Origin of the sequence: Lysinibacillus telephonicus (assembly GCF_003966145.1) — a bacterium.
Taxonomy (GTDB): Bacteria; Bacillota; Bacilli; order Bacillales_A; family Planococcaceae; genus Ureibacillus; species Ureibacillus telephonicus.
This window is the reverse complement of record NZ_RXNR01000030.1, coordinates 1-47,078: the sequence shown is the minus strand read 5'-3', so window position 1 is coordinate 47,078 and position 47,078 is coordinate 1. Positions and strand designations below refer to the sequence as shown.

Annotated in this window: 41 protein-coding genes; 8 read left to right on the top strand and 33 right to left on the bottom strand. The window is 35.0% G+C overall.

Going from position 1 to position 47,078, the window contains the following annotated elements:
• Nucleotides 1-259: 259 nt before the first annotated feature.
• The 6 genes from pnpS to citZ form a co-directional block, all read right to left on the bottom strand.
• Nucleotides 260-1,705: a two-component system histidine kinase PnpS gene (gene pnpS / locus EKG35_RS11770; protein WP_126294653.1), complete on the bottom strand. Its 1,446-nt coding sequence runs from the start codon at nt 1,703-1,705 to the stop codon at nt 260-262.
• On the bottom strand, nt 1,702-2,415 hold the full coding sequence (locus EKG35_RS11765) for a response regulator transcription factor (protein ID WP_126294652.1): 714 nt from the start codon (nt 2,413-2,415) through the stop codon (nt 1,702-1,704). The genes pnpS and EKG35_RS11765 overlap by 4 nt, the downstream gene beginning before the upstream one ends.
• 60 nt (nt 2,416-2,475) lie before the next feature.
• The gene (locus tag EKG35_RS11760; RefSeq protein WP_126294655.1) at nt 2,476-2,910 is read right to left on the bottom strand and encodes a MaoC/PaaZ C-terminal domain-containing protein; all 435 of its coding nucleotides are present in this window, start codon (nt 2,908-2,910) and stop codon (nt 2,476-2,478) included.
• Nucleotides 2,911-3,328: 418 nt separating this feature from the next.
• A complete protein-coding gene (gene mdh, locus EKG35_RS11755; protein WP_126294651.1) occupies nt 3,329-4,267 on the bottom strand; it encodes a malate dehydrogenase in 939 nt (312 codons plus the stop codon).
• A gap of 199 nt (nt 4,268-4,466) precedes the next feature.
• Entirely contained in the window at nt 4,467-5,726 is a 1,260-nt protein-coding gene (gene icd / locus EKG35_RS11750; protein ID WP_126294650.1) for an NADP-dependent isocitrate dehydrogenase, read from the bottom strand.
• 203 nt (nt 5,727-5,929) lie between these two features.
• Nucleotides 5,930-7,045, bottom strand: coding sequence for a citrate synthase (gene citZ / locus EKG35_RS11745; RefSeq protein ID WP_126294649.1), 1,116 nt, complete (start codon nt 7,043-7,045; stop codon nt 5,930-5,932).
• A gap of 239 nt (nt 7,046-7,284) precedes the next feature.
• Here citZ and EKG35_RS11740 point away from each other — a divergent pair, with 239 nt between their 5' ends.
• Nucleotides 7,285-8,262 carry an AI-2E family transporter gene (locus EKG35_RS11740; RefSeq protein ID WP_246020329.1) on the top strand — a complete coding sequence of 326 codons (978 nt, stop codon included), beginning with the start codon at nt 7,285-7,287 and terminating at the stop codon, nt 8,260-8,262.
• Here EKG35_RS11740 and EKG35_RS11735 read toward each other — a convergent pair.
• From EKG35_RS11735 to EKG35_RS11700, 8 genes are all read right to left on the bottom strand, one after another.
• The gene (locus tag EKG35_RS11735) at nt 8,249-8,638 is read right to left on the bottom strand and encodes an FxsA family protein (protein WP_126294648.1); all 390 of its coding nucleotides are present in this window, start codon (nt 8,636-8,638) and stop codon (nt 8,249-8,251) included. The two genes, EKG35_RS11740 and EKG35_RS11735, sit on opposite strands and share 14 nt — an antisense overlap.
• A gap of 342 nt (nt 8,639-8,980) precedes the next feature.
• Nucleotides 8,981-10,741, bottom strand: a complete 1,761-nt coding sequence (pyk, locus tag EKG35_RS11730) for a pyruvate kinase (RefSeq protein ID WP_126294647.1) — start codon at nt 10,739-10,741, stop codon at nt 8,981-8,983.
• Nucleotides 10,742-10,768: 27 nt separating this feature from the next.
• Complete coding sequence (gene pfkA / locus EKG35_RS11725) at nt 10,769-11,728, bottom strand: 6-phosphofructokinase (protein ID WP_126294646.1); 960 nt, start codon at nt 11,726-11,728, stop codon at nt 10,769-10,771.
• A 422-nt stretch (nt 11,729-12,150) separates the two neighbouring features.
• On the bottom strand, nt 12,151-13,116 hold the full coding sequence (accA, locus tag EKG35_RS11720; RefSeq protein WP_126294645.1) for an acetyl-CoA carboxylase carboxyl transferase subunit alpha: 966 nt from the start codon (nt 13,114-13,116) through the stop codon (nt 12,151-12,153).
• Nucleotides 13,109-13,981 (bottom strand): acetyl-CoA carboxylase, carboxyltransferase subunit beta, encoded by an 873-nt coding sequence (accD, locus tag EKG35_RS11715; protein ID WP_126294644.1) that lies wholly within the window; start codon nt 13,979-13,981, stop codon nt 13,109-13,111. Before accD ends, accA begins: the two co-directional genes overlap by 8 nt.
• Nucleotides 13,982-14,001: 20 nt before the next feature.
• On the bottom strand, nt 14,002-14,649 hold the full coding sequence (locus EKG35_RS11710; RefSeq protein ID WP_126294643.1) for a FadR/GntR family transcriptional regulator: 648 nt from the start codon (nt 14,647-14,649) through the stop codon (nt 14,002-14,004).
• A gap of 187 nt (nt 14,650-14,836) precedes the next feature.
• Nucleotides 14,837-17,923, bottom strand: a complete 3,087-nt coding sequence (gene dnaE / locus EKG35_RS11705; protein WP_126294642.1) for a DNA polymerase III subunit alpha — start codon at nt 17,921-17,923, stop codon at nt 14,837-14,839.
• An 18-nt stretch (nt 17,924-17,941) separates the two neighbouring features.
• Nucleotides 17,942-18,886: a DHH family phosphoesterase gene (locus tag EKG35_RS11700; protein ID WP_126294641.1), complete on the bottom strand. Its 945-nt coding sequence runs from the start codon at nt 18,884-18,886 to the stop codon at nt 17,942-17,944.
• A 105-nt stretch (nt 18,887-18,991) separates the two neighbouring features.
• Between EKG35_RS11700 and EKG35_RS11695 the strand changes: the two genes are divergently transcribed.
• A complete protein-coding gene (locus EKG35_RS11695; RefSeq protein WP_126294640.1) occupies nt 18,992-19,297 on the top strand; it encodes a YtpI family protein in 306 nt (101 codons plus the stop codon).
• 322 nt (nt 19,298-19,619) lie between these two features.
• Here the strand turns inward: EKG35_RS11695 and EKG35_RS11690 are convergent, their stop codons facing one another.
• Complete coding sequence (locus EKG35_RS11690; protein WP_126294639.1) at nt 19,620-20,927, bottom strand: DRTGG domain-containing protein; 1,308 nt, start codon at nt 20,925-20,927, stop codon at nt 19,620-19,622.
• Nucleotides 20,928-21,151: 224 nt separating this feature from the next.
• Complete coding sequence (locus tag EKG35_RS11685; protein ID WP_126294638.1) at nt 21,152-21,832, bottom strand: metal-dependent hydrolase; 681 nt, start codon at nt 21,830-21,832, stop codon at nt 21,152-21,154.
• Nucleotides 21,833-21,941: 109 nt separating this feature from the next.
• Between EKG35_RS11685 and EKG35_RS11680 the strand changes: the two genes are divergently transcribed.
• A complete protein-coding gene (locus EKG35_RS11680; protein ID WP_126294637.1) occupies nt 21,942-23,033 on the top strand; it encodes a M24 family metallopeptidase in 1,092 nt (363 codons plus the stop codon).
• A gap of 55 nt (nt 23,034-23,088) precedes the next feature.
• On the opposite strand, the gene EKG35_RS11675 is transcribed toward EKG35_RS11680, so the two are convergent.
• The 6 genes from EKG35_RS11675 to ald all read right to left on the bottom strand — a co-directional run bounded on the left by EKG35_RS11675 (nt 23,089) and on the right by ald (nt 29,017).
• Nucleotides 23,089-23,820, bottom strand: coding sequence for an ABC transporter ATP-binding protein (locus tag EKG35_RS11675; RefSeq protein WP_126294636.1), 732 nt, complete (start codon nt 23,818-23,820; stop codon nt 23,089-23,091).
• Nucleotides 23,813-24,586, bottom strand: coding sequence for an ABC transporter ATP-binding protein (locus tag EKG35_RS11670; protein WP_126294635.1), 774 nt, complete (start codon nt 24,584-24,586; stop codon nt 23,813-23,815). Before EKG35_RS11670 ends, EKG35_RS11675 begins: the two co-directional genes overlap by 8 nt.
• Nucleotides 24,586-25,539 (bottom strand): branched-chain amino acid ABC transporter permease, encoded by a 954-nt coding sequence (locus EKG35_RS11665; protein ID WP_126294634.1) that lies wholly within the window; start codon nt 25,537-25,539, stop codon nt 24,586-24,588. Before EKG35_RS11665 ends, EKG35_RS11670 begins: the two co-directional genes overlap by 1 nt.
• 4 nt (nt 25,540-25,543) lie before the next feature.
• Nucleotides 25,544-26,425, bottom strand: a complete 882-nt coding sequence (locus EKG35_RS11660) for a branched-chain amino acid ABC transporter permease (protein ID WP_126294633.1) — start codon at nt 26,423-26,425, stop codon at nt 25,544-25,546.
• A gap of 113 nt (nt 26,426-26,538) precedes the next feature.
• The gene (locus EKG35_RS11655) at nt 26,539-27,711 is read right to left on the bottom strand and encodes an ABC transporter substrate-binding protein (protein WP_126294632.1); all 1,173 of its coding nucleotides are present in this window, start codon (nt 27,709-27,711) and stop codon (nt 26,539-26,541) included.
• A gap of 190 nt (nt 27,712-27,901) precedes the next feature.
• Nucleotides 27,902-29,017, bottom strand: a complete 1,116-nt coding sequence (ald, locus tag EKG35_RS11650) for an alanine dehydrogenase (RefSeq protein WP_126294631.1) — start codon at nt 29,015-29,017, stop codon at nt 27,902-27,904.
• Nucleotides 29,018-29,377: 360 nt separating this feature from the next.
• Between ald and EKG35_RS11645 the strand changes: the two genes are divergently transcribed.
• Nucleotides 29,378-29,821 (top strand): universal stress protein, encoded by a 444-nt coding sequence (locus EKG35_RS11645; RefSeq protein WP_126294630.1) that lies wholly within the window; start codon nt 29,378-29,380, stop codon nt 29,819-29,821.
• Nucleotides 29,822-30,031: 210 nt separating this feature from the next.
• On the top strand, nt 30,032-30,994 hold the full coding sequence (locus EKG35_RS11640) for an acyltransferase family protein (protein WP_185807736.1): 963 nt from the start codon (nt 30,032-30,034) through the stop codon (nt 30,992-30,994).
• 225 nt (nt 30,995-31,219) lie between these two features.
• Here EKG35_RS11640 and EKG35_RS11635 read toward each other — a convergent pair whose 3' ends face one another.
• From EKG35_RS11635 to ezrA, 9 genes are all read right to left on the bottom strand, one after another.
• Entirely contained in the window at nt 31,220-32,149 is a 930-nt protein-coding gene (locus tag EKG35_RS11635; protein ID WP_126294628.1) for a class I SAM-dependent methyltransferase, read from the bottom strand.
• Nucleotides 32,150-32,424: 275 nt separating this feature from the next.
• Nucleotides 32,425-32,934, bottom strand: a complete 510-nt coding sequence (tpx, locus tag EKG35_RS11630; protein ID WP_126294627.1) for a thiol peroxidase — start codon at nt 32,932-32,934, stop codon at nt 32,425-32,427.
• A 171-nt stretch (nt 32,935-33,105) separates the two neighbouring features.
• Nucleotides 33,106-33,708: an RDD family protein gene (locus EKG35_RS11625; RefSeq protein ID WP_126294626.1), complete on the bottom strand. Its 603-nt coding sequence runs from the start codon at nt 33,706-33,708 to the stop codon at nt 33,106-33,108.
• A 12-nt stretch (nt 33,709-33,720) separates the two neighbouring features.
• On the bottom strand, nt 33,721-34,731 hold the full coding sequence (gene sppA, locus EKG35_RS11620; protein WP_126294625.1) for a signal peptide peptidase SppA: 1,011 nt from the start codon (nt 34,729-34,731) through the stop codon (nt 33,721-33,723).
• A gap of 321 nt (nt 34,732-35,052) precedes the next feature.
• A complete protein-coding gene (gene mbcS, locus EKG35_RS11615; RefSeq protein ID WP_126294624.1) occupies nt 35,053-36,639 on the bottom strand; it encodes an acyl-CoA synthetase MbcS in 1,587 nt (528 codons plus the stop codon).
• A gap of 207 nt (nt 36,640-36,846) precedes the next feature.
• Nucleotides 36,847-37,056 (bottom strand): alpha/beta-type small acid-soluble spore protein, encoded by a 210-nt coding sequence (locus EKG35_RS11610; protein ID WP_126294623.1) that lies wholly within the window; start codon nt 37,054-37,056, stop codon nt 36,847-36,849.
• 96 nt (nt 37,057-37,152) lie between these two features.
• The gene (thiI, locus tag EKG35_RS11605) at nt 37,153-38,358 is read right to left on the bottom strand and encodes a tRNA uracil 4-sulfurtransferase ThiI (protein ID WP_126294622.1); all 1,206 of its coding nucleotides are present in this window, start codon (nt 38,356-38,358) and stop codon (nt 37,153-37,155) included.
• Nucleotides 38,358-39,503, bottom strand: coding sequence for a cysteine desulfurase family protein (locus EKG35_RS11600; protein WP_126294621.1), 1,146 nt, complete (start codon nt 39,501-39,503; stop codon nt 38,358-38,360). The genes thiI and EKG35_RS11600 overlap by 1 nt, the downstream gene beginning before the upstream one ends.
• A 420-nt stretch (nt 39,504-39,923) precedes the next feature.
• Nucleotides 39,924-41,633, bottom strand: coding sequence for a septation ring formation regulator EzrA (gene ezrA, locus EKG35_RS11595; RefSeq protein WP_126294620.1), 1,710 nt, complete (start codon nt 41,631-41,633; stop codon nt 39,924-39,926).
• Nucleotides 41,634-41,767: 134 nt separating this feature from the next.
• Between ezrA and hisJ the strand changes: the two genes are divergently transcribed.
• Nucleotides 41,768-42,559 (top strand): histidinol-phosphatase HisJ, encoded by a 792-nt coding sequence (gene hisJ, locus EKG35_RS11590; RefSeq protein WP_126294619.1) that lies wholly within the window; start codon nt 41,768-41,770, stop codon nt 42,557-42,559.
• Nucleotides 42,560-42,579: 20 nt separating this feature from the next.
• Nucleotides 42,580-43,059 carry a GAF domain-containing protein gene (locus tag EKG35_RS11585; protein WP_126294618.1) on the top strand — a complete coding sequence of 160 codons (480 nt, stop codon included), beginning with the start codon at nt 42,580-42,582 and terminating at the stop codon, nt 43,057-43,059.
• A gap of 122 nt (nt 43,060-43,181) precedes the next feature.
• Here EKG35_RS11585 and EKG35_RS11580 read toward each other — a convergent pair whose 3' ends face one another.
• Nucleotides 43,182-45,053 carry a sensor domain-containing diguanylate cyclase gene (locus EKG35_RS11580; protein WP_126294617.1) on the bottom strand — a complete coding sequence of 624 codons (1,872 nt, stop codon included), beginning with the start codon at nt 45,051-45,053 and terminating at the stop codon, nt 43,182-43,184.
• A gap of 525 nt (nt 45,054-45,578) precedes the next feature.
• Here EKG35_RS11580 and rpsD point away from each other — a divergent pair.
• Nucleotides 45,579-46,181 carry a 30S ribosomal protein S4 gene (rpsD, locus tag EKG35_RS11575; protein ID WP_126294616.1) on the top strand — a complete coding sequence of 201 codons (603 nt, stop codon included), beginning with the start codon at nt 45,579-45,581 and terminating at the stop codon, nt 46,179-46,181.
• 444 nt (nt 46,182-46,625) lie between these two features.
• Here the strand turns inward: rpsD and EKG35_RS11570 are convergent, their stop codons facing one another.
• Nucleotides 46,626-46,754 carry a YjcZ family sporulation protein gene (locus EKG35_RS11570; RefSeq protein WP_126294615.1) on the bottom strand — a complete coding sequence of 43 codons (129 nt, stop codon included), beginning with the start codon at nt 46,752-46,754 and terminating at the stop codon, nt 46,626-46,628.
• Between the last annotated feature and the right edge of the window lie 324 nt (nt 46,755-47,078).

Sequence of the window (47,078 nt, the reverse complement as noted above, 5' to 3'; positions counted from 1 at the left end):
ATATAATACTCGAAGAGTGTTTTTACCCCAAATAAGTCGGTTAAATACCCAATAATCTATTAAAATTACAAAAGACCTTCAGAATAAGCCCATTCTGAAGGTCTTTTGTCAACAACCTGAATGCCCCTAAAAATAGGGGCATTTCCTTCAAGCATTAACATTTTAAAATTACTAAATCTGAAACAGGGGGGTTTCTATAAACAATATTATTCTAAAAGTATGAAGTTAAAATAACAGCATTGTAAATGTATTGTTAAATTCATTTGTAAAGTGGTATCGATACTTTCATACATGTTCCAACCCCAACAGTACTTTCTACTGTAATTTTACCATTATGAGCTTCAATTAAATGCTTCACTATCGCCAATCCTAATCCTGTTCCACCAGAATTGCGGCTTCTCGCCTTATCAACTCGATAAAAGCGTTCAAAAATACGGGGAATTTCACCCTTCTCAATTCCCATTCCCTGATCCTCTACTTCAATAATTCCATATTCATTATTTTCTTTTATTCGTAGTGTAATTGTTGTGTCTTCTGGAGAATACGTTATCGAATTCGTAATAAGATTTGTGAACACCTGAATAAGTCGGTTAAAATCGCCCATTACCATTACGTCTCGGACAATATCTACGTTAAATTGCATATTTTTTTCATCTAGACGTGGACTAGTTAACTCAACTGCACGAATTAATACTTCTTGTAGACTTGTTGGTGCAATGTCCACAGAAAAACCGTGCTGTTCTATTTTTGATAATTCCAATAGATCTTGAATCAGCATTTGGAGACGATTGCTTTCCTGATAAATTATTTCTAAAAATGAAATTAACATTTTCTCATCTTTAAACGCACCATCTAATAAAGTTTCTGAAAAGCCTTTAATCGATGTAATTGGCGTCCGTAATTCATGAGAAACATTTGCTACAAAATCCTTTCTGATTTGTTCAAGACGAATCAGCTCGGAAATGTCATGCATGACAATAACTACGCCTAACCATCGCCCGTGCTCGCCAACTACAGGGGCTCCATATACTTGTTTATATTGGATTTCTTGCTGTACTTCTATTTCAATTTGCTTCCGGTAAGGCAACTCCGTTAAAAATACATGATCAATAAATTTTTCTAATTCAACTGGTAATCCCAGTGTTAAAAAATTTTTTCCCTTTACTTCATCAATCGTTAATTCAAAACCATCTAAAAATTGACGGTTTACAATGGAAACTGTTGCTTCACGATCAATCATAATTAACGCGCTGCCCATATTTTCAATTAAAGTTTTTAAGCGTTCCTCTTCTATTTCACGTATTTTCTCGATTTCTTGTAGATTTCGAGCTAATATATTAATCGAATTTCTTAATTCAACAATACTAGCAGGGCCGATTGCATAGGCTCTTGAACGATAATTCCCTTTTGTTAATTCGCGAGCAGTTTGTGTAATATTTTCAATTGGGTCTAATAAGTTGCGTAATAGATTATTTGCAACAAAACTAATTAGGGCAAATGCCAAAAAAATTAAAAACGTTATGATAAATGAAAATTGCTTCCTAACCTGATCTATTTGATCTGCACTTAAATCAATATTATTTTTTGAGAAGTAACTCTCAATGTAGAACGGAAAAAGCTGACCTAAGACAAAGCCAAGGACAGCTAAAATTGAACCGGTTAATATAATGAAATTTACAAATAATCGGTTATTGTATGATTTCATACGTTTTTCGGCTCCTCGAATTTATAGCCTATTCCTCTAATTGTTTTAATAAACATTGGTTTACGACTATTTTCCTCTATTTTGTCACGCAAATGACTTATATGAACATCTACAATTCGAGTATCACCAGCAAAATCATAATTCCATACTGCGCTTAAAAGCTGATCACGAGTTAATACTCGGTTTTTATTCTCAAGCAAGTAGACTAGAAGCTCAAATTCTTTTGGAGTAAATTCTAATGGCTCATTATCTAAAAATGCCTCAAATCGATCAGGATATACTTGTAATTTTCCATATTGGTAATAATTCGCTTCATTTTCATCTTGTTCTTGATTTTGAACAGGTACAAAGCGACGCAAAACAGCTTTCACTCGAGCAATCACTTCGCGGGGACTAAATGGTTTTGTCATATAATCATCTGCCCCAAGCTCTAATCCCAATACTTTATCAAATTCATCGTCACGAGCAGTTAACATAATGATTGGAATATTACGCTTTTGACTGCGCAATTCTTTGCAAACCTCCATCCCATCCATTGTTGGCAGCATTAAATCTAAAAGAATTAAATCAGGAGAATTTTCGATTGCCATATCCAGACCAACTTTACCATCATGAGCAAGCAGCACTTCGTAACCTACACGTTCAAGATTGTACTTTAATAGAGTTGCAATTGAAACTTCATCTTCTACGACTAAAATTGTTTTTGACATAAAACATTTCCTCTCCAATATTGATTTGAAACCCCCATCTCAAATCAGTACATAAAACTTTTAATAAGGAGGATACACCTTTAAAATCCCTTCAATCACAGGTGTATTTTTTTCTTTATATGCAGTTACATATATATCGACTAGATTTTCTGATTTATTGATATGTTGAACTTCCATCAATATTTCAATTGTTTCATAATGATATACAGGCTCTAAATATACTAAATTTTGTTCACGGATATGAGAACCAGGACCCGGCATATGTTTGGATATGGCAGAAGTGATGATTCCATTTAACATAATAATAGGAACAAGTGGTTTTTTGTATGGTGTTTCTACGGCATAATCATGTTGAACATATAGTGGATTACTATCATTAGTCAAACCTAAATACAATAGTAAATCTTTATCTTCAATTTTTTCCGTAATCTGAAATCTGTCACCAACAATTATTTCATCAATCTTCTTTCCAATTTTCATACCCTTTCGTAGCAACAATTCAGCAACCCCTTTATTTTGAGATTACTTTCATAGTATCAATTTTTTCGAAAAATAACAATGTTATTAGAAAAGCGGAAGTGCCCTGCTTAGCCCCGACAAGTGCTGGAAGGCCCGAATCGAAAGCATCTTTCTAGCTTTCGACCGAGGGACTGAAGCACCTCGAGGGGCTGGGCACTGAAGCTAGACATTTAAGAAAAGTGGAGCGCGTTCGTTCAGCCGCGACTTACTCTGGAGACTTCTGACTAGCATGCTTGCATGCGTAGGAAGAAGTCGAAGCGACTCGAGCGGCTAACGCGCGGAACTAGACATATTAGAAAAGCGGAAGTGCCCCACTTGCCCGACAAGTGCTTCATTAAGCTCAATTAATAAAAAAAGAGCAGGATATTATCCCACTCACCTTAATCTAAATTTATTAAGTCAATATAGCCATTACATCTCGAACAGCTTGAGCTGATATATCTAAAGCTTCTTTTTCTTTATCCGTTAATTCAAGCTCGAATATTTTTTCAATACCGTTGGCGCCAAGTAAAGTTGGAACACCAAGATAAATTCCTTCATAACCATATTCGCCTTCTAAATAAGCAATTGACGGTAATATACGTTTTTGATCTTTGATGATCGCTTCTGCCATTTCAACTAATGCAGCTGCAGGAGCATAGTAAGCAGATCCATTACCGAGTAAATTAACTATTTCACCGCCGCCTGTACGTGTACGCTGAACAATTTCCTCTAATCGTTGTGGGGGGATTAATGTTTCTAATGGAATACCACCAGCAAATGAGTATCGAGTAAGAGGCACCATCGTATCACCGTGTCCACCTAATACGAAGCCTGTAATATCTTTTACTGAAATGTTAAGCTCTTCAGCAACAAATGCACAGAAACGAGCCGTGTCGAGAACACCAGATTGACCGATTACGCGGTTTTTAGGAAATCCAGTTTCTTTGTACACTGTGTAAGTCATAGCATCAACAGGGTTTGTTAAGACGATAATCGTAGAGTTTGGAGAATACTTTGCAATCTCTCCAGATACTGATTTCATAACTTTTTGATTGATTTGAACTAGGTCATCGCGGCTCATTCCTGGTTTACGAGCAACACCTGCCGTAATAATTACTAAATCAGAATCAGCCGTATCTTCATAATTCGAAGTACCTATAACATATGAATCGAATCCTTGAACTGGAGCAGCTTCCCACATATCTAAAGCTTTTCCCTTTGTTGGATTTTCAGCTTGAGGGATATCAACAAGTACAATATCTCCCAGCTCTTTTTGTGCTGCTAAGAATGCAGCTGTTGCACCCGTAAAACCTGCGCCGATTACAGAGATTTTTTTTCGTTTCATTGACATTTTGTAAACGCTCCTTTTAGAAATTTAAAAAAGCATTTTAAAGGTTGACTGTTAAATTATTCCCCTTTATATAAATTTTGATACAATAGCCAATTAAAATCAATATAAAAATGGGCAGCCTTTCGTTTATAAAGTAATGACTTTATTTACAAAAGCTGCCCATATATATTATTTAACTTTTAAAATTAAAGTTTATGAATTAAAGATTTTTAATTAATTCATTAGCGAATTCAGAACATTTAACTTCAGTAGCGCCTTCCATTAAACGAGCGAAGTCGTAAGTTACAACTTTAGAAGAAATTGTATTTTCTACAGATTTTGTAATTAAATCTGCAGCTTCTTGCCAACCTAGGTGTTCAAGCATTAATACGCCAGAAAGTAAAACTGATGATGGGTTTACTTTATCTAATCCAGCATATTTTGGAGCTGTACCGTGAGTAGCTTCGAAAATCGCATGACCAGTTACGTAGTTAATGTTAGCACCTGGAGCGATACCGATACCACCAACTTGAGCAGCTAATGCATCAGAAATGTAGTCACCATTTAAGTTCATTGTAGCAACAACATCAAATTCAGTTGGACGAGTTAAAATTTGTTGTAAGAAGATATCAGCGATAGAATCTTTTACGATGATTTTACCAGCAGCTTCAGCATCAGCTTGAGCTTTGTTAGCAGCTTCAGTGCCTTGTTCTGCTTTAATTGCATCGTATTGGTTCCAAGTGAATACTTTATCAGCATATTCACGTTCAGCTAATTCGTAACCCCATTTTTTGAATCCACCTTCAGTGAATTTCATGATGTTACCTTTGTGTACTAATGTTACAGAAGGACGGTTATGTTTAATTGCATACTCGATAGCAGAACGCACTAGACGCTCAGTACCTTCTTTAGAAACAGGTTTTACACCAATACCAGAAGTTTCTGGGAAACGAATTTTGTTTACACCAAATTCAGTTTGTAAGAAGTTAATAAGTTTTTTAGCTTCTGGAGATTCTGCTTCGTATTCAATACCAGCATAGATATCTTCAGTGTTTTCACGGAAAATAACCATATCAACATCTTCAGGGCGTTTAACTGGAGAAGGAACACCATCAAAGTGACGTACTGGACGTAAGCATACATATAAATCAAGTTGTTGACGTAATGCTACGTTTAGGGAACGAATACCGCCACCGATTGGAGTAGTAAGAGGTCCTTTAATTGCGATTAAATATTCATTGATTTTATCTAAAGTTTCTTGTGGTAACCATTCACCAGTTTGGTTGAATGCTTTTTCACCAGCTAGAACTTCTAACCATTCAATTTTCTTTTCACCGTTATAAGCTTTTTCAACAGCTGCGTCGATAACACGAGATGCTGCAGCCCAGATATCTGGACCAATTCCGTCACCTTCAATGAAAGGAATTGTTGGGTTATTTGGCACTTGAAGTACGCCATTTTCTACTACAATTTTAGTCATTTAAGTTGCCTCCTAAATTCATAAGTCTAGGACTGTGTTTTTAATCCATTACGCCTCGGCAACTGCATCAAAATTTTGTATCGCACGAAGACGATATAAAATCTGTAACACTCACCGGAGCGTTTTACATAAATTAGTCGGCGTTTTAGCCGACTAATTTATGCTAAAACACAGTCCTTGACAATTTTAGCATATTTTTTTGATTAGCGCTCATTAATTGGAACGTATTTTTGCATTCCTGGTCCAACATATTCTGCACGTGGACGAATTAAGCGGTTATTTGCATATTGTTCTAAGATATGTGCTACCCAACCTGATGTACGAGATACAGCAAAGATTGGTGTGAATAAATCATGCTCAATGCCTAGTGAATCATATACAGATGCTGAGAAGAAGTCAACGTTTGCTGGAAGACCTTTTTGACCAACAACCATGTCATGAATTTTTACTGACATATCATAAAGTTCTGGTTTACCAGTTAATTTAGTTAACTTTTCAGACATTACACGTAAATGTTTTGCGCGTGGGTCTCCTTTACGATATACGCGGTGACCGAAGCCCATGATTTTTTCTTTGTTATCTAATTTATTTTGAACCCAAGATTCAACTTTATCGATTGAACCGATTTCAGATAACATTTTCATTACTTGCTCGTTTGCACCACCGTGAAGTGGTCCTTTTAATGCACCGATTGCAGCTGTAATACCAGAATATACATCAGATAATGTTGCTACACATACACGAGCAGTGAATGTTGAAGCGTTTAATTCGTGGTCAGCATGTAATACTAACGCTTTATTGAATGCTTCTACTTCAATTGCTTGTGGCTCTTTGCCATGTAACATATATAAGAAGTTTGCAGCATATCCTAATTCAGGTTTTGGTGCAACTGGTTCTAAACCTCTACGGATACGAGAGAACCCAGTAACTACTGTTGCAATTTTCGCTTGTAGGCGAATTGCTTTACGATAGTTTGCTTCTGGAGACATGTCGTCTGCTTCCTCATCAAAAACACCTAATAATGATACAGCTGTACGAAGAGCTGCCATTGGGTGAACTGATTGTAATGGATATGATTTAAATTGATCGAAGATAGCTTGAGGTACTTCAGCATTTTCAGCTAGTTGTTTCGTTAACTCAGCTAGCTCATCTTCTTTTGGTAAACGTGTATGCCATAGTAAATATACTACTTCTTCAAATGTAGCGTTATCTGCTAAATCATCAATATTATAGCCAACGTATGTAAGTGTGTCGTCAATAATTGAACTGATTTTAGATTCCGCTGCTACGATACCTTCTAAACCACGTGTTGCTGTCATAAAAAATCGCTCCCTCATAATTTTTTAGTGTAAGTGCTTTCTTTCTTCAACATGAAGCACTAAAAGTGTTCTGCTCAATGAACCTATAAGTAAATCGCTTACATTGATTATTATAATAAATTTTGACGTCTTTGTGAATGAAATTGGATTAAATTAAGAAAAAACTGAATAGGGGATGAAAATTGGTAATTAAAGAGAATATTTTAAGATGAACGAGATATCAATTACATAAAATAGAGGTGACAGATTTGCAAACGAATAAAATAAATTTTTTTCCTTACAAAAACAGTGTAAAATTTTTAATCTTGATTGTTTACTTCGTTATATTATGGCTTATTTTGCCTGTTTCAATTGCAATCTTTTTTGCGTATTTCCTCTATCCTATTATAAACTTTTGCCATAAGCGGTTGAGGATTCCATACATATTAAGCGCAATCTTTATTTCAGTATTTATTTTTATATCAGTTTATACTTTTTTTTATATTACAGTCCAAAGCATCATCTCAATATATCCTGAAGTGAAAGATCAAGTACAAAACTTAGATATTTTGAATTCAGGAGATAATATCTTGCTAGAAACTATATTTAACAAATCATTATCATATATCGACTCTGCCATTTTGGGACTAGCAAATGTATTACAAGATATAATGGGGTATGTAATTGAATTATTTATCTTTGTCGTGTCATTCTTTTTTTCATTATTTGAGTCTAGAAAAAATAGATATTGGTTTTTCATTTATGTTCCAAAGCAATATCGTGATGAATGGAAACAGTATTTCATTAAAGCAACAAGTCTTTTTGGCTATTTTCTATATGTAGAATTTCAACTGTTTATCATTACATTTTTCTTATTAAGCATTGGACTTGCTCTTCTTCAATTTGAGCATCCGATAAATAAATCATTTTTAATTTCTTTAGCGGATGCATTGCCGTTTTTTGGTATCGGTCTTTTTCTAATACCTATTGCAATTTATTTTTTCGCAATTGGCGAAAGCTTTTTATGTTTTGCGTTGTTCATTCTTTACATCTTTATACAAATAACGAGGCAGATTGCTGAATCGTTGCTTTGGGCTTCGACATTTCATTTACGAACGGTCCATACATTTTTCATCAGTGCTGCCTCGATCCTCATCTTTGGTGTTTACGGAATTTTATTAAGCCCATTTCTTTTACTTATTGCTGTAAAATTAAAGCAAAAATCTATCTATGAATAATGAAAACTTGTCCATTTTTAAGCTTTTTTCGCAGCCAATAATAAATCATTGGTTTGAATAGTTTTCTTGTAAACGAGAAAATAAAAGCAAATCCTAATATATCAGTTAAAAACCCCGGCAAGGCTAATAAAGCACCGCCAACAAAAATCATAAATGTATCGATCATTGCAACACCTGGGGGCATACCTTCTGCAATACTATTTCGTATATTCTGTACTGATTGTATACCTTGTTTTTTTGCAACAGTTATACCGATTACACTCGTTAGTAAAATTAATAACAGCGTATTAAAAACACCTATTATGTTGCCTATCAATATGAAGATGGCAATTTCTATTAAAACTATAGCGATTAATCCACCCATTAATTTTTTCAATTAATACCCTCCAATTGAGTAGATGCTTTTCTATATTATTATATACGATTTGTTAGGCTAAAAGTTTCATGAATTCTATTTTAATAAAGATTTAGCTGTTTAAAACATCTTACTGTTTTATATATGAGAATTGTACATCGTTGCTTTTCTAATAGTTGAATTATGTTTGTGAAGTTATTTGCATCGAAGCCCAGCGTCATAAGTACTCCAACAAAGTATTAGTGAAAATAAAAATCTGCTCATTTTTAAAGTTAATAAAATGAGCAGATTGATAATTTTATTAGTAGTTGAATTATTATATGACCAAGCTTTTAGATAGCTTTAACAAAATTCATTATATTATTAAAGAACGCTAGCGTGTCCTTTATATACAACACCTGTTTCGGCATCCATTGTAATCTCTTGTCCGTGTCGAATTAATGTTGTTGCTTCTTTTACTCCAACTATAACTGGAATTCCCAAGCTTAGTCCAACAACAGCGGCGTGGCTTGTTAATCCACCTTCTTCAGTAATAATACCCGCACACTGCTCGATAATTGGCATCATTTCACGATCAGTTGAAACTGTTACTAAAATGCAACCTTCTGTATCGTATGCAGATGCTTCTTCAGCATTTTTCACAACAATCGCGTTTCCTACAACGGATAGTTTTCCTACACCTTGGCCTTTTGCTAATAAATCCCCAATTACATGTACTTTCATTAAGTTCGTTGTACCAGCTTCACCTACTGGAACTCCGGCAGTAATAATTACTACATCGCCATGATCTACATAATTATGTTTTAACGATTCGTCTACTGATAATTCTAATATTTCATCTGTTGTTGTTACTCTTGGTGTAATGATTGGTGTTACACCCCAAACAAGTGTTAATTGTTGTGCTGTTGAACGATGGTTTGTAATCCCAATAATAGGTACACCAGGACGGTATTTTGCAATCATTCTTGCAGTTGTACCGCTTGATGTTGGTGCCAGCACTGCTTTTACACCTAAATTAATTGAAGTATATGCTACAGCTTGAGAAAGGGCTTCTGTCATCGTTGTACCTTTTTCTTTACTGCGAGTTGCTACTATTGAACGATAATCCAACGAATTCTCAGTGTACTCTGCAATTTTATTCATAGTGCGTACAGATTCAACTGGATATAAACCTGCTGCCGTTTCACCTGAAAGCATGATTGCATCAGTACCATCTATAATGGCATTCGCAACATCACTTGCTTCAGCACGAGTAGGGCGAGGATTGCGCTGCATTGAATCTAGCATTTGAGTAGCAGTAATTACAGGTTTTCCTACTTGATTACATTTTTTAATTAATGTTTTTTGTACAAGTGGAACTTCTTCAGCAGGAATTTCTACCCCTAAATCCCCGCGGGCAACCATAAGACCATCTGACACTTGAATAATTTCATCAATATTGTCAACGCCCTCTTGGTTTTCAATTTTCGGGATGATTTGGATATGGCTGCCGCCGTTTTGCTCTAATAGTTCACGAATTTCAAGTACATCTTTTGACGTACGTACGAAGGAAGCTGCAATAAAGTCTACTCCTTGTTCTATACCAAATAGTATATCTTGAGCATCTTTTTCTGTAATACCTGGGAGTTTTACAGATACTCCTGGCACATTAACGCCTTTTTTATTTTTTAGTACCCCAGCATTTTCTACAATAGTATGAATTAAACCTTTTTCTTTATCTTTAGCTAAAACCCGAAGTTCAATTAATCCGTCATCAAGTAAAATCTTGTCATTTTGATCTACATCATCAATTAGGTTCTCATACGTAACTGAAAAACTTTTTTCATTTCCAACAACTTCTGTCATAGAAATATCAATTACTTGCCCTTGTGATAAATGTAATTCACCGTTCTCCATTGTGTGTGTACGAATTTCCGGCCCTTTTGTATCAAGTAATATACCAACCGTTTTATTTAATCTTTCCGCAACATCACGAATTGTTGCGATGCGTACAGCATGTTCTTCATGATTGCCATGGGAAAAGTTTAATCTTGCAACGTTCATACCCGCTTTTATTAATTCTTCAAGCATTTCTGGCGATTCACTTGCTGGACCAATTGTACATACTATTTTTGTTTTTCTCATATTTTTCTCTCCGTTTTTCTATAGTTATTATATTGAAAGTTCTTTTGATAATGTATAAAGGCTTACATCTGCTTTATGTTTCTTCGTAAACGCCTCTTCTAAATCATAATCAATAACTTGATGATTTTTTATACCTACTGCTCTACCACTTCGACCCTCTAATAAAACTTCTACTGCTTTAGCTCCTAAACGGCCGGCTAAAACTCGATCCCTTGCTGAAGGGGATCCTCCTCGTTGAATATGTCCTAATACAGATACTCTTGTTACAATATTTGCTTTTTCTTTCAATATTCTCGCTAGTTCACTACCCGACATGACACCTTCTGCAACAATAATAATACTATGTTTTTTTCCACGTGCGCTACCACGTTGAATACGGGAGATAATATCATCAATATCATATTGCTCCTCAGGAATTAATACCGACTCAGCACCGGCAGCTAGTCCTGCCCATAAGGCGATATCGCCGGCATCTCTTCCCATTACTTCCACAATAAAAGAATTTTCATGACTTGTTGCTGTATCACGGATTTTATCGATAGAATCAATCACTGTATTAAGTGCAGTATCAAATCCAATTGTATACTCTGTTCCGGGAATATCATTATCTATCGTTCCTGGGACGCCAACACATGGAAAACCCTTTTTCGTTAGCTCCATTGCACCTCGATAAGAACCGTCGCCGCCAATTACAACGAGACCCTCCACACCTGCTTCTTCCATCTTTTTAATACCTTGAAGCTGATACTTGTCCTCTTTAAATTGTGGGCATCGAGAAGAAAATAGTTTTGTTCCTCCACGTTGAATGATTCCTCCAACCGAGCCTAAATCTAAAAGCTCCATTCTGCCTTCAATAAATCCCTCATAACCGTGATAAATTCCCATTACTTCCACACCATGGAAATTCGCTTTACGAACGACCGCGCGAATCGCCGCATTCATTCCAGGTGAATCTCCCCCACTTGTTAAAACGGCTATCCTTTTCATAATTCTCCAGCCCCTCCTAAAAAAACCTCTCTTATTAAACACATTAGCATAAAAATCTTCCATTGTAAGTTATACATATAACTTAACACAATCTTTTTACAAAAATAACAATCAATTACTACTAGGTATAATTTCGTTTAGTTTTTTGCATGCAATAATGATATTGATTGCTTAAGTGTTGCCAAATTAGGAAGTCCTTTTAACCTAAGAACCTCTTAATATCATTAGCATTTAAGGGGAAATCTCCCCATCTACTAAGATTGAGTTTTAAGCTCTATACTGCGCATTTTACATAAAACCTGAACGAATGAAGATATTTTGGTTAAATTGGAAGTTCAACTAATATAAACAATACATGATATTATTTTACTATATGTCAGAAAAAAACGACAAAACCCTTTTTGGATTTTGTCATTTTAAATTTACATTTCTTCTAACTCAATAAATTGCCCAATCTTTCTAAACTTATCATAACGATTTTCAATTAATTCTATTTCTGATAGCGAGTTCAGCTCGTTTAGTGCTGATGAAATGCAATCTTTTAATGATTTTGCTTGGGCTTGTAAATCTCGGTGGGCACCACCTGATACTTCAGGTACTATACCATCAATAATATCCATTTCTTTTAAATCATATGCAGTGATTTTCATCGCTTCAGCGGCTTGTTTTGCTAAGCTTGCATCCTTCCATAATATAGATGCAGCACCCTCAGGTGAGATTACAGAATAAGTAGAGTTTTCTAGCATAAAGATTTTATTTGCAACCCCAAGTGCTAAAGCTCCTCCACTTCCCCCTTCACCAATTACAATACTTATAACCGGCACCTTTAAGCCTGCCATTTCGAAAAGGTTTTTTGCTATTGCTTCACTTTGACCACGCTCTTCAGCAGCCTTGCCAGGATATGCTCCCTTTGTATCGATAAAACAAATAATTGGACGACCAAATTTTTCAGCCTGTTTCATTAAACGAAGCGCTTTTCGGTATCCTTCAGGATGCGGCATACCAAAATTGCGGCGGATATTTTCCTTCGTTGTTTTTCCTCGTTGATGACCAATAATTGTAATAGGTTGTCCATCAAAGAACGCTATACCTCCTACAATTGCCTCGTCATCCCCATATGAACGATCGCCGTGTAATTCAATAAAATCCGTGCAAATTTCTTCAATATATTCTAATGTAGTTGGACGCATTGGATGTCTTGCTACTTGAACACGATCCCAAGGCTCCATATTGGAGTATATCTGTGTTTCCAACTGTTTAAGCCTTGTTTCAAGAGTTTCAATTTCTCCAGTCATATCAACATCGGCAGTTTTAGCAATTTCTTTTAATTCATCGATTTTTTCACGTAGTTTTATAACAGGTTCCTCAAAACCAAGCGTTTTAGACATGAGATACTCCCCCCTTACTATGCATTTTCACTAGAGTAGCAATTTTATCGCGCATTTCTTTTCTATGGAAAATCGCATCTAATTGGCCATGAGCAAGTAAAAATTCTGCTGTTTGGAAATCATCAGGCAGTTTTTCACGTACCGTTTGTTCGATTACTCGTCGTCCAGCAAATCCTATTAGAGCTTGTGGTTCTGAAATATTTAAATCACCTAATGATGCAAAGCTTGCTGAAACCCCCCCAGTAGTTGGATGAGTCATAACAGATATAAATAGCAACCCAAGATCACTATGACGCTTAAGAGCAACACTTGTTTTTGCCATTTGCATAAGGGAAATAACCCCTTCCTGCATTCGTGCTCCACCACTCGCTGTAAAGATTATAAATGGCAATTTAAGTTCTGTAGCTTTTTCAATAGCTCGTGTAATTTTCTCACCAACAACAGAGCCCATTGATCCCATTCGGAAATGTGAATCCATAATTGCTACAACAACTTGTTCGCCTTTCACGTTGCCAATACCCGTTAAAACAGCCTCATTTAAACCTGTTTTTAGAGCATCTATTTCTACTTTCTCTAAATATGATGGGAATTTTAATGGATTTGAAGTTCTTAAATTTCCATCAAAAGATTCAAACGTACCTTCATCAATAAAAATAGAGACCCGTTCCCAAGCTGTCATTTTATTATGATAATCACAATGTGGACATACTTTTAAATTATTTTCCAGCTCTTTGGTTAAATAGATTTTTTTACATTCAGGACATTTTGTCATTAAATCTGCAGGAAAGGAGCTCTCTTTATTTCGATCAACAATGACGCCTTTTTGTTTCTTTTTGTTTAATGATAATAAATTTCGTATTGCCATTGCTTTTCCCCCTTAGTGGTTTATAAAATAGAATTTCTTAAATAGTTCATCCAATCTTCGTAAGCTTCAAGTGCTTCTTTTTCATATCCTAATTGCAATGATTTTAAAAGCATTTGAAGCTTCAATTTCTCGTCGACTGTCGTTGGTTGTTTTAATGGTTTTGTACTATATGCTGCGAGTTGAAGCCATATTTTTAATGCAAGTCGATTTCCAGAGGCAATAATTAGCTCTTTTAAAATATCATTTCGAATAACATCATTATCTACTTCTAGCTTCATGAATAAGCTTTCCCAAACAGGTAAATTTCGTAATGACCGATCAGAGCATATAACTCGAATTGCCTCTTTTTCATGCATTCTTCTAGTGGTATGGACATCTTCTATGGATTTATTTTCTTGTAAAATAAAGGAAGCAAGTATTTCGACTAATTGATGCGACTGCACTACTGCTAAAAAAGTTCCCCCACCGTGTCTTGTTTCAATAAGACCTAGCAGCTCCAAGCTTCTTAATGCTTCTCTAACAGAAGAGCGCCCAACATTTAAACGTTCAGACAGTACTCGCTCAGATGGAAGTTTATCACCAGGCTGTATGCCCTCGGACTTAATTAGCTCGCGCAAATGTTTTACAATCTTCAAAAATACTTTTTTATTCTCCGTTTTTGTATCCATAAGCACCTCGCACGCAAAAGAAATAATAATATACTCCTATTTGCACCAGTATTCATATATCCAATCAATGGAAATGGAAAGTGGTCTGACCACTTTTGAATTAAGCATACAGAACAAAAAACTCTTTGTAAAGAAAAAACTGTGTTTTAAAACACAGTTTTTTGTATTTCATTCTTAAGTTTTCTCGTCACTGACTATTTTTCATTATTTTTACCTTAATTTGCGGACTGCTATTTCTAACTTCTAAAACACCTTCGACATAAACAATCCGATCTTCTTTCATCCACCCAATTACCTCATTATACTGTTGTGGAAAAAGAGTTGCAGAAACAGAGCCATATTCATCCTGTAATTGTACAAAGGCCATTAATTCACCTTTTTTCGTTCTAATTTGACGAATTAATTCAACCATCCCAACAAACTTTATAAACGTATTTGGCCGTGCATTGCGTATTGTTTGCACTGTGCAATTAATATCTTGAAATTTCGTACGCTCAAGTGCTACAGGATGCTCCGACAAATAAAAACCTAATACTTCTTTTTCAAATTGAAGTTTGATTTTATCTGGTATCGATTCAGCCTGTATATACTTTGGTTTCCCAAATAAAAAACCGTCGGCAGAGAATAAATCATTTTCTTCAGTCGGGCGAACTAGCGCAGCATGTTTTTCAGCAGCTTCAATAGTAGCTAGCAGAGTGGCTCTATCTCTTCTGAAATCATCAAGAGCACCTGATTTGATTAACGGCTCTATTGCTTTTCGATTAAAATAAAGGCCACTTAGACTAACAGCAAGGTCAAATATGTCCTCAAATTGTTGTTCTTTCAATTTTCGAATTTCCATTAGCTTTTGCAGGAAAGGCTGAGGTACTCCTTTAATAGCAGAAAGACTAAATCGAATTTTGCCATTTTCTACTGTGAAAATTCTTAAACTTTTTTGAATAGAAGGTCTTAAAATTTCAATTCCTTTATTTCTAGCTTCCACTATTAATTGAAACAATTTTTCTTGATTCCCGATTGCATTTGTCATTAAAGCTGCGTAAAAGTTCGCAGGGTAGTTCGCTTTTAAATATGCCATTTGGTATGAGATTAAGCTATACGCAACAGCATGGCTTTTCGGAAATCCATAATCTGCAAACCGAACGATTAATGCATAAACCTCTTTTGCAACTTGTTCTGGAAAGCCTTTTGCAACAGCTCCTTTTACGAAGGATGATTGCTGCTGTTCAAGAACTTCCCGCTTCTTTTTACTAACTGCTCTTCGAAGTAAATCTGCCTCTCCTATTGTAAATCCAGCGAATATGTGGGCAATTTGCATAATTTGTTCTTGGTACACAATAACGCCATAAGTTTCACTCAAAATAGGTTCTAGTACAGGATGCGGCATAACAACAGGCTCCATCCTTGCTTTTCGTCTTGCATAGACTGGGATAAATTCCATTGGCCCTGGACGATAGAGCGCATTAACGGCAACAATATCTAAAAATTCTGTAGGTTTAATCTCTTGCAAAGCATTTTTCATCCCATCAGATTCAAGCTGAAATATTCCCGTTGTGTCACCTTTTTGCAAAAGCTGGAACGTTTTTTCATCGTCCAATGGAATTTGATTAAAATCAATCCATTTTCGCTGGGTATAATATATCGATTGCCTGATATTTTCTAAAATCGTTAAATTTCTAAGACCTAAAAAGTCCATTTTTAATAATCCGCTTTGCTCTACCTCTTGCATAGGCCATTGAGTTAAATAAATGCCATCATGTCCGTTTTCAATTGGAATAACTTCTACTAATGGAATAGGACTTAATACTACACCTGCTGCATGTGTTGATGCATTTCTAGGTAATCCCTCTAGTTTTTTCGCAGTATCAAACCATCGCTTCCGTATTTGTTCTGCTTCAATCCAATTTCTAAGCGGCTCAGAAGTTTGATAAGCTTCATGCAATGTAATCCCAAGCTTATTTGGAATAAGCTTGGAAATCATTGCAAGTGTTTCACTTTCAAAATTAAACATCCTTGCAACATCTCTTGCAACGGCTTTGGCCGACAATGTACCGAACGTAATAATTTGGGCAACATATTGCTTTCCATATTTCTCAGACACATATTGAATAACTTCTTGCCGCTTTGTATCAACAAAATCAATATCAATATCTGGAAGCGTTACACGTTCAGGATTTAAAAATCGTTCAAACAGCAAACCATATTTTATTGGATCTACTTGTGTGATATGAAGACAATAAGCAACAAGCGAGCTTGCTGAAGAACCGCGTCCAGGTCCTGTTAGAATTGCCGATTTTCGTGCAAAACTCATAAAATCTGCAACAATTAGGAAATAATCTGCATATCCCATCGAATTAATGATTTGCAATTCATATTGCAATCTTTTCATATACACTTCATGTGGAGATTCTGTTTGTAAACGAGCTTTCAAGCCATGTAATGCCATTTCTGCTAAGACATTTTCTGCTGTTTGCCCTTCATTTAATGGAAACTTCGGCATGTAGTGTACGTTATAAGATAATTCTACCTTACAGCTAAGTAAAAGCCTTTTGCTTTCCTCAAGCCATTGCGGTCGATCCTTATACCATGCATGCCATTGCTCTGATGTTGGAATATATTGATACATATGCCCATTATGTTCCGATTCGTTAAGCTTAATCCCTGTTTCAATTGCTCGGGCTACTTCAAATGCAAAATGATCCTCTTCAGACATAAATAAACATTCATGGATGGCCATACATTTAATTTGAAAATGCTCACTTAATCTAACCGCTTTCTCTTCAAAAGCTGAAATTACCCCTCCACTTCGTGATATCCCTATATGTAGATTATTTTGGAATACTTCATAGACCTGCTGTACATATGTTAAATTGCTATCTTGAAGCCAAATTGCTTCTTCTTCTAGAACAGGAAGTACAACTGCACACCCTTTTGAGTATGCTACCAGCCATCGCCAAGGGAGCATTTCATCTTGTCGAATCGATATACTGCTCGAAATTTTCAACAAGTTTTTATAGCCTTCGTTTGTTTTAGCATAAATAATAAGTGGTAATGAAAGCGTCTCTGTATATTGAACCCGTACAGCTAATCCGATAACAGGATGCACCCCAGCATCTTTCATCGCACGCCAAAAAGGCAAAAGCCCGTACAATTTCGTATTTACCATTGCACATGCTTCTGCCTTTTGATTTTTTAAAAAAGGGATGAGCTCTTCAATACGAATTGTACTTTTCAATAAATCTGCACTTGTTCGTATTTGTGGATATGCGACTGTCAAAACTTCATCCCTCCAGTTTTATTTATAATTGCGGCAAATTTCTTTTAAATCTTCAATAACACGGTCAGCCTCTTCCCAAGAAAAAGCTGTTGCACCTGAAGCAAGCGGGTGTCCCCCGCCATGGTATCTTTTCGCTAACTCATTAATAATAGGGCCTTTCGAACGTAATCGAACTCGAATTTGATCTGTTTCTTCAACTAAAATTACCCACGCTTTTACGCCTTTAATATTACTTAACGATCCTACTAATAATGATGTGTCAGAAGGTGTTACTTGAAACTTCTGCAATATTTCTTTTGATAGTTTTATATAGGCAGCTCCATTATCATCCATATCAAAATTTTGATACATATAACCTTGAAGCTGAAGTAGGTTTGGATCCTTTTCATATAATCCATTAAACACTTCATTGCGATCAAAGTTATTACGAATCAATTGACCAGCAATCTCAAAAGTTTTTACTGATGCACTTGGATATAAGAATCTCCCTGTATCCCCTACGATACCGGCAAACAGCAATCGAGCAGCTGCATCGGACAATTGCCAATTTTTATATTCAGACCCTTCCATAAACAACTCATAGATCATCTCACTGCATGAGCTTGCATTTGTATCAACCCATAGTAAATCACCGTAAGCATCATCATTTGGGTGATGATCAATTTTTATTAGGAAAGCTCCTTTTGAATAACGTGAATCATCAATTCTATCTGTATTTGCTGTATCTGTTACGATAACTAGTGCATTTTGAAATACTTCATCCTCAATTTCATCAGGACTTGCTAGAAAGTCTAACGTATGATCATGCATACCTACTGCAAAAATTGATTTATTTGGATAGTTTATCTCTAATAATTTTTTTAGTCCGATTTGGGAACCGTATGCATCCGGATCTGGTCGCACGTGGCGGTGAATGATAATTGTATCATACTGTTCAATTTTGTCGATGATTTGTCGTTTCAAAATGGATTTCCCCCTATTATCTCTATTTTTTTTGTTATGTGTTAGCATTTTTCTAAAAAAATCGTTACAATAAATTCAGTGTGTTGCTTTTATGGGAGGTTTAAAATGTTAAATTATATTTTCGTATTTTTAATTGTTTTATCATTTGCTGCTTATTTTTATTATAAAACAAAACAATTCCGTTCTACTTTACCCATTCGTAAAAAATGGTATAAAGCAAAAGCAGGTGTAGCATTAGGTATGTTTATAATTGCTTTCGGGTTAAATACATGCATTATTTATCCAACTCTAGTGGGATTTGCAATTGCTACGGTTTTCATCGTTGTAGGGTTTATGGAAGCTTACTCCAACTTTAAACGTGCTCGTCATGAAGGACGATTTGTCCAAGAAGAGTATGAACTTAATAAATAATAATTAGGATGGGTGAACCAAAACATAAAATTTGGGATCACCCTTTTTTCTTTTAAGGTTGCAAAGTGTAGCTTTTTTGAATATTGTCTAGCTTCAGCGCGCAAGCCCCTCGAGGTCGCTTCTGTCCCTCGGTCGAAAGCTTGAAAGACGCTTTCGATTCGGGCCATCCGCCGCACACGGATGTGCAAGCCCGACAAGACATGCGATATGGCGTTTTTGTCGGCCAGCGCTTGAGGCTCACACGATGTGAGTCATGTCGGCGATGCCACAGGACGGGGCGCTCTTGCCGACGCGGGGCTAACCGGGGCGCTTCCGCTTTTAATTATCGTTCTAATAATTGGAACATCATCATTGCTTTACCAACTAGGGTTGTCTCATTATAGATATCGAAATCCATTTTTACAAATTTTCGACTCATATCTAAAATATGTGGAACTACAGTTAGCACACTTTCCATTTGGATTGGTTTAAGAAAGTATATTGTCATATTTTCTGCAACCGCATCCCCTCGTTTTCTTCTTTTTAACGCGAATGAACCGACTTCAGAGAGAAGAGTAGTAAAGGCGCCATAAGAAATAGCACCGTATTGGTTAGTCATTTGCGGGGTAACTGTAAATTCAACTACTACATCCTCTTCGCCTAACACTTTGATTTCACTTTTCACTAAATCATCAATTGTTTCACCATGCTGAGGCTGTCTTTGTGCATGCTGCAATGCTTTCAACACATCTTGCCGACTGATGACACCTTTAAGAATACCTTCATCATTTACGATAGGCAGTAAATCAATTCCTTCCCAAATCATTCGGTGACCAGCAGAAGCAACACTTGTTTTCATCGATCCGGAAATCGGATTTTTTGTCATAACTTTATCAATTGATTCTGATTCCTCTTTACCGATAACGTCCTTTACTGTAATCATCCCCACTAATTTATTGGCTCCTGTTACAACAGGGAAAGCTCCATGGGAAGTTTTTAAATTTAAATTATGGAAATCAGCAATCAAATCTGTATTTTTCAATGTTGCTGTTTCCTCTATCGGAACATAAATATCTTCGATTAATAAAATGTCTTTTTTAATTAATTGGTCATAGATTGCACGGTTTATCATCGTGGCTACTGTAAATGTATCGTAGCTTGACGAAATGATGGGCAGCTCTAATTCGTCTGCGAGTCTTTTGTTTTCCTCCGTTGTATCAAAGCCACCTGTAATTAGCACAGCAGCGCCAGCCTTTAGTGCATTTTCATGTGCTTTAAAACGGTTCCCGACTATTAAGAGGCTCCCTGCATCAGTGTAGCGCATCATATCATCTAACTGCATTGCACCAATAACGAATTTAGTTAAAGTTTTATGTAACCCCGATTTACCACCTAAAACTTGCCCGTCCACAATATTTACTATTTCAGCAAAAGTTAAGCGTTCAATATTTTCTTTTTTCTTTTTTTCAATTCGAATCGTTCCAACACGTTCAATTGAGCTTACTAAACGACGATTCTCAGCTTCTTTAATTGCACGATATGCTGTACCTTCACTTACTTGCATTTCCTTTGCAATTTGACGTACTGAAATTTTATCGCCAACTGGCAATGATTCGATGTACTGTAATATTTTCTCATGTTTTGTTGACACGGTAATCACCTATTTCTCATCTATCTTACTTGCCATTAGTGTAACATATTTCAATTATGTATTGATAAAAGGAGCCTATAATATTGTTTAAAATTAAACATTTTAATGAACAGTGAAAAGGAGTTGTCCAAAACAACTTTTTGGTCAACCCCTTTCAATCTGCAATAATAGACTACATAAACTGATGGAAGCTGTCTTTTGTCAACTTTAAAATCTTTATTCCATTATAAAACTACTGTTCCACCTGCTTCTAATATTTGCACTTCACTTTCTTTTACTAATTCAGCAAATACTTTTGGATCTTGTTTAATAAGAGGGAATGTATTGTAATGAATCGGTACTACTGTTTTTGGTTTTAATAAGGAAACTGCATAAGCTGCATCCTCAGGACCCATCGTAAAGTTATCGCCAATAGGTATAAAAGCAACGTCAATTTCGTTTCTTTCTCCGATAAGCTTCATATCGCCAAAAAGGGCTGTATCTCCTGCATGATAAATAGTTAACCCTTCAGCATAAAATAAAATTCCACCTGGCATACCAGTATAAATGATCTCATTGTTTTCTGTTACATAAGAAGATCCATGGAATGCTTGTGTATATTTCACCTTCCCAAAGTCAAATTGATAAGAACCACCAATATGCATAGGATGAGCATTTACTCCTTGCCATGATAAATAGTTTGCAAGTTCATTAGGAGCTACTACCAATGAATTATTTGCCTTTGCTAATTCTACTGTATCTCCTACGTGATCATTATGCCCATGAGTTAGCAGGATAACATCTGGTGATTCTTCTTCTACTTTTAAGTCTGTCATATTATTTCCACGAATAAATGGATCGATAATAATATTCGTGCCATTCGTTTTTATTTTGACAATTGAATGTCCATGAAAAGATAATTCCATTATTTATCCTCCTTAACGTTTCACTTCAATAACATTATTCTATTTCGAACCCTTTTTTTCCTTCTTTTTGCTATACTATTAGACATACATCTCTTGAGGAGGATTTTTTATGAATAAACTTCAAAATTTGCAAAGTTATTTACAGCTTCATGAGTATGATGCAGCTTTTATTACTACACCTGATAATGTTTTTTATTTTTCAGGCTTTAAAAGCAACCCTCATGAACGCTTACTTGGTGTGATGATATTCAAGGAGGCAGAACCATTATTAATTTGTCCGCAAATGGAAGTTCCCGATGCTAAAGCTTCTGGCTGGACTTATGAGACAGTTGGACACTTAGATACTGATAACGCATGGGACAAACTTGCAGATGCTGTAAAATCACGTAATGTGGAGATTGCGACTTTAGCGATTGAAAAATCACACTTAACAGTAGAACGTCTAGAAGCATTGCAAGCAGTTTATCCACAAGCAAATTTTGCCCGCCTCGACGACAAAATAAACGATATGCGTGTAGTTAAAGACGATTCTGAACTAGAGAAAATGCGAGAAGCTGCTAGACTTGCAGACTATGCAATAGAAGTAGGGTGCAAAGAAATTGCAGAAGGAAAAACTGAAATGGAAATTTTAACTGCAATTGAAAATGCCATTAAAGAAAAAGGATGCAGTATGTCGTTTGATACGATGGTCCTTTCAGGACCAAAAACTGCATCTCCACACGGAACACCTGGGAGCCGCAAAATCCAAAAGGGCGATATGATTTTATTCGATTTAGGAGTTATATACGAAGGTTATTGTTCAGATATTACTCGAACTGTTGCTTTTGGTGAGCCATCAGAAGAACAAAAATCTATTTACAACACGGTACGCAGCGCAAATGAAAATGCCATTGCAGCAGTTAAACCGGGTGTTAAAGCCATGGATTTAGATAAAATTGCACGCGATACTATAACTGAAGCCGGCTATGGAGAATATTTTACACATAGATTAGGTCACGGTCTTGGAATTTCTGTTCATGAATTCCCATCAGTAACTGGAACGAACGAAATGGAGCTATTACCTGGAATGGTATTTACAATTGAACCAGGTGTTTATAAAGAAGGAGTAACTGGCGTTCGGATTGAAGATGATGTTGTCGTAACCGAGTCAGGTGTTGAAGTATTAACGAAGTTTACAAAAGATTTGGTTGTATTAGGTTAAAATAATAAGGGGATCCAAGTTTTTGGATCCCTTTTAAATAGATTAAACTGCTATTTTAGCTCGGTATTTTGTCATCAGAAGTTGATTTTCTTCCTAGATAGGCTTCTACAATTCTTGGGTCTTCTAATAAGTCCGAAGCTTTGCCTTCGATAATTATTTTCCCTGTTTCCATAACATAGCCATAATCAGCAATTTTCAATGCTTGTTTTGCATTTTGCTCAACAAGAAGAACAGTTGTACCTGCCTCCTTAATTTCCTTAATTATGTTGAAAATTTCTGCGACAATTAATGGAGCAAGACCCATAGAAGGCTCATCTAACAGTAATAATTTTGGCTTAGACAATAAAGCGCGGGCAATTGCCAGCATTTGCTGCTGCCCACCTGATAATGTACCAGCCATCTGAGACTGACGCTCATTTAAGATTGGGAAACGTTGCATTACATGTTCTATTTCATCTTTTACATCTTTATCTTTCCGGTGGTATGCACCCATTTCCAAATTTTCAATAACTGTCATGGTCGATAAAATAGCACGGCCTTCAGGAACTAGTGCAATTCCCTTTCTCAGCAATTGATCAGGTCGCAAGCCTGTTACATTTTCACCTAAAAATTCTACTGTTCCTTTTTTAGGCTTTAATAATCCAGCAATTGTCTTCATTGTAGTGGATTTGCCTGCACCGTTCGCACCAAGAAGTGTAATAATTTTACCTTCATTAACTTCTAAATCTATCCCTTTTAAAGCTTGAATTTGACCATAATAGGTTTCTATATTTGTTAATTTAAGCAATTTCTTCTTCCTCCTCCTTACCGAGGTAGGCTTCAATTACTGCTTCATTCGATTGAATTTCCTCAGGTGTACCCTCTGCCAATTTCTCTCCAAAGTTAAGAACTGTTATTCGGTCACATAGCTTCATAACAAGCGGCATATCATGCTCAATGATTAATACTGTAATACCCATTGATTGCACCATTTTAATTAAATCATATAAACTATCCGTTTCCTTTTCGTTCATTCCTGCTGCTGGTTCATCTAACAGCAATAAACTAGGATTGCTCGCTAATGCACGTGCAATCTCAAGTCTTCGCTGCTGACCATAAGCTAAATTTTCAGCAAAAGTATCCTTAAATTCCAATAAGCCGACTAATTCTAGAAGCTCTTCTGCTTTTTTTGTTAGTTCCTGTTCTTCCTTGCGTTGTGATTTAGTTCGAAAAACACTGCTAAATACACCAGCATTACTGCGGCAATGACCTCCAACCATTACATTTTTCAATGCTGACATTTGTGGAAAGAGGCGAATATTTTGATACGTACGACAAATCCCTTTTTCCGTAATTTTATATGATTTTAAAGCAGTAATATTTTCTCCATTAAAGATAATTTCTCCGGAAGTTGGTTCGAAGATATTAGTAATTAAATTAAACATCGTCGTTTTACCGGCACCGTTTGGACCAATTAAACCGTATATTTCCCCTTCATTGATTGAAAATGTTACATCTTTCAAAGCGTTAATACCGCCAAAGTTTTTTGAGACGTTTTGTATTTTAAGAACCATTAACGTACCCCTCCTTTTGAACGTTTTAACCCTTTGAGTCTATTTAATAGATGAATATCAAAAATACCTTGAGGACGCACCGCCATTAAAATAATCAGTACTATTCCGTAAATGATATATCGATAGTCGCTAATAAAGCGTAATACTTCAGGAACCAGCGTTAAAAATGTTGCTCCAAAAACAGCTCCTAAAATAACTTCACTGCCTCCAAAAACTGTGAAAATTAAAATCTCTACTGCACGGTGGTAGGAAAAATCGGAAGGCGAAATATAACCCATTACATGTGCAAACAATGCACCCGCCAAGCCTGCCAAAAATGCACCTTGTGTGAAAGATAGTACTTTATAATAAGTAATATTTATCCCCATTGACTCAGCAGCTTTTTCATCCATCTGAATCGATGATAATGACCTGCCCACACGCGAATTTTGTTGACGTACTACAAACCAAATGGTTGCTATAACTAAAAGCAGCAGGATAAGAACAATAACCAAATAAACAAATTGGTTGCTTTTAAGTCCAATCATTGCTGGGTCAAATCCAAATCCTTTTGCAAAATTTAATATTTCCCTACCCATTTGCGGAATTCCCGTTAATCCGATAGAACCTTTAGTTAATGATTCCCAGTTAACAAAAATTACACGTATTACTTCACCAAGCCCTAAAGTGGCAATCGCTAGATAAACACCTGAAAGGCGAAGTGATGGTATACCTACTATTATTCCAAGGATGCCAGCAACACAAGCACCTGCTAGAATGCCGATAATAAGTGGGATATCAAAATGAATAGTCAATAGAGCAGATGTATATGCACCAACTCCCATAAAACCGGCACTTCCTAATGATAGCTGCCCAGAGGATAATGGTACATATACACTTATTGCTAGAAGTATATTTATTAGTATAAAAGATAAGATTTGTAAAAAATATGGATTAATTATATCTGCTAACATGAAATCACCTGCCTTCTGCTATCTTCGAACCGAAAATTCCTTGTGGTCTTAATAAAAGGATGAAAATTATCATAATAAATGCAATAGCATCTCGATAACCTGAATCACCAAAAGCAACAAGGAAGGTTTCAGACAAGCCTAGAATTAAACCGCCTGCCATTGCACCTTTAACATTTCCCATTCCGCCTAAAATAATGATAGCAAGTCCTTTTAACCCCATTGACAGACCCATTTGTGGACTGACAGAGTTAAATGCCATTCCTACTAAAATCCCAGCAATTCCACCCATAGCAGAAGCAATAATCACTGTCAAAGTAATAATTTTTTTCGTATCTACACCTAGAATACTAGCAGTTTCTAAATTCTCAGCAGTTGCTCTCAGCGCTTTACCAGCTTTCGTTTTTGAAAGCCAAATAGTCAATCCAATCATTAATAAAATAGAAATAGCAAAAATAACAATTTGTACAAGATAAATTGTTATTGATCCAATTTCTATACTTATTTCTGCAAATGACGATCTAAAAGGTTGATTTCCTGCCCCAAAAATATGATGGGATAAATTTTCAAGTAATATCGATACACCAATCGTGCTTATTAAAGGAGCTAAATGGGAAACACCTTTTTTCCCTCTTAATGGGCGCAGCGTTATACGCTCTAATAAATAACCCAGTATTCCAGTAACAACTATAGATGCAATAAATGCTAACCATAGTGGCCAACCTAACACACTCGTAGTCATAACTCCTACAAATGCCCCAACCATGAAGATTTCACCATGGGCCATATTAATAATTCCTAATACCCCAAATACAAGGGTAAAGCCAAGGGCGACAATTGCATAAATGCTGCCCAGGGTAATCCCGTTAACTAATTGTTCTAGTAGCAAAATCACTCATCCTTTAAAAGCATTATTGTAAATTCAGTTTGTAAAATTAAAATTCTTTTATTAAATACGAGCATACAAGTATGCTCGTATTTTTATAGTTGTATGATTCTAAATCATTCGAATTCAACGAATTTTCCGTCTTTTATTTCTAGAACTGTAACGTCCATTACAACGTCTCCAATTTCATCAAATGAGAAGTTTCCTAATAACCCTTCTAAATCTTTCGTTTCTGCTAAAGCATCTCTGAATACATCACGATCCGCTTCGCCTGCTCTTTTTAATGCATCTGCATAAATGTATAATGCATCATAAGCTTGTGCGGCGAATTGGTCAGGTAATTTTCCAAACTTTGCCTCATACTTTTCATTAAATTCAACTACTTTTGGATCATCAGATTCTCCAAACCATGGTGTACCAACAATTAAACCATTAGCTGCCTCTCCTGCAATTTCGATTGCTTGTGGTGAATTGAATCCATTTCCACCTACGAAAGGTACATCAATACCCATTTTACGAGCTTGGTCCATAATTACTGCACCTTCATTGTATAAAGCAGAAGCTAAAACTAAATCAGGATTTCCATTTTTAATTTTTGTTAATTGAGCGTTGTAATCACTTTGACCTTTTTGGAATGTCTCAGTCGCTACGATTTCAAGACCCATTTCTTTTGCAGTTCTTTCCATTACTTCAAAGCCGCCTTTTGTTACTGCGTCATCATTTCCATAAATTAAGGCAACCTTTTTTGCATTTGTTCTTTCAACAGCTTTTTCCATCGCTGCTGGGATTGCTAAAGATTCTGGAATTGCATTTCTGAATACATAGTCTCCAATTTCAGGGATGCCATCAACTGTTGTAGATGTACCGATAATTGGAATACCGTTTAAATCTGCTTCTGGTGCAACTGCTAAAAATTCTGTACTTAAAGTTGGTCCAATAATTGCAAGAATCTCATCATCATTCATTAATTTTTGTGCTGCTGAAAGTGCTTGGTCAGCCTCTCCTGCTGAATCCTCAATTACTAATTCAATATTTACTTCACCTTGTTCATTTATCTCTTCTTGTGCTAACTTAAGCCCTTGAGTAATTGCTTCTCCGTATGCTGCCCCTGCACCCGTTAAATAAGAAACAACTCCTATTTTTGCAGATAATGTTCCACTTGCTTGCTCTGTATTATCTCCACTTTCACTTTCTGTCCCAGTTTCTGTACTTGTACCGCTGCAAGCTGCAAGTATAAATAACATTAAAACTGTCATAATTCCAATTGTCTTTCTAACTAATACTTTCATTTTAGTCCCCCTAGATTTATACATTTTAATAGAGTAATTCTATTAAATTACATTTTCATGTAAAAGTAAATATAATCTGTCTAAATAATTAATATTTTCTGATAACTCTAGATTATATTAAAATTATTTTTGAATAAAAAAACTACTTGAAGAAGAATTTCCCTTTCAAGTAGTAGAAAATTAAGTGTTCTTATTTCAAAAGATTATCTACTGGTACATAGTCACGTCCTTGATCATCTGCAACAGCTTTGTATACAATATTGCCCTCTAAAGTATTAATTCCCTTTTTCAATGCTTCATTTTCAATACAAGCTTTTTTATACCCTTTATTGGCAATTTGCAATGCATAAGGGACGGTATTATTTGTCAATGCAATTGTTGATGTACGAGGAACTGCACCTGGCATATTGGCAACTGCATAATGCACTACACCGTGCTTTATATATGTTGGATTATCATGTGTCGTCACACGGTCAGTTGTTTCGAAGCTGCCTCCTTGGTCAATTGCAATATCAACAATAACAGAGCCAGGGCGCATTGACTTAACCATCTCCTCTGTAACAAGTTTCGGCGCTTTTGCACCTGGAATTAATACAGAGCCAATTACTAAATCCGAATCCTTTACTGACTCGGCAATGTTATAAGGGTTTGACATCAATGTTTGTACGGAATGTCCAAAAATATCTTCTAATTGGCGAAGTCGCTCTGGATTTAAATCTAATATTGTTACATTTGCTCCCATACCAACTGCAATTCTCGCAGCATTAGTACCTGCCATACCTCCGCCAACAATGGTTACTTTACCACGAGGCACACCAGAAACTCCCCCTAATAAAATTCCTTTGCCACCGTTCATTTTTTCTAAATATTGAGCACCAATTTGTACTGACATTTTACCAGCAACTTCGCTCATAGGAGTTAGTAGTGGCAGTGATCTATTAGGTAATTGAACTGTTTCATAAGCAATACCAATAACTTTGTTGTCTAGTAAAGCTTGTGTTAGTTCCAACTCTGGTGCTAAGTGTAGGTAAGTAAATAGAATTAAACCTTCACGAAAGTATTGATATTCACTTGGAATAGGTTCTTTTACTTTCATAACCATTTCCTGTGACCATGCTTCTTTTGCAGTTTTAACTATAGTTGCACCTGCTGCAAGATAGTCCTCATTTGTAAATGAAGATCCTAAACCAGCGTCAGTTTCGATATAAACTTCATGGCCCGCGCTTATTAGTGAAACAACTCCAGCAGGTGTCATTGCTACACGATTTTCATTATTTTTTATTTCTTTAGGTACTCCTATTTTCATTGTTATTTCTCTCCCTGTTGTTAAATTTTTTAGTTTTTTACTCAATTAATTCTATAATACCAATTATTCTGAAAATTGATAGTTGCAAAAATCAAGTCACCTCGAAAGAAATTAAAAAAAAATAAAATGTAAGAAATAGGCAGAGTATTTTGTTAACAAATAGATTTTTCCCTCTAAAATTTTAATCTATTCATTTTTATTAAGTTAACGAAAGACGTAATATGGAGACTATTTATAAAAATTACAAAATTATGTATTTATTTAGAATACTTTGTGAAACATTTACATATTTTTGTAAAATTACATTTGATTTAAATTACTGTTTGATATAATAAAAGCAAATAAAAAGGAGGAATTAAAATGACTGAATATAAAAGTATCGTAGTAGCTGTAGATGGTTCAAAAGAAGCTGAATATGCATTTAAGAAATCAATCGAGATTGCCAAAAGAAATAACGATGCAAAACTAAACTTGGTAAACGTTATTGACACTCGTTCTTTTGCTTCTATCGAGGCTTACGATCGTTCTATTGCAGAGCGTGCTCAAAAATTTTCCGAAGAGCTTTTAGATGGCTATAAAAAACAAGCTGAAACTGCTGGTGTTAAAAATGTAAACGCTATTATAGAGTATGGTTCACCAAAAACTATTATTACAAAAGAGTTATCTAAAGTAGTAGACGCTGATTTAATTGTTTGTGGTGCAACAGGTTTAAATGCCGTAGAACGATTCCTTATTGGTTCAGTATCAGAAGCAATTGTACGTTCCTCAAAATGCGACGTATTGGTAGTTCGTACACCTGAATAATTTAATCATTTTGTAACTTATAAGCGTAATTTGACTTAAATTCTATTAAAATCAGAGAGTGCTATTTAGCTCTCTGATTTTTTTTTATCATTTTTTTGTTATATTAGTAGAATAATAATTTTAATTATGGTAAAACAATTAAGGTTATTCCTCTTTAGCTACTTGATAGATTCATTAGTTAAAAATTTACTTTGTAAGGAAAGAGTTGTTTTGAATAGAATTGCATATTTTGATAACGCAAAAGCCATCTTAATTTTTCTAGTAGTAGTTGGCCATATGTTGTCTAAGTTTTTACACAATGATCATCTCATTGATAGTATTTACTTATTTATTTATATGTTTCACATGCCGGCTTTTATATTAATTTCCGGATACTTTTCTAAAAAGGTATATGAGCCAGGATATATATCTAAACTCGTAAGAAAATTAATACTGCCATATGCTCTTTTACAAGTTGGATATAGCTTATACTATTACTTTATCTTCGATGATACGATTAGTCTTAGTTTCTTTATCCCGCGTTGGGCTCTATGGTTTTTAATAAGCTTAATCCTTTGGAATATATTGCTTTACTTCTTTGGAAAAATTAAATACGGGTTGCCGCTTGCTATAATCATTTCATTACTAATTGGTTATGATGCATATGTTGGTGAATTTTTAAGTATCTCAAGAACGTTTTTCTTCTTCCCCTTCTTCTTGATGGGATATTATCTTCAAAAAAATCATTTTGAGAAATTAAAAACACGTACCAACACTATCATTGGAGCTTTACTTGCTGTTTTACTGTTTGTTGTAATTTATTTCTTTGTACCGATAGACTTTAGTCAATGGTTACTTGGCAAAAGATCCTATGATGAGATGACATTCTCCTTGCTGCAATTTGCTTGGGCTAATCGTTTCGTTGCATATATTGGAATGGCAGCTGCAACTTATATGTTTTTAGCACTTGTTCCAAGAAGAGAAGTATTTTTTACATCAATTGGAAAAAACACTATGTCGATCTATTTATTGCATATGGCCCTAGTTCGAATTTTTGAAGCATCCTCATTAAAAACCTTTATTGAGGATAAAAATCAATATTGGATTGTTTTCATTATTGGTTTAGTGATTGTATATATTTTATCTAGACCAGCCATTGTAAAAATCGTATATAAAGTTTGTAAGGTGAAATAAGAAAAGCGCAAGCGGCCCTGTTTAGCCCCGACAAGAACGCCACGTCCTGTGGCATTGTCGGCACTTGTACATCCCTGTACGTCGGAGGATCCGAATCGAAGGCATCTTTGCAGCTTTCGACCGAGGGGCTGGGCGCTGGAGCTAGACATTATTACTTTCTTATTCAGTAAAAAAGCAGGGACTATATCAGAAATTTGAATTTCTGAAAAGTCCCTGCTCTTTTATTTATTTGTTTTTCTTCCACACTTGCACCTTTTCAAAAAACATCGATAATGCTTGTTTATTGGACATGTTTGGAACTTTCGCTAATAGCACTTCACGTGGTGCTCTTAAGGTTTTACTTTGTTTTTGTATAATAAGTAAACTTTTTTCATGTGCCTTTGAAGCAAATAAATTTTCTGGTAGCTGAATGACTGCTTGAATCCAGGCATGCTTTTTTAAGAATTTATGTAAATCCTTTGCTTGCTCTGTTTCAAATAAATTGGCTGGTATTAGAAGGAATAAGTAGCCGCCATCTTTAGTATGATTCATTGATTGTTCAATAAATAGATGGTGAGCATAGCTCATCCCTTCATGTGCGCATAATTCATAATCAAGCGCTACTTCTTCATTCGGGTAATATCCAACTGGCAGATCACAAACAACTGCATCTACAGGATCCACTAGCATTTTTTGCAGTGCATCTTGATGATAAAGTACTACTGGCTGTTCAATTAATTCAGCAGTATCTGCAGCTAACCTAATGAGCAACTCATCCACCTCAATACCAGTTGCTGAAACCTTCCCATCAAGTAAGTTCATTACAGTAAGCAGTAAATTTCCTGTTCCTAAAGCGGGATCCAATACAGATAATTGGCTATTTTTTAATTGATCTTCATAAAATTGCTCAACAAAGTAGCCAACTAAAATACCTAGTGTATCAGGGGTCATTTGATGATTTGGCTGTGAAGTTTTTCGCATACCCTTTAAAATAGCAATTTGGATAGCTTTTCGAATTTCTTCTTTTGAAGCGTCTTTTCCTATCCATGTATCTTTTTCATCGAGTATGTTCTCTAAAGATTGTAAAACACCCTCTAAAAAAGAAATGCTTTCACTTTGTTCATATTTTTCTGCTTTCTCATTAATATACGAAAATATTTGCTCAAACTTTTCCATAATAAACTCCTTTTTAAATGAACAACCCACTCAGAAATTGAGTGGGTCAACATTTATAAATCAATTACGCCTTAGCGAAATTTCACCTGTCGCTTGAGTACAGCTATATGTGTCCGGATTTTGAGTCATTTCCTCTACTAAATCCGTTGCATCCGCTGGAGGCTTTATCTTCATTCGGTCATTAGTGATTCACCAAATAAAAATAAACATCAAATTTGTTTGACATAACGACACTATCTTATATTACTATAATAAATTACGAAAGTTAAACAATATTATTTCGCTAATTCAGCTTTAACAGCTTCAATTGCAGCTTCATAATTCGGATGACTTGTACCTTCTGGAACATACTCTACATATGTAACCGTACCTTCTTTATCAATAACAAATACTGCACGTGCAAGTAGACGGTATTCTTTCATATGCACACCATAAGCTTCTCCAAATGATAAATCACGGTGATCTGATACAGTATTTACTCCATCAATGCCTGCTGCTGCACACCATCTTTTTTGTGCAAAAGGCAAGTCAACAGATACTGTATAAAATGCTACATCTCCACCTAAGCTTGATACTTCTTCATTGAATCTACGTGTCTCAGCATCACACACACCTGTATCTAATGAAGGAACAGAAGCAATTAAACGGACTTTTCCCTCAGAATCCTTTAAGCTAACTTCCGATAAATCGTTTGCTAATACAGTAAAGTCTGGTGCTTTATCCCCTACTTTTACTTCATTTCCTACTAGTGTTACAGGACTATTTTTAAATGTTACTTGAGCCATTATGAAAACCTCCTTTTATTATCTAATCTTACTAAAGATATTTCCATTTTTGCAAATAACTTATCTTACAATATTTAACGTGAAACCACTTAATAAAAATAGCGCTTAAAGCAGGGCCATGAACTTCAGACAAAAGCAATATTTGTGCTGTAATTTTCTCTTACTTAATAATTACATTGATGGTGTGATAGAGTTTTCCGATCCGTAATCTTCTGCTCTCTCTGTAATAACTTCCTTTTTATTTTTCATATATACCTTTTCATGTACAACAATTGTGTCAGCAATTATATCTTGCAATCCATTATTTTTCGGCATAAATGCAACCATTATATAAATAATGGTGATTGTATTACAAATAAAACGGCCAATTATTTCACGGAATAAGACTGTCAACCAGTCCAACTTCTCACCATCTACCCGTTTCACTTTAATGCCAAAAATCATTTTCCCAACTGTTTGTTGCCAAATCTTTGTTGTAATAACGAAATAGCTGTAATAGAATACCGCTGAAATAATCGTCATTGGGGCATACCAGTTTGATTCTGATAAACTCCAGTCAAAAAGGTGGAAAATTGGTTTTACTAATATACCCACTATTGCACTTACAATTAATGAATCAAAAGCAAAAGCCCAAAATCTTATCCAAAAACCAGCCGTTTTTTCTTCATAATGATCCACAATTGTTTTTGTAGTATGTTGTTCTAGTTCCAGAGAGGATTCTTCACTTGTTTCAATATCATTAACATTTGAGTCTCCATTTTCTAAATGTGACATCTAATCCCCTCCTTAATATTCACCATATAAGTACATCATTCTAGGTACTTCATTTGACGCCATTAACTTTTTGATTAATTGCTCCTCAGCTGAAAGTCCGAAGAACGAACCGATCTTAACTCCTAGTAATGATGTAAAGTCTCCATAGCTAGTGTCGTACTCAAATAACTCTGCATCTTCTAAACCATAATCTGCACGAATTGATGCAATTGTTTCCTCAAGGCCGCCAAGTTCATCAACAAGTCCTGCTTTTACAGCTTGAGAACCACCTAAAATTCTTCCGTCTGCCACTTTTTTCACATCCGCTTCAGACATTCCTCTACCTTGTTCAACTACATCAACAAACGCCTCATAAGACTCGTTTATCATTTCCTGAACCATAGCTTTTTCTTCTTCTGTTGTTTCTCTTGTACCGCCAAACATATCCTTATGTTCGCCGGATTTAATTGTTTCAAATTTAATTCCAACCTTATCGGCTAATTCCGCGAAATTATAACTTTGCATAATAACACCTATTGAGCCGGTAATTGTTTCACGATGTGCAAATATTTTATCTGCTGGTGCTGATATGTAATAACCTCCTGAAGCAGCATATGAACCCATTGAAACATAAATCGGAATATTTCTTTGTTCTTTAATTTCAACCAGTTTATCGTGAATTTCAGCTGATTCAATAACACCGCCGCCTGGTGAATTAACTTCTAGTACAACAGCTTGAATTGTGTCATCATATAAAATATTTTCTAATTGAGCTAAGAAAGCCTGATGGTCATATTCAACCGTACTCCATGCAGTGCTTGAACCAATATCCTGTATTGTTCCGTCTACTGATAGTAAAGCAATTCGCTGATCAAAGTCTCCTGGTTCTAATACCGTTTCAAACATTTCTGTTTCTGTACTGATTAGACTATCAAAATCACTAAAGAAATTTGTTTTTAGCATAGTAAAAACGGTGTTAATACCAATTGAAAAAACAAGTAAAACTACTGCAAATCCTAAAGCAAGCCATCTTTTTGTATTCATTTAATAATTCCTCCTCCATCCATACATACGTATTTGTTAACCATTTGTTTCAAAAAATTTCATCTTTTTTTAAATTTTACTTAAAAGAGTTCATAAAAAAGCTATGTATTGTAGATTTCAAGTGATTCTACGTAGTATTTGCAATGAAAACTTCTTTTTATAATTCTCTATAAAATATTAACAAAAACCACTTCATTTTGCTTACGCAATGGTTTATCCCTTAAATACAATACAAAAAAGACTAAAAAGTTAGTTATTAACCACTTTTTAGCCTCTTTATTTCGACATTATTCCCTAGGAAATAATGAAAGAATTTTTATTTTATTGATGAATTTCCTTACTTAGCTCCTTTTGACGCAGCTCAATTCTTCTAATTTTTCCGGATGATGTTTTCGGTAATTCATCGATAAACTCGATTGCTCTTGGATATTTATAAGGAGCAGTAATCGTTTTTACATGATCCTGTAATTCTTTAATTATAGTAGGACTCGATTTTAACAGAGGGTCTCTTAAAACGACGAATGCTTTAACGATATTGCCTCTAATCTCATCTGGACTTGCAACTACCGCGCATTCTTTTACTGCTGGATGTTTTACTAGGGCATCCTCTACTTCGAACGGACCAATTGTATAACCTGAAGAAATGATAATATCATCTCCACGTCCTTCAAACCAAAAATAACCGTCTTCATCCTTATATGCACGATCTCCTGTTAAGAACCATTCACCACGATATTGACTTTTAGTACGCTCTTCCTCTTTTAAATAGCCTTTAAATAAAGCTGGTGTTGAAGAGTGAACAGCAATATCGCCTACTTCACCTGGTTTAGTCGGTTCACCTAGGTCATTAATTACCTCTACTATATTGCCCGGCGTTGGTTTACCCATTGAACCTGGTTTTGGTTTCATATCAATTAATGTACCGACTAACAATGTATTTTCCGTTTGTCCATATCCATCTCGAACTTGAAGAGAAAATACTTCTAAAAATTTATTGATTACTTCACTGTTCAACGGTTCTCCAGCTGATACTGCACTTTTAATGCTGGATAAGTCATATTGTGATAGTTGATCAACCTTTGCCATTAAACGATATTCAGTTGGTGTACAACACAATACGTTTATTTGATAATCTTGCAGCATTTGAAGATATTCTTGCGGCTCAAACCGTCCAATATGAACAAATGCTGTCGCACCGCTTCCCAAAGTTGCTAAGAAAGGACTCCAAATCCACTTTTGCCAGCCAGGAGCTGCAGTTGCCCAAACAATATCACCTTCTTCTACACCTAACCAATGTGCAGCAGTTGTACGTAAATGAGCATATCCCCAACCGTGTGAATGAACTACACCTTTTGGATTCCCCGTTGTTCCACTTGTATAAGATAAAAATGCGATATCAGAATTTTTCGTTCCAACACCCTCAAATTCATCCGATAAATTATCTAAATTATTGTTAATTGAAATCCACTGTTCTTGTGATTCTCCATATACAAAAAGTTTTAATCCACCTAAATTTTGCACATCATCGAATTGTGCAATTTCGTTTTCAAATGCGACAATTGCCTTTGCATTAGAGTGGGATATACGATAATCAATATCCTTCGCTCTTAACATTTCAGAACTCGGGATAATTGTTAGTCCTGCTTTTAACGCTCCGATGTATGTAATATATGCTTCTTCTGAGCGTGGTACCATTATTAGTATGACATCACCTTTTTTTAGTCCATTACTTTTAAATAAATTAGCAATTTTATTTGCTTTTTTTATTAAATCCGAATACGATATTCTTTTTATTTCTCCGTTTTCTTGATGAATTATTAATGCGATTTTCTTATCAGTTCTAGCATATTTTTCAATCTCATCTACTATATTGTAATTCTCAGGAGCTAATAAATCTTCTCTTTTCATCATAATCCCCCTTCGAGTATCTATTTAGATACATTATTCTAATTATAATTATATTCATTTAAAATATCAAAATATTCCTCGAAAGAGAGTTAATTTCGTATTAAGTGCAAATTTACCATAAAAAATAGATAATAAATGCTCATACTAAGTATAAAAAAACATATTAAAAAGCTAGCAGCATAAATGCTACTAGCCCTATTTTAATTCTTATTGGCCAGATGTACCACGTAATTGTGATTCAGCCATTTGTACAAGACGTTTAGTAATTTCTCCTCCGACTGACCCGTTTGCACGAGAAGACGCTTCAGGTCCGAGTTGAACACCAAACTCTTGCGCGATTTCATATTTCATTTGATCTAATGCTTGCTCAGCACCAGGTACTGTAAGCTTGTTTCTTCCGCTGTTGTTTGAAGCCATGTCTCTCACCTCCTTGTGCATATAGAATGTGCGATATCAGATTTTTAATACACAAAAGGTGAGAGGTAAATTGTTCTAGTTCTTTTCAAATCTTGGCTATAATAGATCTTCAAATTTATCTTTTTTCTTCTGTTCCGGGAACTTGTAAACTTCACGATTTCGTACTGCACGTTCAATCAATTCATCAAATTCAGTAAAGCTTTCATAGTAGTTTACTTTTTCAACTTTCGGTTTTGTTTTCGGATTTGCAGGTGTAAAGATTGTACAACAATCCTCATATGGTCGAATAGATGTTTCATACGTCCCAATTTGCTCTGCTATATCAATAATTTCAAGTTTGTCGAATGCGATAAGCGGTCTTAATATTGGTGTATTTGTTACATCATTTATAGCTGTTAAGCTCTCTAATGTTTGGCTCGCAACTTGTCCTAAACTTTCGCCTGTAACAATTCCCAGTGCACCAATATCTTCTCTTACTTTATCAGCAATACGCATCATCAATCTTCTTGTGGTTGTCATAATTGTATTAGCTGGTACTCGTTCCTTGATAAGGACTTGTATTTCTGTGAATGGAATGACATGAAGCCGAATGTTTGCACCGAATTTCGTTAATTCATTTGCTAAATCTTTCACCTTTTGCAATGAATTATCACTTGTATAAGGTGGACTAAAGAAATGGATTGCCTCTAAACGTACTCCACGCTTCATTAGCAGATAACCAGCAACAGGACTATCAATTCCTCCTGATAACATAAGAAGCGATTTGCCGTTTGAACCAACAGGCATTCCACCTGCACCTTGAATAATTTGTGCCATCATATAGATTGCATTTTTTCGCACCTCTACACGCAGCTCTACATCCGGTTTTTTCACATTCACTGAAATATTTGGGTTTTTACTTAGTACAGCGCCGCCAATTTCACGTTGAAGTTCATGAGATTCTAAAGGAAATGATTTATCTGAACGACGAACTTCCACTTTAAATGTGATTTGTCGATCTTTAAATTGTTCCATCACAGTTAACGCTAACTTTTTCATGTCCTCTAAATTTTTTTCACAAATTGAAACTGGACTAAATGATTGAATCCCAAATACTTTTGGCAATCTTTCCATCAAAACATCGTATTGTTCTTCATTCTCTATTTCTATATGCATTCGATCTCGCTCAGTTAAGATATTGAGCTGCCCGATATCTGAAAATGTATGGCGAATATTTGTGCGAAGTCTACTAATAAAATCCTTTTTATTTCTACCTTTTGTAGAAAGTTCTCCATAGCGGATTAAAATCTCTTTCCAAATCATTAATAATTTTCTCCTTTTAACTCTTTCATAATGCTTGTGAAAGCTTTTTTAAATTCATCAATATCCTCATCTGTATTTAAAGCACCGAAACTTAATCGAATAACTCCTTTTTTAAAGGGCTGATCAATTTTTAATGCTTCTACTACATGGCTTGTTTTCTTTTGTTTAGATGAACAAGCACTTGAAGTAGATACAATGATTCCTCTATTTTGTAATGCATTAATTAGTATTTCTCCTTTTAGATCTTTAACACTAAAGGATAAAATGTGTGGTGCACCATCTTCCGTCGATAATAAATGAATATTATCACCGAATTCCGTTAAAAATTTAATTAAGTCATTATGCCATTTTCGATATTTATCCATGCTTTTTTCTAATTGTTCTGTAGCGATTCGAGCAGCTTTTGCCAATGCAACAGCTTGGGGAACTGCAACTGTTCCACTGCGTAATCCACTTTCTTGTCCACCGCCAAGCAGCAGTGGAATAATACTCATTTTTTTTCTAAATGCAATTACTCCAGAGCCTTTTAAACCATGAATTTTATGACCAGAGATAGAAATGATATCAGGACCTGCGTCTGCATTAAAATAAATAGGAAGTTTACCAAAGCTTTGGACAGCATCAACATGAAATACAGCACGACTATTTTCATGAATAATTTTTGCAGCCTGTTCAATTGGCTGTATTGCACCAATTTCATTATTTACGTGCATAATACTCACAAGAACAGTATCTTTTCTAATTTTTTGCTGAAGTTCTTCCAGGGAGATTACACCAGTTTCATCAACTTGCAAATAATCAACTTCATAACCATCCTTTTGTAATGCTTTAATTGCTTCTAATATGGACGGATGTTCAATTTCAGTTGTAATTATATGTTTCCCTCTATGAGTATTTGCTTTTGGAACGCCAAATATTGCAAAGTTATTTGACTCAGTTCCTCCTGCTGTAAAGAGAACGTACTTATCTTCAGTATGAAGAATTTTTGCTATTTGACTGCGAGCTCGATCCAGCAATGTATTAGCATCAACACCAGCTTCATGAATAGAAGCTGGGTTGGCATAAAAAGATTCATTTACCTGAACAAATGTATCTAAAACCTCTTTATGTGGTTTTGTTGTAGCACTGTTGTCTAAATAGATCATTGGTATCCTACTTTCTTTTTTACTTTATAAGAATGGGGCCGTCCAAAAATTATGGGATGTCTCCCTTTGCACAAAGATGACGATGTTTTCGGCCATTCCAAGAAAATACATTTAAGTACTATCTTGTTAACAAAGTAAAGGCTGTTCAGAAATTCTACTTTCTGGACAGCCCCTTAATTCTTATTTTGAATAATGTCTAGTGTAAGCACCAAGCCCCTCGAAGTCGCGTTCTGCCCTCCGATAAAAGCTGCAAAGGTGCTTTCAATCCAAGGCTTACGATGAGCATGAGGTACAAGTATTGACACTGCCACAACAGCAATTGACGAAAGCACAACCGCAGAACCGGGACGTGGCGTTATTGTCGACCATCGCTTGCGCTTTTCTTATATTATAACGTCTTTGTCAATAGTCGTATACTAACTAGCTTTGTGATTTTTCATACATTTCTTCTTGAACAAGTTCTTCAATTCGTTTAATAGCACCTGGTTCTGCTGCTTCAACTGCTGCTGCTGCATCCTCTAATGCTTTTATGTAACGATACTGATGGAACGCTTCTTCTGCATCAAGCAACAACTGGTGTACACGCTGATTCGTTGCACGATAGCGATTTCCATATTGAATCATTCTTTCAATAAGCATAACATTCTCAATCATTTCTTTTGCATGACTATTTACTTCTTGAATGCATTTTTCAGCATTTTGCAAATTACTATGAACTAGATGCATATTTAATGGAACTTCCTGAAGACTTTGCATTACTATAAACAATTGCTCCTCCGCTTCTTCAATACGAGCATCCATTTCTTCTGGAATTCCAGGTATATTTGCTTTATTTAGTTGACGATCTGTATCTTGTAAAAGCTTTCGCAGAGAATCCAGCTGAGCTCTTGCTTTATTTTCATCGATTCGTAAATTTTTCAATCGATTAGAGAATTGCTCTTGCTCGTCTTTAATGCGTTCAATTTCTTCGCTAATTTCAATTAATTCTTCTTGCAAACTTGAATATGCGGATTTCTCTTCACGCACCCGTGATACTAATAATTCATATCTTTTTTGAATTACTTCAAGTTGCTTCAATCCAAGTTTAGGAATTTCAGCTTCCTTTTCAGATAAATGATAGCTATTTTGAACATAAACTGTTTCATTACTTACTTCTTTTGTTACTTTCAATACTTCATTTAATGAAGTAAATGTATGGTCGCAATTTTTATCAACATAATTTTTTGCAAGTACTTCTTTTTCAAGCAAATCATAGTAATGTTCAATTTCATCATTTATTTCCTCGATACGGGGCGCTACTATCGATACTTCAAGATTTGCTAATTGCTTTTTCAAAGTTTCTAATTCAGCTTCAAGTTTATCTAAATACTCTGTAAGCTCTAAATGGCGCAAGTAAAAAGATTGCTCTTCCATTTCCCTTTGGCCATTTCTTAATTCATGTATAGCGTTTGGAATTTTTGTTTGAATTTCAGTTAATAATGTCGGAACTTCATTCAACAGGTGGAACAAATTTTGAGATTCACTATTTAGTGCAAGAACTATTTCTCTCGCTTGCAAGTAGTTCCCTTCTTGTGTAAGGTTAACAAATTCATCGAATTTCGGCGTAATTTGTTCTACTAATTTTTCTAAGGAACTTAAAGCAGGGCCAAAGGAATATTGATGCGCTAATAATGTTTTGCGTGCAGAACGATATTGTTCTTTTAGTTGTTCAATTTCAATTCTATTTTTTTCTTCACTGCCAATTAATTCATCTAATTCATGTATAATTTGATTTTTACTTTGCTCGCATTTTTCAATATACTGTTCGATTTCACGTTCAACATGCGTTGCTTTTTTAAATTTAAAGCGATCTATGTATTCTTCAGCATCAAAAAGCATAGAATCAATTTTGATTACATGAACATCGATTACTTCTGTCCACATATTCCGCCAATGTTCAAACATTTCTTCTGTTTGACCGTTCATATTTAAAGCTTTTACTTTTGTTAGCTCCTCAAATATAGGATAATGCTGGATTTGCATTTTTTCATTTTCAAGTCGCTGTATAATAGCAGTATGTTTACGTCGGGTAAACAACCCTACAAAAAATAATGCTAATAGTACGATGACAATAATGATGATATACTTCATCGTAAGCCCCCTATTCCTTATCACTGCATTGGCTATTTTGTAACTATAATATACCATGTTTTTTATATTTTGTTTAAAAAAATAAAGGTTTTTTGCTAAAGTGAAGTAATATAAATGAATTGGAGGTTCGGATTTTGAAAAAAGATGGTCATATTCATACGCCTTTTTGTCCACATGGCACTACTGATCCTTTTGAAAAATATATCGAAAAAGCAATCGACAATAATTTTTCCCAAATTACCTTTACCGAGCATGCCCCACTACCGACAAATTTTGTAGATCCTACTCCTGATAAGGATAGTGGAATGAATCCAAAACTTTTAACCGCATATATTGAAAAATTAAAGCAGTTAAAAGCTGACTATGCAAAGGATATTACAATAAAGATTGGTTTAGAGGTAGATTATATAGTCGGCTATGAGACAGAAACACGCGCATTGCTCGATATTGTTGGTCCTCTTTTAGATGATGCAATATTATCTGTACACTTCTTAAAATTTAATGATACATATACATGCATAGACTTTTCAAAAGAAGTTTATTTGGATTTTGCTCAAAAAGTGGGCGGTATAGAAGCTTTATACAACTTATATTACGATACTGTGTTAAAATCGATTGATGCCAATTTAGGATACTTTAAACCTAAAAGAATTGGCCACCCTACACTAATTCATAAATTTCAGCTTGCTCATGGCGAAAAAATTCAGGATGATGATAGAATTATAGAAGTGTTAAATCATATGAAAGAAAAAGGTTATGAATTAGACGTAAATAGTGCTGGCCTAAGTAAATCTTATTGCAATGAACCTTATCCACCACTGCATTTGATCGACTATGCTCAATCTATTTCATTGCCGCTTGTTTTCGGCTCAGATGCACACTCTGTGAAAGATTTGCACCAACATTATGAAACTATTTTTAAATAAATTTTCCTTGGAGGTAAAAGATGTTTACAAAAATTAATTATGAAGGATCAGTTTTAGATCAATACAATACATTATCAAAACAATTAGCTGCTTTACTTGATGGAGAAACGAACAAAATTGCAAATTTAAGCAATGCATCTGCATTACTAAATCAATTTTTAGATAATATTAATTGGGTTGGTTTTTATTTAATGCAAAATGGCGAACTTGTCTTAGGACCATTCCAAGGGCTCCCAGCATGTGTTCGAATCCCTATGGGACGAGGCGTTTGTGGTACAGCGGTATCAAAAAATGAAACGATTGTTGTTGAGGATGTGCATGCATTCCCAGGTCATATTGCTTGTGATTCTGCATCAAATTCTGAAATCGTAATTCCTTTAACTAAAGATGGTGAAGTTATTGGTGTACTTGATATTGATAGCCCAATAAAAGGACGCTTTTCTTCAGAGGATCAAAAAGGGTTGGAGCTGTTTGTTGAAACATTAATTAAATATATTTAACAAACTATATCAAGCGTATAAAACTCGGTTCGTTCAATCGACTTTCTTAATCTGAAATAAAAAACTTACTGCATCTATTTGGAAGAAGACATTTTCTCCTAAATAGAGTGCAGTAAGTTTTTTTATGACTGAAATAACATAGATTCGTCAAAGACACAAACTTGATTTTTACCATTATTTTTCGCGTTATATAATGCCATATCTGCTTGTAAAAAGATGGATTGGAATTCGAGAGGCTGCTGCTTTTTCCAAGTGATTAACCCAGCAGAAATAGTAACCTTTGGATCTGTAGTCTCTGGTATAGCTTCAACAATATGCTTTGAAAGCTTAATTGCCTCATCATTTAAGATATTCGGGACATACACTGCCATTTCTTCTCCACCCCAACGAGCACATATTCCACGTGTTCCAATAATATTGATTAGCTGCTCGCCAATTTGTATTAATATTTCATCTCCAACTTGATGCCCATACGTATCATTAATCAATTTGAAATTGTCTATATCAATGAGCAAGAACATTCCTGAATCATCATTTTGCAATGCTTTTTCCACAAACTTATCTAAATAACTACGAGCATATAATCTTGTTAAATGATCATGGTCTACCATTTCTTGCAATTGATTTCGAAGTATAGAATTGGCAATTGCTAGTGAAGAGTGGTGAATCAATGATTGCATTAGTTTAAAACTATCAAACGAGAAAAAGTACGAATCGCGATGCAGTACGATGCTAAATCCATTTATATGCTGTTCAACAACCATCGGAATAGCCATTAATGATTTATAATGAACTTCTTGCGAAATAAGACGACTAAAATCTGCTATAAACAAAGAATCTTGACTGTTTTCAAAATGCTTCGTTACATGATCTATGTAAAGCTTTCCTTCATCTGATTTAAATAATTTTGTCGATGCTTCGGTAAGTTTAAATTCATTTTTTTCTTTGAAAACAAAGCAAAGTTCCATTGGCTGGAATGATTTCATTAATTGTTTTTGAAGAAACATAAACATCTCATTAATATCTAACTTCATATTTAAACGATGCGAGGTTTCATTTATTAACTGTAAATCACTGATTAACCGGTGTGATTGATGATAAAGTTTTGCATTTTCCAGTGCATTCCCTGACGCATGTGCGAGCATTCTAATAAAATCTTTTTGTGTTGGAGAAAAAGTGTAAGAAATTGGAGCACTTACTTGTAAAATACCATAAATAGCTTGTCGTCCTTTTATCGGTGCATTTAATAGACATCGGTTTAAATCATCTGCTAATTCTGTAGTTATTCCACCCGATACAAATGCTTCAATTACTGATGGACGCTCTGATAGATAGTCGAAAGGTTTTATTTGCACCTTTGTTTGACGATCTTGATCGTTAGATAAAATCAACTCAACATCAAAATTTGGAAAGTTTTCTTGAATCGTTATCAACACATTTTCTAAAATCAAATCAATGTCCATTGTAGAATGGAATAAATCCGTCATATTATATAATTTTCTATACTGGCTTTCGTTTTGACGAACTTCCAAATTTTCATTTAACATGTGTATTACTTTTATAACGCTTTTTATAAATTCTTCAAAAAACTCAGATTCAGAAAAGGCATACCATTTTGGAGTAGGCTTCAATAGCAAGACACCCCGAATATTAATGTGATCAACCTTTAACATTGCCATATGAGATAAGTGTTGAAATTCATTTATACTTTTTAAAAACTCTGGAATTTCTATTACCCTTTTATGTTCAAAATATGATTCCAGCAATCCCCATACTATTCCGCTAAAATTAATTTCGTATGTTGGATTTATGTTAAAAGGTTTTAAATTTTCTCCTTCATATAAAAGAAAATAACATTCATCAATATCGAAATGATGATTTAAGCACTTATAAAGCAATGTAGAAGTTTCGTTATTATGCTTATCAACAGAACTTACACATATGTTTAATAAATCAGATTTGATATTAACTAATGTCTGCTGATGCCCTATCATAAAATCACCTTTTCTTTTATCTTAAAGAAATAATTACTATAAACTTATAGTAAAGTATACACTTTTCATGTCTATATGACTATAAAATTGTGGAAATATGGATTTTTCAGTTTTAATTTTACTATTATCTTCATATTATAAAAGATTATTCGACTTAACAATTAGTTAAATGCAATTCTCAATAATTAATGATATTATTTCTTGACGTTATTTAGAAAAAATAATACAATTGACTTTGTGTAAAATAAACGCAGCAGTTGTATAAGCTGTGCATGTATTTTATTCCTCTACAAAGGAAAGATCCAGTACGTGTTGGACTAGCGGACGTTCTTCGCTTATCTTATTCGTTCTCCGCTTTTCTATGTAGATGGTGTATTGTGTAACCCTTTCGGCTGCAAGGGCGAAGATACATGAAAATAAAATACTGCAAGTGTCGGGTACAACTGGTTTTTGTTTTACAAATACTGATACGAAACTTGATGTTTCAATCAGTGCAAAAAACCAAATTTAAAGGAGGAGACAACTATGTCTCGTTATACAGGTCCATCTTGGAAAGTGTCTCGTCGCCTTGGTATTTCTTTAAGCGGCACAGGTAAAGAATTAGAAAAACGCCCTTATGCACCAGGTCAACACGGTCCAAACCAACGTAAAAAATTATCTGAATATGGTTTACAATTACAAGAAAAACAAAAACTTCGTCATATGTATGGTATGACTGAACGTCAATTTAAAAACCTATTCAACAAAGCTGGTAAATTACAAGGTCTACACGGTGAAAACTTCATGATTCTTCTTGAAACTCGCCTTGACAACTTAGTTTACCGTTTAGGTTTGGCTCGCACTCGTCGTGGAGCTCGTCAATTAGTTAACCATGGTCACATTTTAGTAGATGGCAAACGCGTTGACATCCCTTCATACAGCGTTAAACCAGGTCAAACGATTTCTCTTCGTGAAAAATCTCAAAACCTTGCTGTAGTAAATGAAGCTATCGAAGTAAACAACTTCGTACCAGATTATTTAACATTTGACGCTGACAAAAAAGAAGGTACATTTGTACGTCTTCCTGAGCGTTCTGAATTATCAGCTGAAATCCAAGAATCATTAATCGTTGAGTTCTACTCTCGTTAATCTTTTTGGTAAGATAAGAAGTATTTTACTAAACCTCGAAACATCGGCAATGCCTTTGTTTTCGAGGTTTTTTCTTAATTTAAATACTTTTTTAACTCTTATATTGTTTTTGACGGCACTGAAAGACAAAAATCATTTGTGCAGATGTACATACATAATTATAAAAAGCCACTTAATAGTGGCTTTCAGAGTGTAGACAAAGTCAATTTTGAATTTGTCTACACTCTTTTTTCATTAATTTATTTAGAATCAACTAGCCAAACTGTCTTGAAAACACTTATCAAACAGTTTAACTCTGAATCAAAAACACAGCGGCAGATACAACGCAGTATGAAAGATTTATCAACAGCCTGAAAATGACCAGAGTTAAATACTGGTCATTGTAAACTAATATCTAACTTGGATGTCATGAGAGGTAGGTGGAATTCTTTATTCAGTTAAATATTAGTAGGAATCTTTCATAAATGCAGTGCCGACAATGATTAATAAAATAAAGAGAACAACGATTAATGCAAAGTTATTGTCTTTGCGATCGTAAGCTCCACCTACATAGTTGTTATCATAGCCTCCCATAAATCCACACCTCCTTTATTCTAGATAATATAATTTATGATTTACTTTAAAATCGTTATAGTATAAACGTGGAATTTCAAACAAAAGTATAAATAAATGAAAAACAGTCCTCCACAATTAATGAGCATGAACTTGAAGTGTCAAACAATATTATACTGAAAGTTCAAAAAATTATTGAATAAAATTATTTTTTCAATGTGATGTCACTAGTGTTGCATAAATAGTGTCATAATTTTCAGTTTACTCACCTTCCCTGTTTAGAGGCAAAAAAGTAAATACCCAATCAAAGGTGTCCCCATCCATTTGGAAATTTATTTACAATTA

Excerpts from the sequence above, each read along its gene's own strand:
- pnpS (WP_126294653.1), bottom strand. The coding sequence starts at position 1,705 with ATGAAATCATACAATAACCGATTATTTGTAAATTTCATTATATTAACC.
- EKG35_RS11765 (WP_126294652.1), bottom strand. The coding sequence starts at position 2,415 with ATGTCAAAAACAATTTTAGTCGTAGAAGATGAAGTTTCAATTGCAACT.
- mdh (WP_126294651.1), bottom strand. The coding sequence starts at position 4,267 with ATGTCAATGAAACGAAAAAAAATCTCTGTAATCGGCGCAGGTTTTACG.
- icd (WP_126294650.1), bottom strand. The coding sequence starts at position 5,726 with ATGACTAAAATTGTAGTAGAAAATGGCGTACTTCAAGTGCCAAATAAC.
- citZ (WP_126294649.1), bottom strand. The coding sequence starts at position 7,045 with ATGACAGCAACACGTGGTTTAGAAGGTATCGTAGCAGCGGAATCTAAA.
- pyk (WP_126294647.1), bottom strand. The coding sequence starts at position 10,741 with ATGAGAAAAACAAAAATAGTATGTACAATTGGTCCAGCAAGTGAATCG.
- pfkA (WP_126294646.1), bottom strand. The coding sequence starts at position 11,728 with ATGAAAAGGATAGCCGTTTTAACAAGTGGGGGAGATTCACCTGGAATG.
- accA (WP_126294645.1), bottom strand. The coding sequence starts at position 13,116 with ATGTCTAAAACGCTTGGTTTTGAGGAACCTGTTATAAAACTACGTGAA.
- accD (WP_126294644.1), bottom strand. The coding sequence starts at position 13,981 with ATGGCAATACGAAATTTATTATCATTAAACAAAAAGAAACAAAAAGGC.
- EKG35_RS11710 (WP_126294643.1), bottom strand. The coding sequence starts at position 14,649 with ATGGATACAAAAACGGAGAATAAAAAAGTATTTTTGAAGATTGTAAAA.
- EKG35_RS11695 (WP_126294640.1), top strand. The coding sequence starts at position 18,992 with ATGTTAAATTATATTTTCGTATTTTTAATTGTTTTATCATTTGCTGCT.
- EKG35_RS11685 (WP_126294638.1), bottom strand. The coding sequence starts at position 21,832 with ATGGAATTATCTTTTCATGGACATTCAATTGTCAAAATAAAAACGAAT.
- EKG35_RS11680 (WP_126294637.1), top strand. The coding sequence starts at position 21,942 with ATGAATAAACTTCAAAATTTGCAAAGTTATTTACAGCTTCATGAGTAT.
- EKG35_RS11670 (WP_126294635.1), bottom strand. The coding sequence starts at position 24,586 with ATGGTTCTTAAAATACAAAACGTCTCAAAAAACTTTGGCGGTATTAAC.
- EKG35_RS11665 (WP_126294634.1), bottom strand. The coding sequence starts at position 25,539 with ATGTTAGCAGATATAATTAATCCATATTTTTTACAAATCTTATCTTTT.
- EKG35_RS11655 (WP_126294632.1), bottom strand. The coding sequence starts at position 27,711 with ATGAAAGTATTAGTTAGAAAGACAATTGGAATTATGACAGTTTTAATG.
- ald (WP_126294631.1), bottom strand. The coding sequence starts at position 29,017 with ATGAAAATAGGAGTACCTAAAGAAATAAAAAATAATGAAAATCGTGTA.
- EKG35_RS11645 (WP_126294630.1), top strand. The coding sequence starts at position 29,378 with ATGACTGAATATAAAAGTATCGTAGTAGCTGTAGATGGTTCAAAAGAA.
- EKG35_RS11635 (WP_126294628.1), bottom strand. The coding sequence starts at position 32,149 with ATGGAAAAGTTTGAGCAAATATTTTCGTATATTAATGAGAAAGCAGAA.
- tpx (WP_126294627.1), bottom strand. The coding sequence starts at position 32,934 with ATGGCTCAAGTAACATTTAAAAATAGTCCTGTAACACTAGTAGGAAAT.
- EKG35_RS11625 (WP_126294626.1), bottom strand. The coding sequence starts at position 33,708 with ATGTCACATTTAGAAAATGGAGACTCAAATGTTAATGATATTGAAACA.
- sppA (WP_126294625.1), bottom strand. The coding sequence starts at position 34,731 with ATGAATACAAAAAGATGGCTTGCTTTAGGATTTGCAGTAGTTTTACTT.
- mbcS (WP_126294624.1), bottom strand. The coding sequence starts at position 36,639 with ATGAAAAGAGAAGATTTATTAGCTCCTGAGAATTACAATATAGTAGAT.
- EKG35_RS11610 (WP_126294623.1), bottom strand. The coding sequence starts at position 37,056 with ATGGCTTCAAACAACAGCGGAAGAAACAAGCTTACAGTACCTGGTGCT.
- thiI (WP_126294622.1), bottom strand. The coding sequence starts at position 38,358 with ATGATTTGGAAAGAGATTTTAATCCGCTATGGAGAACTTTCTACAAAA.
- EKG35_RS11600 (WP_126294621.1), bottom strand. The coding sequence starts at position 39,503 with ATGATCTATTTAGACAACAGTGCTACAACAAAACCACATAAAGAGGTT.
- ezrA (WP_126294620.1), bottom strand. The coding sequence starts at position 41,633 with ATGAAGTATATCATCATTATTGTCATCGTACTATTAGCATTATTTTTT.
- EKG35_RS11585 (WP_126294618.1), top strand. The coding sequence starts at position 42,580 with ATGTTTACAAAAATTAATTATGAAGGATCAGTTTTAGATCAATACAAT.
- EKG35_RS11580 (WP_126294617.1), bottom strand. The coding sequence starts at position 45,053 with ATGATAGGGCATCAGCAGACATTAGTTAATATCAAATCTGATTTATTA.
- rpsD (WP_126294616.1), top strand. The coding sequence starts at position 45,579 with ATGTCTCGTTATACAGGTCCATCTTGGAAAGTGTCTCGTCGCCTTGGT.
- EKG35_RS11570 (WP_126294615.1), bottom strand. The coding sequence starts at position 46,754 with ATGGGAGGCTATGATAACAACTATGTAGGTGGAGCTTACGATCGCAAA.